48 protein-coding genes (2 of these 48 cut by a window edge) are annotated in these 57,671 nt (G+C 60.5%); 28 read left to right on the forward strand and 20 right to left on the reverse strand.

The genetic code is table 11. The features are described 5' to 3' along the window. From JAO77_RS06430 to trmB, 9 genes are all read left to right on the forward strand, one after another. On the forward strand, positions 1 to 1,548 hold the 3' portion of the coding sequence (locus JAO77_RS06430) for a tetratricopeptide repeat protein (protein ID WP_235998224.1). It extends 1,689 nt beyond the left edge of the window; the window shows 1,548 of its 3,237 coding nt (coding positions 1,690-3,237); the start codon falls outside the window, past its left edge; its stop codon occupies positions 1,546 to 1,548. Between the two features lie 35 nt (positions 1,549 to 1,583). Beyond that, on the forward strand, positions 1,584 to 3,404 hold the full coding sequence (locus JAO77_RS06435) for a TonB-dependent receptor (RefSeq protein WP_198989445.1): 1,821 nt from the start codon (positions 1,584 to 1,586) through the stop codon (positions 3,402 to 3,404). Positions 3,405 to 3,496: 92 nt separating this feature from the next. Further along, positions 3,497 to 4,774 (forward strand): HU domain-containing protein, encoded by a 1,278-nt coding sequence (locus tag JAO77_RS06440; RefSeq protein ID WP_198989446.1) that lies wholly within the window; start codon positions 3,497 to 3,499, stop codon positions 4,772 to 4,774. Between the two features lie 105 nt (positions 4,775 to 4,879). Continuing rightward, positions 4,880 to 5,587 carry a MotA/TolQ/ExbB proton channel family protein gene (locus tag JAO77_RS06445; RefSeq protein ID WP_144843098.1) on the forward strand — a complete coding sequence of 236 codons (708 nt, stop codon included), beginning with the start codon at positions 4,880 to 4,882 and terminating at the stop codon, positions 5,585 to 5,587. 85 nt (positions 5,588 to 5,672) lie between these two features. Further along, positions 5,673 to 6,095 (forward strand): ExbD/TolR family protein, encoded by a 423-nt coding sequence (locus tag JAO77_RS06450; protein WP_198989447.1) that lies wholly within the window; start codon positions 5,673 to 5,675, stop codon positions 6,093 to 6,095. Positions 6,096 to 6,246: 151 nt separating this feature from the next. Further along, positions 6,247 to 7,173 carry a hypothetical protein gene (locus JAO77_RS06455; protein WP_198989448.1) on the forward strand — a complete coding sequence of 309 codons (927 nt, stop codon included), beginning with the start codon at positions 6,247 to 6,249 and terminating at the stop codon, positions 7,171 to 7,173. A gap of 96 nt (positions 7,174 to 7,269) precedes the next feature. Continuing rightward, a complete protein-coding gene (locus tag JAO77_RS06460) occupies positions 7,270 to 8,583 on the forward strand; it encodes a bifunctional folylpolyglutamate synthase/dihydrofolate synthase (protein WP_198989449.1) in 1,314 nt (437 codons plus the stop codon). A 52-nt stretch (positions 8,584 to 8,635) separates the two neighbouring features. Next, positions 8,636 to 9,325 carry an ion channel gene (locus JAO77_RS06465; RefSeq protein WP_198989450.1) on the forward strand — a complete coding sequence of 230 codons (690 nt, stop codon included), beginning with the start codon at positions 8,636 to 8,638 and terminating at the stop codon, positions 9,323 to 9,325. 49 nt (positions 9,326 to 9,374) lie between these two features. Next, the gene (gene trmB, locus JAO77_RS06470) at positions 9,375 to 10,043 is read left to right on the forward strand and encodes a tRNA (guanosine(46)-N7)-methyltransferase TrmB (RefSeq protein ID WP_198989451.1); all 669 of its coding nucleotides are present in this window, start codon (positions 9,375 to 9,377) and stop codon (positions 10,041 to 10,043) included. Positions 10,044 to 10,072: 29 nt separating this feature from the next. On the opposite strand, the gene JAO77_RS06475 is transcribed toward trmB, so the two are convergent. The 3 genes from JAO77_RS06475 to JAO77_RS06480 form a co-directional block, all read right to left on the reverse strand. Next, positions 10,073 to 11,905: an erythromycin esterase family protein gene (locus JAO77_RS06475; RefSeq protein ID WP_502213805.1), complete on the reverse strand. Its 1,833-nt coding sequence runs from the start codon at positions 11,903 to 11,905 to the stop codon at positions 10,073 to 10,075. 29 nt (positions 11,906 to 11,934) lie between these two features. Next, positions 11,935 to 12,543 (reverse strand): TraB/GumN family protein, encoded by a 609-nt coding sequence (locus tag JAO77_RS24040; RefSeq protein WP_235998225.1) that lies wholly within the window; start codon positions 12,541 to 12,543, stop codon positions 11,935 to 11,937. Between the two features lie 183 nt (positions 12,544 to 12,726). Beyond that, a complete protein-coding gene (locus JAO77_RS06480; RefSeq protein ID WP_198989453.1) occupies positions 12,727 to 13,353 on the reverse strand; it encodes a beta/alpha barrel domain-containing protein in 627 nt (208 codons plus the stop codon). A gap of 184 nt (positions 13,354 to 13,537) precedes the next feature. Here JAO77_RS06480 and mnmA point away from each other — a divergent pair, with 184 nt between their 5' ends. After that, positions 13,538 to 14,695 carry a tRNA 2-thiouridine(34) synthase MnmA gene (mnmA, locus tag JAO77_RS06485; protein ID WP_198989454.1) on the forward strand — a complete coding sequence of 386 codons (1,158 nt, stop codon included), beginning with the start codon at positions 13,538 to 13,540 and terminating at the stop codon, positions 14,693 to 14,695. Between the two features lie 216 nt (positions 14,696 to 14,911). Then, positions 14,912 to 15,664: a hypothetical protein gene (locus tag JAO77_RS06490; RefSeq protein WP_198989455.1), complete on the forward strand. Its 753-nt coding sequence runs from the start codon at positions 14,912 to 14,914 to the stop codon at positions 15,662 to 15,664. Between the two features lie 80 nt (positions 15,665 to 15,744). On the opposite strand, the gene JAO77_RS06495 is transcribed toward JAO77_RS06490, so the two are convergent. From JAO77_RS06495 to JAO77_RS06545, 11 genes are all read right to left on the reverse strand, one after another. Beyond that, positions 15,745 to 17,250, reverse strand: a complete 1,506-nt coding sequence (locus JAO77_RS06495) for an alpha-L-arabinofuranosidase family protein (RefSeq protein WP_198989456.1) — start codon at positions 17,248 to 17,250, stop codon at positions 15,745 to 15,747. Between the two features lie 95 nt (positions 17,251 to 17,345). Further along, positions 17,346 to 18,419, reverse strand: a complete 1,074-nt coding sequence (locus JAO77_RS06500) for a dipeptidase (protein WP_198989457.1) — start codon at positions 18,417 to 18,419, stop codon at positions 17,346 to 17,348. Positions 18,420 to 18,422: 3 nt separating this feature from the next. Beyond that, positions 18,423 to 19,526, reverse strand: a complete 1,104-nt coding sequence (locus tag JAO77_RS06505; protein ID WP_198989458.1) for a D-TA family PLP-dependent enzyme — start codon at positions 19,524 to 19,526, stop codon at positions 18,423 to 18,425. A gap of 183 nt (positions 19,527 to 19,709) precedes the next feature. Next, on the reverse strand, positions 19,710 to 20,174 hold the full coding sequence (locus JAO77_RS06510) for a RidA family protein (RefSeq protein ID WP_198989459.1): 465 nt from the start codon (positions 20,172 to 20,174) through the stop codon (positions 19,710 to 19,712). Between the two features lie 8 nt (positions 20,175 to 20,182). Then, positions 20,183 to 21,502, reverse strand: a complete 1,320-nt coding sequence (locus tag JAO77_RS06515; RefSeq protein ID WP_198989460.1) for a gluconate:H+ symporter — start codon at positions 21,500 to 21,502, stop codon at positions 20,183 to 20,185. 5 nt (positions 21,503 to 21,507) lie between these two features. After that, the gene (locus JAO77_RS06520) at positions 21,508 to 23,832 is read right to left on the reverse strand and encodes a glycoside hydrolase family 20 protein (RefSeq protein WP_198989461.1); all 2,325 of its coding nucleotides are present in this window, start codon (positions 23,830 to 23,832) and stop codon (positions 21,508 to 21,510) included. A 114-nt stretch (positions 23,833 to 23,946) separates the two neighbouring features. Beyond that, on the reverse strand, positions 23,947 to 25,575 hold the full coding sequence (locus tag JAO77_RS06525; RefSeq protein WP_198989462.1) for an alpha-L-fucosidase: 1,629 nt from the start codon (positions 25,573 to 25,575) through the stop codon (positions 23,947 to 23,949). A 128-nt stretch (positions 25,576 to 25,703) separates the two neighbouring features. Next, complete coding sequence (locus tag JAO77_RS06530; RefSeq protein ID WP_198989463.1) at positions 25,704 to 27,233, reverse strand: SusD/RagB family nutrient-binding outer membrane lipoprotein; 1,530 nt, start codon at positions 27,231 to 27,233, stop codon at positions 25,704 to 25,706. A 17-nt stretch (positions 27,234 to 27,250) separates the two neighbouring features. After that, positions 27,251 to 30,697, reverse strand: coding sequence for a SusC/RagA family TonB-linked outer membrane protein (locus JAO77_RS06535; RefSeq protein WP_198989464.1), 3,447 nt, complete (start codon positions 30,695 to 30,697; stop codon positions 27,251 to 27,253). 24 nt (positions 30,698 to 30,721) lie between these two features. Continuing rightward, positions 30,722 to 31,753: a FecR domain-containing protein gene (locus tag JAO77_RS06540; RefSeq protein ID WP_198989465.1), complete on the reverse strand. Its 1,032-nt coding sequence runs from the start codon at positions 31,751 to 31,753 to the stop codon at positions 30,722 to 30,724. Between the two features lie 195 nt (positions 31,754 to 31,948). Further along, positions 31,949 to 32,530: an RNA polymerase sigma factor gene (locus tag JAO77_RS06545; protein ID WP_198989466.1), complete on the reverse strand. Its 582-nt coding sequence runs from the start codon at positions 32,528 to 32,530 to the stop codon at positions 31,949 to 31,951. Between the two features lie 574 nt (positions 32,531 to 33,104). Here JAO77_RS06545 and JAO77_RS06550 point away from each other — a divergent pair. From JAO77_RS06550 to JAO77_RS06575, 6 genes are all read left to right on the forward strand, one after another. Next, the gene (locus tag JAO77_RS06550) at positions 33,105 to 34,784 is read left to right on the forward strand and encodes a S8 family serine peptidase (protein ID WP_198989467.1); all 1,680 of its coding nucleotides are present in this window, start codon (positions 33,105 to 33,107) and stop codon (positions 34,782 to 34,784) included. Between the two features lie 164 nt (positions 34,785 to 34,948). After that, positions 34,949 to 35,263 carry a hypothetical protein gene (locus JAO77_RS06555; protein WP_198989468.1) on the forward strand — a complete coding sequence of 105 codons (315 nt, stop codon included), beginning with the start codon at positions 34,949 to 34,951 and terminating at the stop codon, positions 35,261 to 35,263. A 149-nt stretch (positions 35,264 to 35,412) separates the two neighbouring features. Then, positions 35,413 to 36,123, forward strand: coding sequence for a ribulose-phosphate 3-epimerase (rpe, locus tag JAO77_RS06560; protein WP_233635582.1), 711 nt, complete (start codon positions 35,413 to 35,415; stop codon positions 36,121 to 36,123). Between the two features lie 72 nt (positions 36,124 to 36,195). After that, the gene (locus tag JAO77_RS06565) at positions 36,196 to 38,712 is read left to right on the forward strand and encodes a TonB-dependent receptor (RefSeq protein ID WP_235998226.1); all 2,517 of its coding nucleotides are present in this window, start codon (positions 36,196 to 36,198) and stop codon (positions 38,710 to 38,712) included. Between the two features lie 97 nt (positions 38,713 to 38,809). Further along, positions 38,810 to 39,145 carry a hypothetical protein gene (locus tag JAO77_RS06570; protein ID WP_198989470.1) on the forward strand — a complete coding sequence of 112 codons (336 nt, stop codon included), beginning with the start codon at positions 38,810 to 38,812 and terminating at the stop codon, positions 39,143 to 39,145. 33 nt (positions 39,146 to 39,178) lie between these two features. Continuing rightward, a complete protein-coding gene (locus tag JAO77_RS06575) occupies positions 39,179 to 39,841 on the forward strand; it encodes an alpha/beta fold hydrolase (RefSeq protein ID WP_198989471.1) in 663 nt (220 codons plus the stop codon). 31 nt (positions 39,842 to 39,872) lie between these two features. On the opposite strand, the gene JAO77_RS06580 is transcribed toward JAO77_RS06575, so the two are convergent. Further along, entirely contained in the window at positions 39,873 to 40,331 is a 459-nt protein-coding gene (locus tag JAO77_RS06580) for an RES family NAD+ phosphorylase (RefSeq protein WP_198989472.1), read from the reverse strand. 2 nt (positions 40,332 to 40,333) lie between these two features. Continuing rightward, positions 40,334 to 40,798, reverse strand: coding sequence for an Xre family toxin-antitoxin system antitoxin (locus tag JAO77_RS06585; protein ID WP_198989473.1), 465 nt, complete (start codon positions 40,796 to 40,798; stop codon positions 40,334 to 40,336). 551 nt (positions 40,799 to 41,349) lie between these two features. Between JAO77_RS06585 and hisG the strand changes: the two genes are divergently transcribed. From hisG to hisIE, 11 genes are all read left to right on the forward strand, one after another. Further along, positions 41,350 to 42,201 (forward strand): ATP phosphoribosyltransferase, encoded by an 852-nt coding sequence (gene hisG / locus JAO77_RS06590; RefSeq protein ID WP_198989474.1) that lies wholly within the window; start codon positions 41,350 to 41,352, stop codon positions 42,199 to 42,201. Between the two features lie 121 nt (positions 42,202 to 42,322). Next, positions 42,323 to 43,627 carry a histidinol dehydrogenase gene (hisD, locus tag JAO77_RS06595; RefSeq protein WP_198989475.1) on the forward strand — a complete coding sequence of 435 codons (1,305 nt, stop codon included), beginning with the start codon at positions 42,323 to 42,325 and terminating at the stop codon, positions 43,625 to 43,627. Between the two features lie 116 nt (positions 43,628 to 43,743). Further along, positions 43,744 to 44,796 carry a histidinol-phosphate transaminase gene (gene hisC / locus JAO77_RS06600; protein ID WP_198989476.1) on the forward strand — a complete coding sequence of 351 codons (1,053 nt, stop codon included), beginning with the start codon at positions 43,744 to 43,746 and terminating at the stop codon, positions 44,794 to 44,796. Positions 44,797 to 44,815: 19 nt separating this feature from the next. Further along, positions 44,816 to 45,376 (forward strand): GNAT family N-acetyltransferase, encoded by a 561-nt coding sequence (locus JAO77_RS06605; RefSeq protein ID WP_198989477.1) that lies wholly within the window; start codon positions 44,816 to 44,818, stop codon positions 45,374 to 45,376. Between the two features lie 74 nt (positions 45,377 to 45,450). Continuing rightward, positions 45,451 to 46,551 (forward strand): bifunctional histidinol-phosphatase/imidazoleglycerol-phosphate dehydratase HisB, encoded by a 1,101-nt coding sequence (hisB, locus tag JAO77_RS06610; protein ID WP_198989478.1) that lies wholly within the window; start codon positions 45,451 to 45,453, stop codon positions 46,549 to 46,551. Positions 46,552 to 46,621: 70 nt separating this feature from the next. Further along, positions 46,622 to 47,338: an imidazole glycerol phosphate synthase subunit HisH gene (hisH, locus tag JAO77_RS06615; protein ID WP_198989479.1), complete on the forward strand. Its 717-nt coding sequence runs from the start codon at positions 46,622 to 46,624 to the stop codon at positions 47,336 to 47,338. Between the two features lie 59 nt (positions 47,339 to 47,397). Then, positions 47,398 to 48,120 carry a 1-(5-phosphoribosyl)-5-[(5-phosphoribosylamino)methylideneamino]imidazole-4-carboxamide isomerase gene (locus tag JAO77_RS06620; RefSeq protein WP_198989480.1) on the forward strand — a complete coding sequence of 241 codons (723 nt, stop codon included), beginning with the start codon at positions 47,398 to 47,400 and terminating at the stop codon, positions 48,118 to 48,120. A 140-nt stretch (positions 48,121 to 48,260) separates the two neighbouring features. Further along, complete coding sequence (locus JAO77_RS06625; protein ID WP_198989481.1) at positions 48,261 to 49,004, forward strand: HAD family hydrolase; 744 nt, start codon at positions 48,261 to 48,263, stop codon at positions 49,002 to 49,004. Between the two features lie 82 nt (positions 49,005 to 49,086). Next, positions 49,087 to 49,872 (forward strand): imidazole glycerol phosphate synthase subunit HisF, encoded by a 786-nt coding sequence (hisF, locus tag JAO77_RS06630; protein ID WP_198989482.1) that lies wholly within the window; start codon positions 49,087 to 49,089, stop codon positions 49,870 to 49,872. A gap of 87 nt (positions 49,873 to 49,959) precedes the next feature. After that, positions 49,960 to 50,352, forward strand: coding sequence for a VOC family protein (locus tag JAO77_RS06635; RefSeq protein WP_198989483.1), 393 nt, complete (start codon positions 49,960 to 49,962; stop codon positions 50,350 to 50,352). Between the two features lie 26 nt (positions 50,353 to 50,378). Further along, positions 50,379 to 51,080, forward strand: a complete 702-nt coding sequence (gene hisIE, locus JAO77_RS06640) for a bifunctional phosphoribosyl-AMP cyclohydrolase/phosphoribosyl-ATP diphosphatase HisIE (protein ID WP_198989484.1) — start codon at positions 50,379 to 50,381, stop codon at positions 51,078 to 51,080. Positions 51,081 to 51,304: 224 nt separating this feature from the next. Here hisIE and JAO77_RS06645 read toward each other — a convergent pair whose 3' ends face one another. From JAO77_RS06645 to JAO77_RS06660, 4 genes are all read right to left on the reverse strand, one after another. Beyond that, positions 51,305 to 52,333, reverse strand: coding sequence for a hypothetical protein (locus JAO77_RS06645; RefSeq protein ID WP_198989485.1), 1,029 nt, complete (start codon positions 52,331 to 52,333; stop codon positions 51,305 to 51,307). A gap of 1,071 nt (positions 52,334 to 53,404) precedes the next feature. Next, positions 53,405 to 54,604, reverse strand: coding sequence for a tetratricopeptide repeat protein (locus tag JAO77_RS06650; protein ID WP_198989486.1), 1,200 nt, complete (start codon positions 54,602 to 54,604; stop codon positions 53,405 to 53,407). A 192-nt stretch (positions 54,605 to 54,796) separates the two neighbouring features. Further along, positions 54,797 to 57,388: a DNA gyrase subunit A gene (gene gyrA, locus JAO77_RS06655; protein ID WP_198989487.1), complete on the reverse strand. Its 2,592-nt coding sequence runs from the start codon at positions 57,386 to 57,388 to the stop codon at positions 54,797 to 54,799. 268 nt (positions 57,389 to 57,656) lie between these two features. Further along, on the reverse strand, positions 57,657 to 57,671 hold the end of the coding sequence (locus JAO77_RS06660; protein ID WP_198989488.1) for a hypothetical protein. 249 nt of this gene lie beyond the right edge of the window; 15 of the gene's 264 nt are visible here — the last part of the coding sequence; the start codon falls outside the window, past its right edge — the gene reads right to left on this strand; its stop codon occupies positions 57,657 to 57,659.

A 57,671-nucleotide genomic window follows, 5' to 3' on the forward strand; every position in this document is an offset into this window, starting at 1 on the left:
ACCGACCCCAACTACTACGACACCACCCTGCGCCTGGGCGACACTTACTATGTGGCCAAGGACTACCAAACGGCGCTGGCGCAGTACGACAAAGTCATTCAGGCCAACGCGCCCGACAAGGACTACGCCTACTACCAGAAGGGCGTGACTCTAGGTTTGCTCGGCCGCAAAGACGAGGCCGCCACCACGCTCTCGACGCTGCTCAAGGCTAACCCCAACTCGCGCTACGCCGAGCAAGCGGTGTTTCAACAAGCGCAGCTCGACTTTCAGGCTGGCGACTACGCCCCGGCTGCTGAAGGCTTTTCGCGGCTGATTCAAAACCGACCCAATTCGCCCTTGCTGGCCGATGCTTACCAGCGCCGGGGCGTGTCCTACGCCAACCTAGAGCAGCACGAGAAAGCCGTGACTGATTTCCGCAAGGTGCTGGCCGACTACCCGCGCAGCTCGGCCGCGCAGCCCGCCCTCTACGGCTTGCAGGAAAGCCTGACGGCCCTAGGTCGCACCGAGGAGGTAGACCAGGCCCTGGCCAATTTCAAGACCCAGAACCCCGACAGCAAGGCCACCGAGAGCGTCGAGTTTGAAGCCGCCAAGTCGCTTTACCTAGCCGAGAAATACAAGCTGGCCCTGCCGCGCCTGCAAGCCTACCTCAAGCAGTACCCCGACAATGCCCTGGCCCCGGATGCCCGCTTCTTCCTTGCCGACTCGTACCTGAAAACGGGCGATAAGGCCGCCGCGCTGCCGCAGCTCAAGGCCGTGGTAACCGAGAACAAAAGCGAGTTTGTGAACCGCGCTGTGGGCCGCGTGGCCGACTTGGAGTTAGAAAATAAGAACTACCCAGAGGCCATCATTTACTACGGTCGCCTGCGCACCGCCTCGTCGAACCGCCGCGAGGTGGCTACCGCCACCCTAGGGCTACTACGTAGCTACTACGATAGCGGTGACTTTGCCGGCGCCCGCCGCACTGCCACCGAGCTCAGCACCCTGGCCGGTGCCACCGCTACGGCCACCAATACCGCGTTGCTCTACCTCGGCAAGGCCGATTACCAGCTCGGCAATCTCGACCAGGCGGCCACCGAACTGGCCGCTACCGTCACGGCCGCGCCCAGCGACGTGACCGGCGCCGAAGCCCAGTACACGCTGGCCGAAGTGCGTTTTAAACAGCAACAATACGACGAGGCCATCAAGGAAGCCTTTAAGGTGAATTCGGCCTACAGCGCCTACGAGTTGTGGCAGGGCAAAGCCTTCTTGCTGCTCGCCGATGTGTACGCTGCCCAGGGCGACACCTATCAGGCGCGGGCTACCCTAAACTCGATTATTGACAATAAATTCCCGGTTGCGGACATCGTAGCCGGCGCCCGCGAGCGCCTCAACGCCCTGCCTGCCAGCGACGACGCACCCGCCACAGCCCCCGCCGCCCCGGCTAAAACTACGCCCGCAAAACCCGCTGCCCCCGCCAAAACGGCTCCCGCAGCACCTAGGGCCACCACGCCGACCGCGCCCAAAGCACCGGCCCGCACCCCCGCCACCAAGCCCAGCACCCGCCCCTAACTTGATTAGCACCTCCGATGCGTAAAAATGGTATAATGAAACGTTTAGAAGTGAGTAAATCAAGTTTTAGTGTAAGTGTTCGGCGGTCGCTGCTGCTGGCTGCTGGTCTGAGCGGTGCCACCGCCCTAGGTGCCCAGGCGCAAGCCCAGCCGGGCCGCGGCCGGCCGCGGGGCACCATCCAGGACGCCGAGATTGAGATTGTGAAAGACCGGGTGAACACGCTGCCCGAGGCGACGCGCAACTTCGAGAAAATCCGGCTGGTGCCGCCGCCCAAGCCTACCCGCACGGTCACCTACACGTACCCCGATTTCAGGCTGCCCGCTACCCGCCTCAACACCGCGATACCGGTGCTGCCCATCGCGCCCGAGGCGCCGCCTCTGCTCACCGGCAACTACCTCAAGCTGGGCATCGGCAACTACGGCACCGTGTACGGCCGCGCCCACCTGCACTCGACCCGCAACGAGAAGTACAGCTACGGGCTCGACCTGCGCCACCAAAGCGCGGCCAACGGCCCCGTCGATGGCAGCAACTCGGCCACTACCCAGAGCAGCGCCGCCCTCACCGGTGAGGTGTACCAGGGCAACGCTGCCCTAGGTGCCAGCCTCGACTACGGCCGCGAGCGCTACCATTTCTACGGCTACGACGGCAGCAAGCTCACGAGTACGCCCGACAAGGGCAGCATCGAGCAAACCTTCAACCGCTTTGGAGCCCGGGCCTACGCCCGCAACCGCGCCCCCGATGCCGCCATTCAGTATGACCTCGGCCTGGGCTACAAGTACTGGAAGGACGCCTACACGTCATCGGAAGGCAACTTCTTCCTGGATGGCAAGCTCGGCTACGCGCTCAGCGAAACCAGCAAGCTGACCTTGCAGGGCGAGGCGTCGTTTATCACGGAGAAGGAGGACCTAGCCGCTATAACCCCTCCCGGGACCTTTAGTAACATCAGCCGCGCCCGCAATTTTGTGCAGGTGACGCCCGCCTACGAGCTTACTGGCAAGACCGGGGTTTCGCTGACCCTAGGGGCCACCTTCGGCTATTCGAGCGAGCCCAACACCGTGCCCGGCGGCAGCACCGACCAGCCCAACGGCGTGAGTAAGACCGCCGTGTACCCGGCAGTGCGCATCGGCTACGCTCTGGTACCCGAGAAACTCCAGATTTACGGTGGCCTAGGGGGTGCCTTGCAGCGCGTGACGCGCTACGACCTAACCCAGGAGAACCCTTGGCTGGCGCCCGGTGCTAGCCAAACCGTGGCTGACGCCCACCAGGGCGTGTCGGTGTATGGGGGCTTTACGGCGGCCCCGGCTAGCGGGCTCGAAGTGGCGGCCCGCGCTACCTTCAGCCGCTCGCGCAACCTATACTTCTACCGCAACTCGCTCACCGACACCACCAAATTTGACTTGGTGTACGACCAGGAGAGCATTGGCGTAACCAACGTGCACGCCGAGGTGCTCTACAGCGCCGCCGAAAAGGTGCGGGTAGGCCTCAAGGCCGACTTCAACCACTACGGCGTAAAGAACCTGAACCAGGCCTTTGGTCGGCCGTCGTTCATCGGCACGCTCTACGGCACCTACAACGCCACCGACAAGCTGCTGCTTGGCGCTAACCTCTACTATTACGCGCCTAACTACGGCGTCGGCTACCGCACCAACCTCGTAAATGGTATCCCCGTTCAGGAACTCATTAGCCGCCAAACCAACTCCGTCGTAGACCTTAGCTTGCGGGCCGATTACCGCATTACCCCAAAATTCAGCATCTTTGCAATGGGGAACAACCTCACCAACCGCCACTACCAGCGCTACCTGAACTACCAAAGCCAGGGTATCAACGTGATTGGCGGCGCCGCCTACAGCTTTTAGCCTTAATGGTTAATGGTTAATTATCAATGATTAACACCGTTGGTACACCGCCATTAATTAACCATTAACCACTAACCATTAACCATTAAAAAATGAACCTTTCCGACCACCTGCGCCCACTACTCCGCGAGCACGACTGCGTGATAATTCCGGATTTCGGGGGCCTTGTGGCCGAGTATGCACCGGCCCGCGTGCAGCTCGCCGGCCGTCATTTACTAAGCCCGCCTACCCGCCACGTGGCCTTTAACCAGGCCCTGACCCGCAATGATGGCTTGCTGCTCGATGCCCTGCGCCAGCACCTAGGGCTCTCGGCTGCCGAGGCCCGCGAGCAATTGCGCCAGGCTGTGGCCGCGCTGCGCCAAGAGCTGCAAGCCCAGCAGCGCATTGAGCTACCCGGCGTGGGGGTATTTCGGCAGCTGGCGGGCCGCGGCTTGCAGTTTGAATACACGGGTACCGAAAACCTCTTCGCCGCCGCCTACGGGCTGCCCGAGCTCACGGCGCACCCCATCGCCGTTATTGACGCCCGCCTGGCCCGCGAACAGCAGGCGCAGCTAGTGCCACGCTTGCGTTCGGCCGCTACTCGCAGCAACCGTGTGTCCCTAGTCGTGGCGGTCAAACGTGGGGGAGCTATTGGGCTGGCTGCTGGGGTAGTAGCGGGGATTATCTCCTTCCTGTCTATACATCCGCAGGTGGTGCCCGTGGCCTGGCAAGGCTACCTGCCCCGCTGGGAGCAGTTGAGCACCGCACCCGCGCCGCAGCAGGCTGCTTTTGCAACTGCGCCGCGCCCTACACTCAGCGCGCCAACTACACCCATTGCACAGGCCTTTGAAGAGAAGGTTGAAATGCCAACGGTAGTGCTCAAAACCGTGCCCGTACCCGCCGCTGAGCCGGCAGTGGTAGCACCAGCGCCAGCCGCTACAAAGCCCGAAGTGGCCGCCAAGCCTGTGGTGGCGACAGTAGCTAAGCCCGCGGTAGTCGCGGTGGCCAAGCCCGCCGTTAAGCCAGTGGTGAGCGTGAAGGACAGCAAAGCCGTAGTAGTAGCCCCGGTTGCGGCCAAAACCACCGCTGCCGTAGCTAGCCCCGCCAAAGTGGCTAGCCCAGCGGGCGCCACAATTAAAGCGCGGACTGGTCGTTTCTACATCGTGGTAGGTGCCTACACTTCGCTGGCTGGTGCGCAGCGCGGCCGCCAGGGGGTAGTACACGCCGGCCGGCCGGCACCCATGACCAAGATTATCGCGCCCTTCCCCGGCACGAATAAGTACCGCATTTCGGCCGCCGATTTCGCTACCTATGGCGAGGCCCTCGCCGCGGCTGCCCAGCTGCGCCAGAACCCGCATCTTGACAAAGGCCTGTCTGTATTTCCGTACTAAGCAGGGCCAGCGGCCGGCCTTCTAGCGGCTGGCTGCTCCATGACTATGCTTCTCAAGTTACTGGCCAGCTGCTGGTAGCTAACCGCCTACTTTCCCTCCCGCTGAATGTCCGTTTTTCTGCTGCAAGCCGGCCCTGCCCTCACAACCGTAGCCACCGACACGGCCGCCGCCCACGCCAATGCCATGGCCAACGCGGCCCCGGGCCTTTCACTTATCGACCTGATACTGAAAGGGGGCTGGATAATGCTACCCATCTTCGCGCTGCTCATCGTCTCGATTTACATCATCGCCGAGCGCTACCTCACCATCCGTAGCGCGGGCGGCAATCCGGAGTCGTTCATGACGGGCATTCGCTCCTTGATGGTGAAAGGCGACTTGCAGGGCGCCAAGCTCTACTGCGCTCAAAACCCCTCGCCGCTGGCGCGCATGGTAGAGAAGGGCCTACGCCGTATCGGCCTGCCCATCACCGAGATTGAGGCCAGCGTCGAGAACGTGGGCAAGATTGAGATTGCCCGCCTCGAAAAGAATATTAGCATCCTAGGTATCATCGCGGGCATTGCGCCCATGCTGGGCTTCGTGGGTACAATTATCGGCGTTATCAAAATCTTCTACGCCATCTCTAGCAGCGGCGAGTTCGGCATCACTCAGATTGCGGGCGGCCTCTACACCAAGATGGTAACCTCGGCCGCTGGCCTTATTGTGGGTATCATTGCCCACATCGGCTACCACTGGCTCAGTATCCTAGTCGAGCGCATGGTTTTCCGCATGGAAAACTCGGCCATTGAGTTCATGGACATTCTTCAAGACAATTAGTGCATGGTGCCTAGTGCGTAGTGCTTTGGGTAAAAATAGTCACTCAAAAGCCTAGGCACTAAGCACCAAGCACCAAGCACTAATTATGAATCTCTCCCGCCGCCGTCACGCTTCTTCGCACGTCGAGACCAGCTCGATGAACGACATCATGTTCTTTCTGATGTTGTTCTTCCTGATTGTGTCCACGATGGTGAACCCTAACGTTATCAAGCTGCTACTGCCCAATGCCAAGAGCAGCAAGCAGGTGATGAAACAGCCCATTACGGTGAGCATCAATGCGGCCGGTGAGTACTTTGTCAATAAAAAGCCCGCTACCGCCGCTACCCTCGAGCCCGAGCTACGCGCCCTCATCCCGGCAGACGCGCCCGCTGAGTCCCAGCCCACGGTAGTGTTACGCGTAGATGCCGGCCTGAACGTGCAGAAGCTGGTAGATGTGCTCGAAATAGGCAACCGCTTAAAGATGAAGATGGTGATGGCGACGCAGTCGCAGCAAGCCGCAGGAAAATAATTGTCAATTATCAGTTATCAGTGAGCAATTATCAAGCTGAGCTGACTGCGTGAAGGCGGTCGCGAGAAGTTGCTCCTGAGAGCTAACTAGCACTACGCTGGCGGGCTCCTAAATTATTGATAATTGTTCACTGATAATTGCTAATTAAATTATGGCCCTCGACTATCCCGAAGAGCACCGGCGTGAAGCCTTGGGTATCACAGCGGCTATTGTGTTGCTGCTGGCGCTCGTGTGCTTCTTCTTGAAGTTTAGCGGCCCCAACCCGCCGCTGACCACCCTAGGGGGCGATGGTGTAGAACTGAACTACGGCCTCGACGAAGCTGGCTCGGGTGATGTGCAAACGATGGCTGCGGCCAATGCCTCGCCTAACCGCGAAGACTCGCGCCCCGCCGCGGCCCAGCCCGACCCCACGCCGCAGCCGGTGCAGCCACGCGTGGAAACTACCCCCGCGCCCCAACCCGAAGCACAGGAAAAAGTAATTACCAGCGAGGCCGAGGACGCCGAAGTGGCTGCTCCGCCCGTGGAGAAACCCGCCGTGAAGCCTGTGCGGCCCGCTGAGCCCGTGCGCGAAACGCCCGCGCCACCCAAGCCCCGCGAGCAGCCCCGGGCCCTGTACACTCCCAAAGGCAGCGCTAACGGCACGGCAGGCGGCAATGGGGTGGCCGGCACCAGCAACGCGCCCACTGGCAACAGTAACGGCGACCGCCCCGGCACCGTGGGCGACCAAGGCGACCGCAATGGCTCGCTCGATGCTAAGGCCCTCTACGGAGCACCCGGCAGCGGCGGCAGCGGCTCGCGCCCCGGTAGTGGTGGCGGGGGCGGCCTCGAAATGAGCGGCTGGCGCTTCGACAGCACGCCCGTGGTAGAAGCCGTGGACGATAACCCTGGGGTTATCCGCTTCAAGATAAAAATCAACAGCGACGGCGAAGTAGAGGCCGTGACCAAGGTATCGGGCAACGTGTCGCCGGCCCAGGAGAAGCTGTGCCGGGACAAGCTGCTCGACGCCAATTTTATAAAAACTAACGCCGGCGCGGGCGGCGCTACGGGCTTTTATACCTTCCGTTTCTCGGTGCGGTAGCCTCCAGGAATGAACAATTATCAATGAGCAAGGAGCAGTCAAAAGGAGGTTCGCTTCCCTGACTGTTCCTTGCTCATTATTCATTGATAATTAAAGATGACTTATCAAGAAACACTAGCCTGGTTGTACGCACAACTGCCGATGTACCAGCGGGTAGGAGCGGTAGGCTTCAAGAAGGGCTTGGGCAACACCGAGGCGCTGGCGGCGGCCCTAGGGCACCCCGAAACCAAGTTTCAGAGCGTGCATGTAGCGGGCACCAATGGCAAGGGCTCGTCGTCTCACCTGCTGGCGGCGGTGTTGCAAAGCGCCGGCTACAAAGTGGGCCTGTACACCTCGCCGCACCTACGCGAGTTCACCGAGCGCATTCGGATAAATGGGCAGGAACTGACCCCGGACTACCTCGTGAGTTGGGTCGAAAACCACCGCCATTTGTTTGATGAGATTCAGCCCTCGTTTTTTGAGATGTGCGTGGCGCTGGCCTTCGACTACTTCGCCGCCGAGCAAGTGGACGTGGCTGTAGTAGAGGTTGGCCTAGGGGGCCGGCTCGACTCCACCAACATTATTACGCCGTTGGTGTCGCTCATCACCAATATCAGCTACGACCACCAAGCCATGCTGGGCGATACCCTGCCCGAGATAGCTGGCGAGAAAGCCGGTATCATCAAGCCCGGCCGCCCGGCAGTGGTGAGCCAAACTCAGCCGGAGGTGAAGTCAGTATTTGAGCAGAAAGCTCAGCAGGAGGGGAGTCCATTGCTGTTTGCTGATGCGCGCTATGCGGTGCTGGCAGCGGCTGGCGAGTCCCCAGCGGCCAGCCTAGGTGTGCAGCTCGTGGATGTGCTACGCGACGGACAGCCCTACCTGCAAAATGTAGAGTTGGGCCTGCTCGGCGACTACCAACGCCTGAACCTGCCCGGCGTGCTGGCCACGCTGGAGGAACTGCGCGTGCAGGGCTTCGACATCTCCGAAGCGGCCCTGCGCCAGGGGCTGCGTGAGGTGACGCGCCTTACTGGCCTGCGTGGCCGCTGGAGCATCCTAGGAGAGCACCCGCTGGTGGTGGCCGACACGGGCCACAACGAGGCTGGCTTGCGGCTCGTGTTGGCGCAGTTGGCTCGCCTAGTGTACCGGCAGCTACACATGGTTATTGGTACTGTCAATGACAAGGACGTGACCAAGGTGCTGGCTTTGCTGCCCCGTGAGGCCACATACTATTTCTGCCAGGCCGACATTCCGCGCGCCCTGCCGGCCGCTGAGCTGGCGGCGCTGGCCCAGGCGGCCGGGCTCACGGGGCAGGCCTATGGCCCGGTGCCTGCGGCCGTAGCGGCGGCCCGCGCTGCCGCCGGACCCGACGATGTAGTATTTATCGGGGGCAGCACCTTCGTGGTAGCCGAGGTAGCCGAATTGTACGAGTAGGGTAGCCCGGCTAGATTTGCGCCCTAGCGGCCCGCGCTAGAGTACCCTTTTTATGACCTTTCTGCATCGTCATTACGCCACGCTAGTGCAGCACCGGTATAAGCTCTTACTGGTGAGCTTATTGGTCTTGGTGCTGGGCTCGGCCTTTACGCCGGCCAGCATCGACCCGCGCCTATTTGCGGCGCTGCTGCTGCAAAACATGGCGGTAGGCGCACTGGTATTTTGGGAAGAGCGGCCGCTGGTTATCATCGGCTGCTTGCTGGCGGTGCTGGGGCTCGAAGTGGCAGCGCAAGTATGGGGCTGGCCAGCCGTGCGCGGCTTTACAGGAGTTGCCTATAGCCTCTTCTGCTTTGCCATCACGCTGCGCATCTTTCGCAAGGTGCTGCGCACCAGTCAGGTCACGACCGAACTGCTGGCGGCCACCATGTGCGGCTTTGTGCAACTAGGCATGGTGGGTACGTTCCTGTTTGTGTTCATCGACTTGTGGCAGCCCCAGTCCTTTGCCAATGTGGTATCGGGGCCCGGCAACGTACAGCCGCTCAATTATTTCAGCTTTATCACGCTGCTCACGGTGGGCTATGGCGACATCGTGCCCGTGAGCAATGTGGCCCGCAAGGCCACCATCTTGCTGGGGCTGGTGGGGCACTTCTACGACGTGTTCGTCATCAGTGTCATAGTGGGCAAGTACCTAGGGGGCGGTGCCGACTCGCCGCCCCCTAGGTACCCCAGCCCTGAAACTTAGGCGGCCGGCGTAATTTTGCGGTCTTTCTGCCGTTTTTATTGTTTGCCCCGTGCCCCGTATTAAACTCCAGCGCTTCGCTGAAAATGCCACTCGTCCTACTATTGTGGAGCCGGGTAAAGAGAATTTTGGCCATCTAGCTGGCAAGTGGGCCGCCGATTTCTTTCATAATAATCACCCCGTAGTGCTCGAAGTGGGTTGCGGCAAGGGTGAATACACCGTGGGCCTGGCCCAGCTGCACCCCGAGCAAAACTTCCTGGGCCTCGATATCAAGGGCGAGCGCATTTGGCGGGGCAGCACCCGCGCCGAGGCCCTAGGGCTGCAAAACGTAGGGTTTCTGCGTCTGATGGCTCACCAGCTCACCGACCACTTTGCCCCCGGCGAGCTCAGCGAAATCTGGATTACCTTCCCCGACCCGCGTCCTCGCGACCGTGACATCAAGCGCCGTCTCACCGCGCCGCGTTTCCTGGCGATGTACCAAACCCTGCTGGCCCCCGGTGGCGTGGCCCAGCTCAAGACCGATAGCGAAGGCCTGTTTGAATACACGATGGAGGTGCTGGCCGAGTGGCCCGGCGCGGTTATCGACGTAGCCACCCGCGACCTCTACACCGAAACCGACCCGGCTTTTGCCGCCGCCCAGGCCATCCAGACGCACTTCGAGGGCAAGTACCGCGCCGTGGGCGTGCCCATCAAGTACGTGCGGTTTCGGCTGGGAGCGTAATGCCGCGCTCCCAGCCGGCTAGCAGCGGGCTATTTATCCTGCACGCTGGCAGGCACCAGCACCTGGTACGAGTCCCAGAACTCGGGGCGGTAGGGCACGTTGGGGTCCACGCGAAGGCCGGTGGTTTGCAGCACTACGGGTTTGTCCTGGGTGAAGTTGGTGGCGAGTAGCTCCAGGCAGTCGCGCCGGGTTTGTTGGTGAGCGCCGGTAGCCTGGTCGGTGTACACCTGCTTGCTGTCTTGGCGGGCGTAGCGCAGGTAGTAGGTGCCATGTAGCTGCTCGTACTGGTACACATCGTGAATGGTAGCGCGCCGCGAAGTTGGCGCCGCCAGCCCCAGGTGGTGCAAAACTTTTAGCTTATCGATGGTATAGGGTGCGCGCCCGGTGAAAGCCTCGTACTTCACCACGGCGTAGGTATCGGTGGTGATGTAAATAGTGCCTTGGTACGACTCAGGGGCTGGGTAGCCGTAGGGCGTAGTGTAGGCGCTGGGCCGCTCGCACACAAAGCCCACCTCGTACACCGGATGGCCATCGTACTCGGTCTGGCCATTGAGGGTGAAGCGGTACTGGCGGCCGGGGCCGGGCTCCAGGGGGTTGCGTTCGGTTAGCACCGGGTCGTGGCTCCAGAGCAGCCAGTAGAGGGGCGGCTCGGGGGGGGCGGGACCGATTTGGCGCCGTTCGCGCATTTGTAAAAAACGCTGTTTTTCGGCGTGCTCCCAGCTGCCGCGCCGGTAGCCTTCCTGGTCGTAAAAATCCATCGCAGCCTCTTGGGTGGTGCGCAGCGAGTCGTTGTACCAGTTGCGACTGCGGGTGTAGAGCTGCATGCTGTTGGCCTGCTGCGGGTAGTTAGTGAGGATGCGCTCGCGGGCACGCTGCACTATTACCTCGGGCCGGGGCGGGGCCGTGACCAGCACCGTGGCCAGCAGGTGCGGCTGCGGCGCGAGGCGCACGGCCAGCGCAGCCGCGCCGCGCACCGGCACGCTCGCCGAGGCGTAGCCCAGGCATGACACTCGCACCGAATCGGCGCGCTGCCCGGCTGGCACGAACAAGGCAAACTGGCCGTCGGCGCTGCTTACGGTGCCCAGGCTGGTGCCGGGCAGGCCCACGCTGGCAAAGGCAATGCCCGCGCCGGTTTTAGTATCGCGCACCTGCCCCAGCAGCTTGCGGCCCCGCGCGCTGGGCGCGGCCACCGGCGCCATGTGGGAAGTAGGCCGCATAGTCTGGGTGTAGAAAAACCCATCGAATACCTCGGCCCAGGGCGCGCGCAGCGGCACGTAGCCCAGTGGCGAGGCGTAGAACGTGGCCCCGGCCGGCGCCCGGCGCAAGTCTACAAAACCCGCAGCGCAGCCCAACTGCCCAAACGCCTGCTCGATGCTACCGGCTGGGGGCTCGGGCACCGGCCGCAGGCTTTTAGGCTCCTCCAGATGCCCGTAGGTGCCGCTGCCCGCCACAAAGCCGAGGGCAAAGCAGGCCGGCCCGAGCTGGCGCTTCACCAGCTCGCCCATCGGCACGGCGCCGCCCAGCATCGAGCGGGCGTTTGTCTTTCGCACGTCATCCGAATCGGCCAAAACCTCGTGGCGAATATGGCGGGCCGTGATACTATCGTTGAGGTCGATGCGCGAAATATTATTCGCCAGGTGGTACGAGGCGGCCCAAACGATGATTTTCGGGTGCTCGGGCTGGCGGCTCAAATGCAGCAGGTTGTCGGCCATGAGGCGGTCGCGCGGGTTTTGCACCGGCTCGCGGTGGCCTTGCAGCGCCCGTATTTCGCCCCGCCAGTAGGCCCCGCTGCTGCGCAGCCACTGCTGCCAAAATCGCGCCCGGCCGGCCTGCGCCGGCTGACGGGCGGCCACGTAGGCCACCGAGGCTCGGCACTGCGCCAGCCAGCGGGTTAGCCGCAGGGTGTCGGCTGGGTGGCGCAGCGGCGCGTCGCCACCCTTCGAGAGCTCGGCCAGTAGCTCCTGGCCGGGGTAGAAATCGGCGGCCGTCCAGCGGCGGCGGGTGTCCTGAGCCACGAAGCGCCGCAGCTCGGGCAGCAGCTGCTCCTGGGTGTACTCGCCGTGCAGCTGGCAGTCCCTGCCAGCTGGAGGCTCCGGTGCTTGTCGAGGTAGGCGGCCAGGGTGTCGAAATCAGCCGTGCCGCTCCAGATGCCCTCGTACACTGAGCGCAGCAGCACCGGCCGCACGGGCCGTCCGGCGGCCATCTCGCGGCGTGCTTTGTCAAGGGCGTACATATCGCCCTCGAAGGCTAGTGTGTTGTAGCCTAGTGAGTCGTGCAGGTAGCGGATCAGGCGAATCTTGGCCTCGAAGGTGGCCCCATCCTGGTGGGTTTGCTCACCGAGCATTACCACCCGCACGCCCGCCAGCGCCTGCCGCAGTGGCGCATAGGCACCCGGCGCGGGCACTGGCAGGCAGCGCAGCGGCAGCCCAGCGGGCGCTTGGGCCCGGCCGAGCCAGGTAGTCAGGAGCAACCAGCACAACAAGAGAGAACTGCGCAGCATAGGGGAGAGGTAGTAGTTTTTACCTGGTAAGCAGCCAGCCGCTACTACCGCTGCGCAATGGTAGGCAACTAATTGCTAATTAACGCAAAAGGCAACGCCTGTTCAGACGTTGCCTTTTGCGGTAGTTAGCAGGATGCGAGGCCGCGCTACTGCGGCGGGGAGCGGGTGCTTGCCGTATTCTGCCTACGCCTCTTCCAGTGCTTCAAACACAGCTTCTAGCTCCGTGAAGTCGCGCAGGCCGGGCTTGATTTCGTCGCCGCCCTCCAGGATGAGGCCCGCCGGGTGCACGTGCTGGGCCGTTTCGGCAGCCTGCGTGGGGTCGGTGGGGCCGGCCAGCCACAGGGGGGCCTGCCGGGCCAGGGTGTGCCAGTAGGCGTAGTCGGCGGGGTAGGGCGCGGGCGCAGTCGTGAAAAACGCATAGCCGGCGGGTAGCGCCTCGGTGAGGTCGGCAATGGCCGCGGCGTAGTGCTCCTGGTTGATGAGCAAGCTGGACGGCACCTCCACTAGTGCGGGCACAGCCAGCCCCTGCGGCCAAGCTTGGCGCGCGCGGTCGAGGCGCAGCAGCACGCCCGTGAGGCCACATTCTTCGACCAAGCGGTTGATTTCAGGGCCCGCCACGTGGCCAAACTCGCCAATGATATCGACGCCGGCCACCCAGCCAGTCAGCTCGCGGGCCGTGGCCGCATCAACGGCGCCGGGCAGGTTGGTATCGAGGGTGAAAATGAGGCCTTGGGCGCCCATGCCCGCGCAGTAGCGGGCGTCGGACAGGTTATTGATGCCGCGCACAAGCACGGGAAGAGCTAAGGACATAGTGTCAATTAACAATGAGCAATGAACAATGAGCAGTTGACTGCACAAACTGCCGCATGGTAGTGCAAAGGTGGCTCCGCTTAGAGTTTCAAGTCTACAAACTGCTCATTGTTCATTGCGCATTGTTAATTTTGCACTGGCCCCAGCCGGAACGTTCACCTCCCTGGGTGGGTTAGCCAATTTCATGGAAAATACTCCGACCAAAGGCCGCGTTCTTGTGGCCATGAGTGGCGGCATCGACTCGTCGGTAGCCGCGGTGCTACTGCACGAAGCCGGCTACGAAGTAGTGGGCATGACGATGAAAACCTGGGACTACGCCAGCGCCGGCGGCTCGAAAAAAGAAACCGGCTGCTGCTCGCTCGATAGCATCAACGATGCCCGCGATATTGCCGTGCGCCTAGGGTTCCCGCACTACATCATTGATATCCGCGACGAGTTCGGTGATTTTGTCATCGATAATTTCACCGAGGAATACCTCGCCGGCCGCACCCCCAACCCCTGCGTGCTCTGCAACACCCACATCAAGTGGGATGCCCTGCTGCGCCGCGCCGACATGCTGGGCTGCCAGTACATCGCCACTGGCCACTACGCCCAAATTCGGCAGGATGCCGAGACCGGTCGCTACGTGGTGAGCAAAGGCCTCGACGAAAACAAAGACCAGAGCTACGCGCTGTGGGGTGTGACGCAAAAGAGCCTGAGCCGCACGCTGTTCCCGCTGGGTGCCATGCGCAAAACGGAGATTTATGAAGAGGCACGCCGCCGCGGCTTCACTGCCCTGGTCAACAAGCCCGAGAGCTACGAAATCTGTTTTATCCCCGACAACGACTACCGCGGCTTCCTGCGCCGCCGCGTGGCCGGGCTGGAAGAGCGCGTGGCGGGTGGTCGCTTTGTACTGGCCGACGGCACCGACTTGGGTCGCCACGAAGGCTATCCGTTCTACACCATCGGGCAGCGCAAGGGGCTGGGCATCGCGCTCGGCTTCCCAGCCTACGTAGTGGCTATTCGGCCCGAAACAAATGAGGTGGTGCTGGGTAACTACGACGAACTGGCCAGCTCCTTTACTACCGTGCATAAGCTCAACATGGGTAAGCTCGGCAGCCTTGAAGGCCGCGGCCTGGTGCCCGCCGTGGTGAAAGTGCGCTACCACCACGCCGGCTCGCCGTCGTTTTTGGAACAGGTAGAAGATAAAATCAACATCTACTTCACTGAGCCAGTGCACGCCATCACGCCCGGCCAAGCGGCTGTGTTCTACGATGGCGACGACGTGCTGGGCGGCGGCTGGATAACGCGCCACGTCATTGGCGAGGTGCCGCAGCCGCAAGCCGTGGCTGCTTTGGCTTAGCCTAAGCCGCTAGTGGCTAAAAAGCGAGGAGTTATTACGCAGGTGTGCCGCGTGATGGCTCCTCGCCTTTTGAGTGTTAGGTTGCTCAGGGCTAGCCGTAAAAACTATCCTAGGTGGCTGGGTAACTTCGGGGTGAGTGCGCGCTGCTTGCTAGCTTTGCTGCGAGCCTAGCCCAGTCTCGGCCTAGAAATTCAGTTAATGCTATTCTATCGAACTATGATGCTACGTTTTCACTATTCATTACTATCTAAAGCGCTGGGCGCCGCCGCATTGCTCGGTGCTGGCGCGCTGCTGGAAGGCTGCCGCCGCGAGTCGGTAGTGCCTACGCCAGTCGTCGATTACTATCCGCTAGAGGTGGGTAACTACCGCACCTACGCTGTGAGCGATACCCTGTGGAGCATGGGCGTGGCCACCCCCACCAACTACCAGCTGCGCGAGGCCGTGACGGAGAAATTTACCGATGCGGCTGGCCAAACGGCCTACCGGGTGCTGCGCTCCCGCCGCACTACCAACGCTCAGGCCTGGGCTCCCGACAGCGTATTAATAGTGCAGCAGCAGGCCCAAGCCATTTTGCTGACGCGTGACAACGTGCGCACCATCGAGCTTATTTACCCGCTGCGGGCCGGCAAGACTTGGAAAAAATACGCCTTCACCACCGAGCGTGCTGACAGCGTGCGGGCTTTCGATGGGGCCGTGGAGCGGTCCTTTACGACGCCAGGCGCCACGCCCGTAACCTACACCACCGCCGCCGTGGCCCGCGACCAAATGCCTATTGAGGCCAACGACGGCTTGCTGCGCCGGGGTGGCTACCTGCAAGTATTCGCTCAGGGCGTGGGCCCGGTGCTGCGCCGTCGCTACGCTTATGAAACCTTCTACACCACTTCCAACGGCGCCTCGGTCATCACGCCTACCATCATTCAGGTGGGGCGCTCGCGCCTAGAGGTACTCATTGACAGCGGTAAGCTCTAGGTGGCCACGTTGCCTTATTAGTAATACTGAAACGACCTGCTGCACACCGCGGTAGGTCGTTTGTTATTTAAGTCTACCTGTTAGAGCCTTGCTTGTAAAATAGTAATGCTGTGTGCCTCGGCGGTATACGTGGTAGCGCCGACCGCCAGGGTACGTTGCTTGTAGCTGACTACGTTTTTGTCCGGGGCTTTGAGCGTGTTCATGGCCTCTATTGAGGGCGCGTTCAGCTCATGCGCGGTCCAGGGGCCAGCTACTTTGACGTTAAGTTTCAACGGCACCGCTGCTTTGCTGTCGCGGTTGACAATGGCTAGGGTGAGGGTTTTGCCATCGGTGGAGGCGGACACGTCGAGGGCCTCCGCGCCGGTGGTAGTCACGGCCACGCTCTGGGGGCCGCATAGGCGTCGGTACAGCTCTAGGGGGTAATAAATGGTTTGGCAGATGGACGTGGTGTCATTCGTCATGATGGGCGCTAACACGTTCACGGTCTGGGCCCAGGTGGCCAGGCCAATCACCGCCGCATTGCGCTGAAAGATGTTGAGGAACGTGGCCACCCCTAGGGCGTGGTTCCAGGTGTAATCTACCTCTAGGTCGTAGGTGCCGTGGCCGCCGTTTTCCCAGATGCCCCACTCATCCACCGCGATTTTGACGGGCTGCTGCCGGGCCGGGAAGCGGTACCACTTGCTGAAGCTGGCTACTTTAGGCGGGGTGAGGGCGGCAATCTGGGCCGCGGTGGTTTTGATAGCCGCTTCCATCTCGGCGATGGACGTGAAAAGCGAGGCCGGGTCGCCGGGCTTAGAGCTGGCGTAGAGGTGCAACGCAATGTAGTCGCAGATGGGGTGCAGCTCTTGTAGCACCTGCTGGTTCCAGTCGGGCTTGTCGCCCACCATAATAAACTGGATGGACGGGTCTTGCAGCTTCATGAGCTTGGCGTAGTACCAGGCTTGCTTGATGTAGTCGCGCGGGTCTTGCAGCCGGCCGGCATCCTCCTTGGCGGCTTCTTCATTGCCTAGGCCCCAATACTTGACCTGGTAGGGCGCGGGGTGGCCGTTGGCTTTGCGCTGGGCGGCGTAGTCGCCCTCCGTGGCGTTGCAATACTCGACCCAGTCGGCGGCTTCTTCGGCCGTGCCGGTTGACATATTCACGGTTAGGAAGGGCGCGGCGCCGAGCAGCCGGGCGTACTCCATGTATTCATCGGTGCCGACGTGGTTGTTGTCGTAGCCGCCCCAGATGAGGTTTTTGCGCACCGGCCGGTTTTTGCCCACCCCGTCTTTCCAGTGATAAATCTTGGTGACCGTGCCGCCGGGGTAGCGCAGCAGGGTAGGGCGCAGTCGCTGCACTTTTTCGAGCACATCGGGGCGAAAGCGTCGGCGCTGGTCGTCGTAGATGCCGCCGTAAATGGCGCGCCCTAGGTGCTCGATAAACTGCCCGTAGATGGTAGGCGCTATCGCGCCGAGGGGCTGGTCGAGGTGCACCGTGATTTCGGCGGGTTTGGGCGCAAAAAGTCGTTTGACCGGGCCAGGCACCACCGCCCCGGCGAGGGCGGCCGTGCTTAGGCCAATGAATTGTCGGCGAGGCTGTTTTTCCATTAAACTCTTTGGCAAGTGCCACTGGCCGGCTGCGCCTTAGGTGGCTTAGGCCGGTGGGTACCGGTGTAGGGCGGACCAAGGTACCATTGCGGAGGTTAGGCCGGCCAGGTATTTCTGAGAAAGCGTAGCCAGTTGCCGTGCATCATGCCTTCGATGTCCTGGGTCGAGTAGCCGCGCTTGGCCAGCAGGTCGGGTATTTTTTGCAGGTCGGCGATGGTTTCTAGGTCGTAGGGGCACTGCTCGCGGCCAAAGGCGCCGTCGAGGTCGGTGCCTAGGCCCACGTGCTGGGCGCTTCCCATTACCTGGCACAGGTGGTCGATGTGGTCGATGGCCACCTCCAGGTTGCAATGCATGCCTAGGGGGGTGGACTCGCCGCGCACCCAGTTGGGCACCATCATCCAGGCGTCGAGGGCGGCGCCTATTACGGCGCCGCGGGCGGCTAGCGCCCGCAGCTGCTCGTCGCTGTACTGGCGGTTGTGGTTGACGAGGGCGCGGCAGTTGTTGTGGCTGGCCCACACGGGGCCGCCAAAGAGGTCGAGCGCTTCCCAAAAGCTGTCGTCGCACAAGTGGGTCGCGTCCAAGATGATGTTGAGGCGCTCCATTTCGCGCAGCAGCGCGGGGCCCTGGGGCCCTAGGCCACCGGTGGCATCGGTGCCCTGGGCGTAGCGGCCGGGCCCATAGTGGGCGGGGCCCACGGCGCGCAGCCCATACTGGTAGGCTTGCTCTAGGTGGCCCACGGTGATGAGCGAGTCGGCCCCTTCCAGGCTCAGGATGTATCCGATGGGCTTGCGGTCTTGGGGAGTGTCGTCGGCCCAGCGGCTGAGGTGCTGCTCTAGGGTGGCGCGGTCGCGCACTTGCGTCATTTCGCCGGCGGCCTCCATGGCTTGGTACCAAGCCAGCTGGCCTTGGGTTTGGGCCCAGGCCTGGGCGGGCGAGTGCCAGCCGGGGAGGGGGTTATCGGGCGCCACGTAACGGGCAATTTGGGTGGCTACCACCAGCCCGATATTGCCCTGGCGCAGGGCGGGTAGGCTAACAGTGGCCAGGCCGCGGTCGGGCTTGTCGGTGAGGCCAGCTTCGCGGGCGTTGAGGGCCGCCACGGGTTGGGTGAGGTCGCGGTTCCACTCCAGGGCGTTCATGCTCAGGTCGAGGTGAGCGTCTACAATCAGCATAAGCTACACAGTAAGAATACGGTCGCGGGCCACGGTGGGCCACGTGCCGGCCAGGTGGTGGTGGTCGATGGCAGTGGCCTGGGCGTAGAGGGCCACCGTGGGGCAAATGTGGTGCGGCAGGCCGTAGAGCACGTCGCCTACTCGGTAGCCGTGGTCGGGCCCAGCTTCCACCACTAGGTGCTCTTCGCTGTGGCCGATGGGTTGCAGCTCGGGCGCATTCAGAAAGGTAATGCGCTTATCGAGCGGGCTTTCCGAGGCGATGGCTTTGTGCCCTAGGTCTATGCATAGCGTGGTGGCGGTGGGCCGCGATACGACGCGGCACAGCACCAGCGCCGCCGGCAGAAACGGCTGCTCCGCAAACGCCCGGCCGTAGCCGCCATCCCAGTAAATAAACGTGCCGGGGCTGCACTCCACACCCGGCCGGGCGGCGTGCACCGGAAACGTGGGCGTGCCCCCCGCCACGACGACGGGCGCAAACCCTAGGTCTTGCAACTGCTCCACTAATGCGGCCACTGGCGCAAAGGCCTCGTGGCAGCGCGCGGTACGCACGGCCAAGTCTTCGTCGTGAATGTGGCCGTCGTAGACGTGCAGGCCCACTACGTCGAGGTTGGGCAAATCCTGGCATTGCTGGTAGAAGGCCAACGCCGCCGCCGGGGCCAGGCCCGAGCGGTTCATGCCTACATTGAGGTCAATGAACACCGGCACTAGTAGGTGGGCGGCCTCCGCAAGCGCGCTCAACTGACGGGCGGCTTCGTAGTCGTCGAGTAGGCACGAGAAGCGGGTGTGCGGGTACTGCTCCATGAGGGCGAGCAGGCGGCGAGCCCTGGGCCCCACGGGCTGGTAGGCCAGCAGCACATCGGGCGCCTGGCAGCTGCCCAGCAGCTCGGCTTCGGCAATGGTGGCGCACTTAAACTTGGTGATGCCGGCGGCGAGGGTCAGCAGCACGGCTTCGCGGCTTTTGTGGGTTTTGATATGTGGGCGCAGCCGACCTAGGTCGTTGATTTGGGTGGTGAGTAACGCTAGGTTGTGCCGCACTCGGTCAGGGTATACCACCAGCGCGGGCGTGTCCACCATGTCTGCGTCTGTTATTTCAAACCACTCTGCCATGGGTAGGGCTGCTATTTAAGGTCTCTTTAATCTTTTTGGAAATCCGTTGGTCATGCAGAGCGCAGCGAAGCATCTCGCGTGGTGCAGTAAACTCTGACGTTAGCAACGAGGCGAGCGAGATGCTTCGCTACGCTCGGCATGACCAACGACTGATTAGTCACTATAGCGATACTGAAAATCGGATTACTCCAATTCAAACAGCGCCTCTATCTCGACCGGAATATTATCAGGCAGCGAGCCAAAGCCCACGGCGCTGCGCACGCCGATGCCATTTTCGGTACCCCAGACCTGGGCAAAAAGCTCGCTGCACCCGTTGATGATGTAGGGATGCTTCTCAAAATCGGGCGTGCAGTTCACCATACCCAGCACCTTGATGACGCGCTTGACCTTGTTGAGGCTGCCTAGGTTGGCCACGATGGTCGATAGGATGGTAAGGCCCACTTGGCGGGCGGCCAGCTTGCCGCCTTCTTGGTCGATGGCGTCGCCGATGCGGCCGATAATCAGGCTTTTGTCGTCTTGTACCGGCCCGTGGCCCGATACGTAGAGGTACTTGCCATCGACCAGGCAGGGCTTGTAGACACCGAGGGGCGTAGGGGCGGGGGGCAGGCGCAGGCCGGTTTGGGCGAAGTTTTCGTCGGGAGTAGCCATGAAAAAAATCAGAAGTGAAGAAATTGATTGAGCAAGATTACGCCGGCCAGCCCGGTCACGGACACGAGGGCTTCCATGACCGACCACGACCGGAGCGTGTCTTTCACGCTGAGGTTAAAGTATTCTTTAAACATCCAAAACCCCGCATCGTTGACGTGCGAGAACATGAGACTGCCCGCGCCCACGGCCAGCACCATCAGGTTGGGGTTGGTGTGGGTTTGAAGGAGCAGCGGCGCGATGAGGCCCGCCGTGGTGAGCCCCGCCACCGTGGCCGACCCCACGCAGGCCCGGATGATGGCCGCCATGAGCCAGCCCAGCACCAGCGGCGGCAAGGCTACGTGCTGCAACAAGCCCGCGATTTCGGTGCTGGCGCCGCTGTCAGTGAGCACCTGCTTGAGGGCGCCCGAGGCCCCTATTATCAGCAAAATCAAGCTGATGTCCTTGACGGCGTCGGCGTAGATGGCCATGATTTGAGGCATGCTGCGGCCCGTGCGCCAACCTAGCGAGTAGGTAGCGTAGGCCACGGCCAGCAGCATTACTACCGAGGGCTGGCCCAGTAGCGCTACCACTGCTTGCCCCGGGGCGCCCGCCGGCGCCAGCACGGGGTACAGGGCGGCCAGCATCAGGAGCAGCACTGGAAACAGGGCCGTGAAAAAGCTATTGGCCGTGCCCGGCACCCGGGTCTCGGCCGCCGGGGCCGGCGCAAACACCTCCAGCGGCTCTGACGCCAGCCCTTTTAACGTCTGGGAGAATAGCGGCCCGGCAATGATGATGGCTGGCACGGCCACCGCCAGGCCGTAGAGCAGTGTGAGCCCCATGTTGGCTCCAAACTGCACTACCAGCGCCGTGGGCGAGGGGTGCGGGGGCAAAAAGCCGTGCGTGACCGAGAGCGCCGACAGCATGGGCAGCCCTAGGTAGATGGCCGGCAGCTTGTAGCGGTACACGATGGAAAAAATGAGCGGCACCATCAGTACGAAACCGATGCCATAGTAAAGCGGAATACCGATGATAAAGCCCGTTACCACCATCGCCCACTGAATGTAGCGGGGCCCGAAGGCGCGCATGAGCGCGGTAGCTAGGTTTTGGGCGGCGCCGGTTTCGGCCAGCAGCTTGCCCAGCATGGCTCCTAAGCTCAGGATGAGCACGAGCGACCCTAGGGTGTCGCCGATGCCCTTTTCGATGGACTTGGCGATGTTAGCGAGCGGCATGCCCAGCAGCACCCCGGCCAGCAGCGAAATAGACAGGAAGGCCAGGTAGGCATTGACCTTGCAGACGGATATCAGCAAGACCAAGCCCACGATGCACAGCAAGACAATAACTAAGGTCATAGGGGCTAGTAGTTTACCAGAATTTCATCGACCAGCAGCCAGGCCTTGCCGCCCGCGCCGTACTCGCCAGCCGGAATGACGCCTTGGTTGCTGGCCTGCACCTTGATATAGCGGGCCGATACCGGCGCAATGCGGGCGCGCACCGGGTTGATGCCGTTAATCGGAAACTCGGTTTGTTGGTACACGGGCTGGTAGTTTACCCCATCGCTCGACACGGAGAAGACGAGCTTGGTGGGCGGCCACATCTTCTGCCAGTGGTAGTTGAGCACGTTGGTGCCCACGCTGCTGAGCTGCTGCGGGGCCCCTAGGTCAAGGGTAGCCTCTAGGTCGGTGCCGCTGAAGCCGTACCACTGGCCGTCGTTGTAGCGGCTGGTGCCGGCCACGCCGTTGGTGAGGCCCCAGGTGGTGCCGGGGTTGTAATTGCCGGCCGGCGGGTTGGCTAGCGCTACGGCCTTGCCAGTGGCCGGGCCTACCGTAAACTCTTTGGTGTAAACCGGCTGCGTGCGCCTAGAACCCACAAAGACGCTGGCTTTCACCACGCAGCTTTTGCTGATGAGCAGGGGCGCGGTGTACTTCGGGCTCTGGGCGTCGGGCTCCTGGCCGTTGGTGGTGAAGCGGATAGCACCCTGCGGCGCGCTGGATTGCAGCCGCAGTAGCGGCAGGCCACTGGGGCCAGCCCGCAGGCTGTCGGTCACTTCGTCGTAGTTACGGGCGGGCACCACCCCTAGGGCGCCCAGCAGCGGGTCGTGCGTGCGGACGCGGGCCAAGAAGCCGGGATAGTCGCGTGGGCCGCGCGGCGACCAGGCGATTTCGGCTACCGCCAGCAACCTAGGAAACACCATATACTCCAGCTTGCGCGGGGTGGGCATGTACTCGGTCCAGACATTGGCCTGCACGCCTCGCACGTAGCGGGCCTGCGCGGCGGTGAGCACGGCCGGTACCGGCTCGTAGCGGTAAAGCTTGCGCAGCGGCGTGTAGCCACCCGCCGCCAGCGAGTCGCGCGGGTTCAGCGACTGGTAATAATCGAGGTACACCTCTTTCTCGGGCGTCATTACTACCGAGTGCCCCAGCTTAGCTGCCTCGATGCCGCCCTGCTCGCCGGTCCAGCTCATGACAGTGGCGCCCGGCGATAAGCCGCCCTCCAGGATTTCGTCCCAACCTAGGAGCTGCCGGTTTTTGGTGGCCAAGTACCGGCCCATGCGCTGTATGAAGTAGCTCTGCAACTCATGCTCATCTTTCAGGTGCTCGGCCTTGATGCGGGCCTGGCACTTGGGGCAGACTTTCCAGCGCGTTTTGGGGCATTCGTCGCCGCCGATGTGCACGTAGCGGCCTGGGAAGATGGCCATCACCTCATCAAGCACGCCCGTCAGAAACGTGAAGGTGTCCTCGTTGCCGGCGCAGTACACGTCATCAAACACGCCCCAAAACGTAGCCGCCTGGTACGGCCCGCCCGTGCACCCTAGGGCCGGGTAGGCAGACAGCGCCGCCAGCGCGTGCCCCGGCATTTCGATTTCGGGAATGACCGTGATTTGGCGCTCGGCGGCGTAGCGCACCAGCTCGCGAGCCTCGGCCTGGGTATAGTAGCCGCCGTAGCGCTGGCCATCGAAGCGGTGCGGCAGCTCCTTCTTGTGGCCTATTAAGGTTTCAGCCCGGTAGGCCGCCACGGTTTGCAGGCGTGGGTATTTCTTGATTTCGAGGCGCCAGCCCTGGTCGTCGGTCAGGTGCCAGTGCAGGGTGTTGATTTTGTAAAAGGCCAGCACGTCGAGCCACTTTTTCAGCACCGGCACCGGGGACATATGTCGGCTCACGTCGAGGTGCATGCCCCGATACCCGAACCTAGGGTAGTCTTCTACCATGCAGCCTGGCACGCGCAAGGCGCCCCCGGTGCCGGCGGGCAACAGCTGGCTCAGGCTTTGCAAGCCATAAAACACACCTGCCTCGTCGTGCCCCGTCACCGTGATGCGGCCGGGCGCCACCACCAGGCGGTAGCCCTCCGGGTGCGTCACGGCCTGCGAGTCGAGCCGCAGGTAAATGCCCCCCGCTGCCCCGCCCGCCGCCTTAGGTTGGCTGAGCGTGAGGTGGCCCACAGTGCGCACGTACTGCCGAAACCGCGCCGCCGCGCCCGGCGCCAAGCCCGGTCCGGTGTGCACCGCCGTGCGGCTCGTGAGCACGAATGGCGCGCCGCCCGCCCGCGCCCGCACCGGCTGCGGAATAATAGGCAGCGGCGTTCCTAGGTTCGGCTGCGCCTCGGCCTCTTGCCCGAGCCCGAAGCACAGGAGCAGGCACAGGGCAGTTCTTATATAAAGGAGTGGGCTTGTGTTTAAAGGCAATGTCTTAGCAAATAATACCTAGGGTATACACGGATGCTTTTCCGGCAAAAAGCCCGAATAAGGGCGGTTATGCAGCGGGCAATGATGCATAACTGCCCTTATTTGGGCTCTCTTTTAATTTACCAGCTTGGTGTCGCCTTCTACCGCTACGCCGCTTTGCTCGGCCACGGCCTTGTATTCAAAGGCGCCCTTAGGCGTTTTTAGCGGCGCGGCAAAGCGGCCATCGGCCCCCACCGGCACCCAGGCCGAGTACTGCCACGGGTCGGCGTAGAGGGTCTCGACGCGGCCGCGGTAGGCCCGGTAGGCAAAGCGGGCGCGCGTCACGCTTTTGCCTTTGTAGTTGTAGAGGCGCCCGCTGAGCTGGGTGCTGGCGGCGGCCGGCTTGGCGGCGGTGGTTTCGACGGTCACGGCCTCGGCCATAGCGGGCGTCACGTTGGTTAGCTTGATAACTAGGGCGTTGGGCCAGCGGTGGTCGTCGTAGATGCGCTGCGACTTCACGGCCGTTACGACCAACCCGCCGGGCGTTTGCTGGAAGGTGGGGCGCACGTCGAGGCCGGGCTTGTACTCCATTATTTTGCCGTTCTGGCCCAGCACGCTCACCGTGGTGTTGGGCTGCGCTTTCACCGAGTGCAGCGTGAAGGTGCGGCGCTCGCCTTCTTTCCAGTCGGGCACCTCCGTCACGATGGCGTACAGGTTCTTGCCTTTGGCCGTAAACAGGACGTTGTTCTCCTTGCTCACCACCCAGCTGCGCGTGCTGTCGATGCACTCGTGGTTGAGGAAGTACCACGCCGCCATTTCGCGCAGGCGGCCTTCCTGCTCGTCGGGCAGCGCGCCGTTGGCCTTGGGGCCCACGTTGAGCAGCAGCGAGCCGCCCTTGGAACGGGCCTCCACCAGCAGGTCGATGAGCTGGGTGCCCGACTTGTAGCGCTCGTTGGTGGGCTGGTACTGCCAGGCCGTGCCGATGGTGATGGGCGAGAGCCAGGGCTGCGTAATGGGCGTGCCGGGCAAGGTTTGCTCGGGCGTTTTGATGGCCCCGCGGGTGATGAGCAGGTTGGGCTGGATGCGCCAGCAAGTTTCCTTCACGACTTCCTTGGGCTCGCCGTCGATGAAAAACACGTCGATTTTGCCGTAGTTGGTCATCAATTCCTCGCACTGCCGGCGGTTGTAGTCGTTGTACTTCTGGGTCATGGCCGCGTCGAACTTCACGTTGTCGCGGGTGATGGGCAGGTGGTTGGCGTGTAGGAAGTAGAAGTCCTCCGGCGAAAAGTAAAAGCCCACGTCCAGGCCCGCGGCGCGGGTGGCGTCCACAAACTCCTTCAGCAAGTCCTTTTTATAGGGCGTCTTGGTGATGTTGAAGTCCGTGGTTTTGGTGTCCCACATGCAAAACCCCGCGTGGTGCTTGGTCGTGAACACGATGTACTTCATGCCCGCCAGCTTGGCCAGCTCGGCTATTTCGCGGGGGTTAAACTTGTCGGGGTTAAACGTCTTGGGGAGCTCCGTGAAAAACCGGTCCACGTAGTCATCCGAAGCGCCCACCAGCGAGTGGCTGATGACCACGCCCAGCTGCGCGTCCACGCTAAAGTGGATGAACAGGCCGGCGCCGGTGTTTTTTAGCCACTGCTCGCGCTCGGGCTTGTTCAGGTTATAGCTGCTTTTCTCATCGTCGTTCACCACGTCGTTTTGGGCACGGGCGGCTTGGAAGCACAGCAGCAGGGGCAGGATGGCCAGTAGTTTGGTGGGCATCAAAGAAGCTTGAAAGAAGCGGTGGGCCCTAGGTTGCCCTAGGGCCCACTTGCTATAGTATGTAATCAAAATCGGTTTCTAGGTCAACGAATGGGCGCACTAACCTAGGCAACAGGGACCTAGGTGCCCTATTGCTTATCCCAGTACACGCGGGTCAGCAGGTTGTCGGGGCCCTGCCGGGCCACGGCCGCCGCGTACGAAGCTGGGTTGAGGTTCTGCTCCGAAATGGGATAGATGAAGCGGCGCGGAAACTGCCCACCCGTGGCGTTGCCCGTGTAATTGTTGGGCGTGAGGGCAGGGTAGCCGGTGCGCCGGTAGCTGGAAAATGCTTCCTGCGCATCGGGGAAGATGCTGACCCAGAACTGCGTGTAGACCTGCTGCATCTGCTGCGCAAAGGTGCCCGCCACCAGTTGGTTGCGGCTCACATAGGCGTTGATTTTAGCGGCCGGAATGGTGCCGTCGCTCGCGCTGAAGAGGCTCCACTGGCGCAGCGCTGCGGCCACGCCATTCGAGTACAGCGTAGCGGCCGGCGTGCCGGTCGACCAGCCGCGCAGCGCCACCTCCGTTTGCAGGAAATACGACTCGGCCGCCGTGAATACCAGAAAGGGCGAGTTGCGCAGCAGCACCGTCTTGGGGTTGGGCTCGCTGAGTTGGGCAAAGTTGGCGGGCTTGGCCCCTAGGTTGGCCGGCATGCCTTGCTGCTTGGCAAAGGTGGTGTCGGTCACGTTGGGCGAGCCGCCCGTGTACACCACTGATACCACTGGTAGGCGCGGGTCACGGGTTTGCTTGAGGTAGTTGATGAAAACGTCCTGGTACTTGCCGCCTTCCTGGTTGGTGCTGCCGTTGGCCGCGATGTAGTCGCTGATGTACAGGTTGTAAGCCAGCGGGTTTTGGTTGATGAGCTGACCGCTGGCCAGGTACGATACCTTGGCAATGTCGCCATCGGCCGTAATGACGCCGCCCGCCAGCGCCTTGGTGGCCCAGGTTTGGGCCGCGGCCGCGTCTACTTTGGTCAGGCGCATGCCTAGGCGCAGCATCAGGGAGTAGGCCAGCTTTTTCCACTGCGTGGGGTTGCCGTTGTAGATGAGGTCCGACTGGCCGTAGCTGGCTTGGCTGGGGTCTAGGCTCTGGGCGGCTTCGTCCAGCTCCTTCAGCATATCGGCGTAAATGTCCTTCTGCGCGTCGTAAGCGGGCGTAAACTGGTTGTCGGTGTAGCCCTTGGTAGCCTGCGAGTACGGAATATCGCCGTACACGTCGGTGAGGCGGCTGTAGCAGTACACGCGCCAGATGCGGGCCTCGGCCAGCAAATTCACCCGGGCCGGGTCGTCTTTCACGGAGTTGATTATCAACGTCAGCTCGTTGAGTGCGCCGGGGTAGGCGTTGCTAAACGACGACGACGACGAATTGACCTGGCTAGCAATGTACTTCGAGCCAAAGCCCGCCACGTCGTTGTAGCTGGTGGTGTACTGCATGGTGCCTAGCAGCAGGAGCAACTGGTTGGATACCCCGTCGTACTGGGCCTTGGTAAATAAAAATTCCGGCGTGAGGGTATTCACCGCGTTGGGGTTGGTGTTTATCTCCTCAAAGTTTTTGGTACAAGCCGTACCTAGCAGCAAGCTCGTCGCCACCAGCAGGCATTTAGAAAATAAGCGCTTCATCGGGAGTGCCGGGTGGATTAGAATTTAACAGAAAGATTGACGCCATACGACCGGGTGCGGGGCAGGCCGATGGACTCTAGGCCCTGGTAGTTGCTGTTGCTGAAGCTCTGCTCAGGGTCGAAGTCGGTGTGCCGCAGCAGCGTGGCCAGGTTGCGCGCCACGAAGGCGATGGTGGCCGACTGCACGTTGAGCTTGCTGATGTGGAAAGCCGGCAGATTGTACCCGAGGATAACCTGGCGCAGCTTGATGAAGCTGCCATCGTGCAGGAAGAGCTCCGAGTAGTTCTTGTAGTTGTCGTAGTAGTTGCGCAAGCCGCTCACCGGCACCGTGCGGTCGTAGGCGCTGCCGTCCTGGGTCACGCCCTGCAGGCGTAGGCCCGACTCGCGGCCTGGCAGTGTGGACTTGAGCAGCCCTAGGCGGGTTTCGTACACCTCGCTGATGGAGAATACCTTATTGCCAAACTTGCCGTCCAGCAGCACGTTGAGCGAGAAGCGCTTGTAGCGGAAATCGTTGTTGAAGCCCATCGTGAGCGGGGCCACGCTCTTGCCCAGCGGCTGCAAGCCCGTGGCCACCGGAAAGCCGCTCGTGGCGTTGTACACGGTGTTGCCATTGGCGTCTTTCAGGATGCGGGTGCCCACAATCTCGAAGGCCGACTCGCCCACGATGTTGTTGATATTGCCCCAGTTACCCACCGTGGAAGCCAGGTTGATGGACGAGATGCCCTCGGCCAGACTCAGCACCCGGTTGTCGTTGTAAGCCACGTTGTAGCTGGCGTTCCAGGAGAAAACGGAGCTTTTAATGGGTGTTCCGCTTATCAAGAACTCGATGCCCCGGTTGCGCACGCGGCCCGCATTCAGGTACACGCTGTTGTAGCCCGAAGTGGGGCTGATGGTCGAGTTAACGATATCCCTATCCGTCAGGCGGTTGTAGTAGGTAATATCGAAGCTCAGGCGATTATCCAAAAATTGTCCCTCGATGCCACCCTCGGCCGTGGTCGAGAGCACCGGCCCTAGGTTGGCATTGGTGATGCCCGCGATGCCCGAGCCCGGCGTGTTGCTGCTCACGTTTTGTAGGGGCTGGCCCGAGCTAGGCACGTTGCTGTAGGTCAGGTTGACGGCGTAGGGGTCGGGGGCTCCCTGGCCCACCTGCGCGTAGGCGCCCTTGAGCTTGATTAGGTTTACCGCCTTAGGCAACTGGAAGAGGTCCGATACGATAAGACTACCGTTGACGCTGGGATAAAACTGGCGGTTGTTGCTGGGGCTCAGGTTTGAGTACCAGTCGTTACGCCCCGTCACGGTCACGTACACCAGGCCTTTATAGTTGAAGTCGGCTGAGCCAAACGCCGAGTTTACTTGCTGCCGCGACGAGAGCGCCAGCGTGGTCGACGAGGCCAGGTTGTTGTAGCTGTAGAAGAACGGAATCGTGAATCCGGTGCCCGCTTGGTCCAGCTCGTTCAGCTCGGAGTGCCGCCGGTTGGCCCCCGCCAGCAAGGACACTCCGAAGTCCTTAATCTGCCGGTTATAAGTCAGGGTGGCGAGCCCGTTGGTCTCGCTCACGTCCGACTTGATGCCCACGTACTGCCCGGTCAGGGCATACAGAGTGCCTGTAGGCGTGACGCTGGCAAAGTTGTAGTCGTAGTGGTCCTGGCTTACCACGCCCTTGAGCACCAGCCCTTTCAGAATCTCGTAGCTTATCGAGCCCTGGCCGATAAAGCGGTTCTTGCGGTCGTCTTCCTGAAACTTATTAATTACGAAGTAGCCGTTGGTGGCGATGCCGGCGTCGTTCCACACGGTTTCGTAGCCGCGCGCGTCGTAGCCGGGGTTCAGCCAGCGCACGTCGGCGGTGTTGGCAATCATGTAGGGCGACCAGTTGGGGTTGGCCGAGGCATCGCCCGCGCTGGGGCGGTTGTGGGCTACTTCGAGGTTGTACTGCGCCAGGGCCTCGTAGCTGAGGCGCGGGCTCAGCTTGCCGCTTAGGTTGAGGTTCGCCGTTTTGCGGTTATAGGTGGTACCCGGCAAGATGCTCTTGCTATTCAAGTCGGCCAGCGAAAACCGGTACGCAATCGACTCATTGCCACCCGAAAAGGCTACCGTATTAGTGAGCGTGCTGCCGGTGCGGTAGAAGTGCCGGAGGTTATCTTTCTGGGCCACGTAGGGGTGCGTTTGGCCATCCACGCCCACGTAGTCGGTCGAGCCATCTAGCTTGGCGCCCCACGAGCGACGGCCTGTGGCCTGGGCGGCGGCCAGGGTAGTGGGCTTCACGCCCCCGTCGCCCTGCCCGTACTCATACTGAAAGTCGGGGAAAACGGAAATGGATTCCGCCGTAAACGCCCCATTGTATTCTAGGCCAATACCCTTTTGCGCCCGGCCTTTTTTGGTGGTAATCAGGATAACTCCGTTGCCACCGCGCGAGCCGTAGAGGGCCGCCGCCGTGCCGCCTTTCAGCACCGTAATCGACTCGATATCATCAGGGTTGATGCCCGAAATACCGTCGCCCCGGTCCACGTTGCTGCCGCCGCCGTTGGCCGTGGGGGCCTGCCCCGGCACCGAGTTGTCGATGGGCATGCCATTGACCACGTACAGCGGCTGGTTGTTGGCCGTGCCCGACAGCGAGCCGTTGCCCCGGATAATGACCCGGCTCGAGCCGCCCGGGCCCGTCGAAAGCCCCGCCACGTTCACGCCCGCCACCTTGCCGGTCAGGGCGTTGGCCACATTGTTTTCGCGGGCTTGGGTGAGGTCTTCGCCCTTCACCTCCGTCACGGCATACCCTAGGGAGCGCTTTTGCTTGTTGATGCCCAGCGCCGTTACCACGACTTCGTCCAGGTTTTGGTCGCTCTTGGCCAGCTTGATGGTGAGCGGCGCCGACCGGTTGGTCACGGTCAGCTCCACCTTGCTGTAGCCCACAAACGAGGCCACCAGCGTCACGGGCTTGCCGTCGTAGCTGGCGGGCAGCTTCAGGCTGAAGCTGCCGTCGGCGTCGGTAGCGGTGCCTATCGAGGGATTATCTTTCAAAATAACCGAAGCGCCCGGCACGCCGCCACCGTCCTCGGCAAACTGCACCTTGCCTTTGATGGGCTCGTCGGCCATGCGCTGCCCGCTGGCCGGAATAATAACGTACTGCCGGGCGGTTATCTGCTTGAAATCTAAGCCGGAGCCCGTTAGTAACTGGCCCAGCCTAGCATCAATGGCTAGCGCCGAACTGTCGGCCACCGTCCCAAACTTGTTATCAAGCAGGCCCTCCTGGTAGGCAATCTGCACCCGGTACGTTTGCTTGAGTTGGCGCACTACCTCCTTCAGCGGTCGCCGGGTGGCGGCGCTAGGCTGAAGGCTTTGTGGCCGGTAGTGCGCGCCGCCGGTGGGGGGCGGGCTCACCATGGCTAGCTGGGCCGCGCTAGGCAAGCTGCGGCAAGTAAGCAGCAGCAGCGGAGCGCACCATTTCAAATTCCTGGAGTCGAAATTTCTCATACGGGTGTGGTGGGAGGTAAGTAATTAGTTTACAATTATTTGCTTGCCATTTTGGTAGATGCTCACGTGTAAGATGGTCGAAATGGTTTGCAGCAGCTCCTGCACGCTGGCCACGTTGATGTCGCCCTCGATTTTGAGCTGGCGGGCGGCGGCATGGGTGTAGCGCACCCGGTAGCCGTGCGTGTCTTCGAGCGACTTCAGGATGTCGCCCAGCGTGCCGTTGCGGAACACAAACTGGCGCTTAGACCAGCTTGCCAGCTTCTCAGGGTGGGTTAGCTTGTCGGTGAGGACCAAGCTTTTGGCGGCGTATTCGGCGACCTCGCCGGGGGCGAGCACCAGCGAGGTCGCGGGCCCGGTCGGCGTTGTGGCCGTCAGCCTGACTTTGCCTGTTACCAGCCCCACCCGCACGTCGGCGTGGCGGTTCATCACGTTGAAGGTGGTGCCTAGGACCTCGATATTCAGGTTGTTGCAGTGCACCACAAAGCGCTCGCCCGGCCGAATGTGGGTCGAGTCTTGGTTGAGATGCACCACCTTAAAGAAGCCTTCGCCCTGGAGCCAAGCCTCGCGCACGTTTTGGCCCCAGCCCCGGTGGTAGGTCAGCGCCGAATTGCCGTTCAGCACCACCTGCGTGCCGTCGGGCAGGTCCACCGTTTTTAGTTCGCCAAAGGCGGTTTCTACTCGCTGCTCCTGGTTGTACCACACCGCTAGTGAGCCCGCCAGCCCCAGTGGCACTAGCGCCGCCGCAAGGCGTAGCGCCCGCGGCCAGCGCCGCGTGGCCCGCGGTAGCACCAGCGGTCCAGTAGCCGCGGGCCCCACTTCGGCCTCAATGCGTTGCCAAATTTCTGCCTGCTGCGGGCTCTCGAAGGTGGCCTGGGTGCGGTAGGCGCGCAGCAGCCAAGTAGCCTGCGCTATGGTGGCTTGCTGAGCTGGGTAGTACTCGCCCACGCGCTGCCAAAACAGCACCGATTCGGCCGTTGGCTCCAGCACCGACTTTACAAAGGCATCATCTTCTAGCAGTTCAGCAATTGTTAACGAAGCGTATTTCGTCAAATCCATAGGGTAGGCGCATTGTCTACCTCGGATATACCCGGGCCTATCTTAATTATCCCTTTACCCTGGGAAAATTTTCAATTAATTTTTTCGCACTACCTAGTTGGGGTTGGCCGGGCCAGTCGCACTTGCTGGCAGGATAGCGATTTTTGACTGACTAGGTATTTGCAAATGAGGTATATATGCCGAAGGCGCAGGTGGCTACTTCCCAAACAAGGAGCTGCCAAACGCGGAAGAACCTTTAAATAATTCTTCCAGCTTGTTGAGAGCTTTATAAAGCAGCTTGTAGGTGGAAGCCACCGTAATATCCATGATGTCGGCGATTTCGGGGTAGCTGAACCCCTCGTAAAAGCGGAGGAAGACGATTTCCTGCTGCCGCGCCGGCAGCGTGCCAATCACAGCCCTCATCTTGTGCTGTAACGCCCGCTCTTCTTCGTCTTCGATGACGGCTTGGTCAAACGAGACTTCGAACGGAAAGTCTTCGGCACCTTCATCTACGCTGGTGAAGCGCGACCGCACATGCAGCTTGCGAAAGATGATGCTGCGCAGGGCCTTGAATAAATAGTTCTTTACCGATAATGGATTGCCTAGGGTCTGCCTAGTAGTCCATAATTTAATAAATAAGTCCTGTACGGCATCCGCAATCAACGCCACGTCTCGGGTAAATTTATGGCCGTAGTTGTTCAGCAGCTTGAAGTAGTAGTTGTAGAGCGCGGTGTAGGCCTGCCAATCATCTTGCTTAAATAAATTCCATAGCCGTAGCTCTTCGTCGGGAGGTAGCATAGTGGCTAGGACAGTTACTAATCAGAAGTTTATATTGTAAGAAAGCGGGGCCAGTGGACGACGATAAGCTTCGGGCAGCCGCCACTTGATGCGGCGTGCAAGTAGCCTAGTCGAGAGAGATAGCAACGAAGCCGCCACCTGGCCAAACGGATAGCCACTGGTAATACTAGGGAACGCGGCTCAAGAATGCTGCGTCAGGTTTGCTAAATCAAAAGAATTGCCCAGCTGGCTAGGGCAGTAAAAAGCCAACTGGCGGGCCGCTGACTGGCCAAGAAGGCTGCGCCAGTGGGAGGGAGGCGGCGCAAGTAAATAGGCTTGCCTCAGGTAGTGGCTCTCAAAGCTGCTGCGAGGCTGCCCGCACCACCTCGCTGTCCGGACTGCCGCAAACATAGAAGGCTCTAGGGTGATATCCAAACCGCTTAAATAAAGAAGGCGAGCGGCTAGCACCTGTGCAGCATGCGGCTAGCAAGCGCGGTAGCTAGGCTGCCGCGAACTACCTAGGACGCACTCCTGTCTGGCTTACGCGGCGGCGCCTGCCCCGCGCTAACTTGCCGTTTCTTCTCTACTTGCTATTATGAAGTATTTTTTAGGGCTGGCCACTGCGCTTTTGCTGGGCTTATCGGGTTCGGCTGCTCAGGCGCAGGGCACAGTGCGCCGCCACCTTATTTATTTTCAGGATAAAACTGGCACGCCATACTCGGTAAGCCAGCCGCAGGCCTTCTTATCGGCGCGGGCGCTGGCCCGGCGCAGTCGCCAGGGCATTGCGGTGCGCCCGCGCGACCTGCCCGTGAACCCCGCTTATGTGGCCCAGGTACGGGCCGTGAGTGGTAGCCCGCAGGTGCGCTACACCTCGCGCTGGCTCAATGCGGCAGTGGTAGCCTGCGATTCGGCCACCCTAGGGCGCATTTACGAGCTACCCAGCGTGAAAGGCGGCCAAACCCTGAGCCGATTGCCCGAGCCCCCGCGAGCGGCCCCTGCACCGGCTCCAGCCCCCGCCGCCCGCACCTCGGCCGAGGACCGCGCCACTTACGGCAAGGCCTATGCCCAAAACGAGCTCATTGGGGCGGTGGCTATGCACAAGGCAGGCTACCAGGGCGAGGGCATGCAAATAGCTGTGTTCGACGCTGGCTTTCCGGGGGCCGACCAGCTGGGGGCCTTGCAGCTATTGCAGCAGCAGGGCCGGGTGGCTGGCACCCGCAACTTCGTGGACGGCGGCACTAGCGTGTACCAGCGCAACAGCCACGGCACCAACTGCCTGGGGCTGATTGGCGGCGAACTGCCGGGCACCTACGTGGGCACGGCCCCGCACGCCACCTTTCACCTGTGCATTACCGAAGACGTGGCCAGCGAGTACCCGGTAGAAGAAGCCAACTGGCTGGCCGCCGCCGAGTACGCCGACTCGGTCGGCGTTGATGTCATCAGCTCGTCCCTAGGTTATAATACCTTCGATAGGCCGGCCGTGTCGTACACCTACGCCGACCTCAACGGGCGCACGGCCATTAGCAGCCTAGCAGCCCTAGGGGCCGCACGGGCGGGCATGGTGGTCGTGAATTCGGCTGGCAACGACGGTAATAACTCGTGGCGCTACATCGCGGTGCCAGCCGATGCCGACAGCATCATCACCGTAGGGGCGGTAGATTCGCTACGCCAGCACGCGAGCTTCAGTTCCTATGGCCCCACCGCCGACGGGCGCATCAAGCCCACACTCTCGGCCATGGGCGTGGCCTCGGCGGTGCTCTCAGCCACGGGTACTATTTCGCGGGGCAATGGCACTTCCTACGCCTGCCCCGAGCTGGCCGGCATGGTAGCGGGCTTCTGGCAGGCCAACCCCACGCTCACCGCCCAGCAGGTAATCTCGGCGCTCTGCCGGTCGGCCTCGCAGGCCCAGGCGCCCGACAATACCCTCGGCTACGGCATCCCCAACTTCGTGGCCGCCTACAACTTGCTGCACCCCGGCGCCCCGCTAGCGGCCACGCCGGCCGCGGCCGGAGGCACCCGCCTAGGTATCTACCCCAACCCAACCCGAACCGGCGAGCTCACCCTGGTGCTACCAGCCAGCTTGCAGCGCCAGGCCCTGCGGGTGCGCGTGCTCGATGCCAAAGGGGCCACGGTGCTCGAGCGCAGTCTGCCGGCCCAGGTCACGGCCGAGGTACTGCTGCACCCCGCCCGCCAGCTGGCGCCCGGCACCTATCAGTGCGTGGTACAGCCGCTAGCTGGTGGCAGCGCCCAAACGGTGCGCTTTACCCAGCAGTAGTAGCAGTGCTTGCGCAGCGTCCTTCTAAGTTGGGCACGCAGCACCAACTCCGTTAGTAAAATAAATGCTAATAAAAATTGCTTTTTGTAGCTAATATTATTGGCTATTTATAATGAATTTCGTACCTTTATAGGGTAATAAAACACGCTTCTCTCATGGTTCAGATGATGACCACCAAGCGCATTGGGCGCCGCCAGTTTCACTTCACGGTGGAGGGCAAAAACTTTCACGAAGTAGTAGCTGAGTACGAGCGCCTAAGCTTTCCCGACGTAGGGGCCTGCGGCCTTTGCGGCTCCGATAACCTCGACCTAAGCAGCCGCGTGGCGCAAGGCAAGTTCAAGTACACCTCCATTAAGTGCCGCGACTGCAAGGGCGACCTCACCTTCGGCAAAATGCAGGAAGATGAAAATACCTACTTCTTGCGCCGCAAAGAAACCGGCGAGCTCGACTGGCGCGCCTTCGAAAAGAAAGCAGAATAGTCACTTAGAAGTGGCTACTCCTTAAAATTTGCCTTCTTCGCATCCAGAAGCCGGCTGCTGGCAAGGTGCCCGGCGGCCGGCTTCGTACTTTTGCTCGCTGTGGACTTGTGCGAGCGATTACCTTCTGACACTCTTCTTTCTCTACCTCCGTGAATATCAAACCTGGCAGCCGCCGCCACGAACCCTTGCTAGCCCCCTCGCTGCTCGCCAGTGACCTAGCCAACCTGCAAGCCACCGCCGAAACCCTAGCTGGGGCCGAGGCCGACTGGCTGCACTTCGACGTGATGGACGGCCGCTTCGTGCCTAATATCTCCTTTGGCCTGCCCGTGCTCGAAGCTCTGCGCCCCCACGCCCGCCAGCCCATCGACGTGCACCTGATGATAGAGCAGCCGGAAAATTACCTTGCCGCTTTCCGCGACGCGGGTGCTACTAACATAACGGTGCACTATGAGACTTGCCCACACTTGCACCGGGTGGTAGAGCAAATTAAGAGCCTAGGCTGCACGGCCGGCGTGGCTCTTAACCCAGCTACCCCCGTGAGTTTGCTTGAAGATATTGCCGCCGACCTCGACGTAGTGCTCATTATGTCGGTAAACCCCGGCTTTGGCGGGCAAACGTTTATCCCGAACACCCTGCGCAAGGTGGCGGCCCTCAAGGAGCTGCTGCTCGACCAGGGTTCGGGCGCGCTCATCGAGGTCGATGGCGGTGTGAACGAAACCAATGCTGGCCCGCTCGTGGAGGCCGGGGCCGACGTGCTGGTGGCCGGTAGCTTCGTATTTAAGTCGCCTGGTGGGGCGGTGCCCACCCTGGCCCGCCTGCGCAAGAAGCTGCGTCAGGTGGTAGAGTCGAGCGCCAAGTAAAAGAGACTGGCGGCCCCAGCCGTAGCAGGGCCGCCAGTCAAGTTGCTTTCTATAATTAGTGAGTTGTTGAGGTTGAAGCAGCGCGTACTACTTATTTGGGTATTAGGAAGCCTGGCCGGGGTACCTAGGGCCAGCCACGGCCAGCAGGCCCCGGGGGCACCTGCCGGGCCCCGCGCTGCGCTGCTCACCTTCACCGGCACCGTGCGCGATACCCAAGGCCAGCCCCTGGAGCTGGTTGCGGTGAGTATAGAAGGCCAGCCCGGCGGCGCTATCACGACGGCCACGGGCAGCTTTACGCTACGACTGACCAAACCCGTGGGGGAGGAGCCCCTGGTGCTGGTGGCCCGCCGCCTAGGATACCAACCCACGCGCCTGCCGCTGCAGCTGCCCGCCGATGCCAGCCGGCCCTTGCGCCTAGTGCTGCAGCCCGATGCCAAAACCCTGACCGACGTGACGGTGCGTGCCCGCGCCGCCGACGCCGATAGCCGCGAGCAGGTCAGCCTCGTGCAACTCGACCCCACCACGGCCAAGGTGTTGCCTTCGCCCTTCGGCGACTTCAACGCCATTCTCAAAACGCTGCCCGGCGTAGTCAGCAACAACGAGCTGACCAGCACTTACAACGTGCGCGGCGGCAACTACGACGAGAACCTACTTTATGTCAACGGCTTTGAGGTATACCGGCCGTTTCTCGTCACGCAGGCGCAGCAGGAGGGCCTCAGCTTCATCAACCCCGACCTGGTGCAAAAGGTCGATTTCAGCACTGGCGGCTGGCAGCCCAAGTACGGCGACAAGCTTTCGTCGGTGCTCGATATTCAGTATAAGGAGCCGGCCAAATTCGCGGCTTCGGCCACGGCCAGCCTGGTGGGTGGCGCGGCCCACGCCGAGGCGCGCTCGGCCAACGGCCGCGTGAGCTACTTAGGGGGCGTGCGCTACAAGAATGCGCAGTACGTGCTCAACTCGCTGCGCCAAAACCAGGGCCAGTACAATCCCACGTTCTACGACGCGCAGGGCTACGTGAACATCGGCCTGGGCCGCAAGGATGGCGACTTGCAAAAAACCAGCCTAGGCGTGATGGGCGTGCTGGCGCACAACGACTACCGCTTTGTGCCTAATACCGGGCAGGTCACGTTTTCGACGGGCGCCGCGCAGTTTACCCGCGTCAACATCTACTACGATGGCCGCGAGCGCATGCAGTACGACACCTACCAGGGTGGGCTGAATTTGCGGCATAATTTCCACCCCGGCTTGCAACTTGAACTGCTGGGTTCGGCGCTGCTCACGCGCGAGTTTGAGTTTCGCGACGTGGAAGCGTCCTACCGCTTTTCGGAAGTCAATAACGACCCCACCAGCCCCGACTACAACCAGCCGGTGCGCACCCGCGATATCGGTTCGTCGTTTAATCACTCACGCAACGACCTCACGGCCCGTATCTTCACGGCTGAGCTGCGCGGCCGCTGGAACCCCGGCGGCGACCCCCTAGGTGCCCACACCATTCGCTGGGGCGTGAAAACGGGTCGCGAAATCATTCACGACCAGCTCGACGAGTACAGCTTCGCCGACTCGGCGGACTACGTGCCCGATGCCCGCCGCACCCGCCTAGTCGCCGACCTCACCTTGGAGAGCCAGCGTACCCAAGGCTACGTGCAGCACACCTGGCAAATCGACTCGCTAAAAACGCTTACTTACGGTCTGCGTGGGCACTATTGGTCGGTCAATCAGCAGTTTGTACTTAGCCCTAGGGTGCAGTTTGCGGCCCGTAGCCGCCGCCACCCCGAGCGTAGCTGGAAGCTGGCGGCCGGCCTCTACGCCCAGCCGCCCTTCTATCGCGAGCTGCGCAACTACCAGGGCGTACTCAACCCTGAGCTGCGGGCCCAGCGCTCGCTGCACCTAGTAGTAGGCCGCCAGACCGAGCTGCACCTGATGAACCGGCCGTTTCGCCTCAGCACTGAGGCGTACTACAAGCACCTCACCGACGTCATTCCTTACGAGGTTGATAATGTGCGGCTGCGCTACTACGCCAACAACAACTTAACCGCCTACGCGGCCGGCTTCGAAACCCGCCTCAGCGGCGAGTTTGTGAAGGGCGTCGAATCGTGGTTGAGCCTAGGGCTGCTCACTACCCGCGAAAAAGGCGACACCGTGGCCACCGTGGTAGATGGTAAGCGCACCGGCTACCAGACCCTAGGGTACATCCGCCGTCCCCAAGACCAGCGCCTGACGGCCAGCATCTTCTTCCAAGACCACCTGCCCGACAATCCCTCGGTGCGCGGCTACGTCAATCTGGTGTTTGGTACCGGTCTGCCCTTCAGCCCGCCCGGCCTGCCGCAGTACCGCGGCGACCAGGCTATCACCCGGGCCTACCAGCGCGTCGATATCGGCTTTTCCAAGGTCGTAAGTCTGCGCAACACGCCCAAGCCGCACGTATACTCGCTCGAAAGCCTGTGGTTGGGCCTGGAGATTCTCAATATCTTAGGGGCCAACAACGTGGCCGGCTACAGCTACTTGCAAGACGTGAACGGCACGACCTACGCCGTGCCCAGCTACCTCTCGCAGCGCGTGCTCAATATTCGGGCGATAGCGCGGTTTTAGGGTGGAGTATTAAGTGACTTTTGTGTTCTCAAGATGTAAGAGTGCGATGATGGAGAGCAATTGCTTAAAGAGTTGCTTGTTATTATTCGTATTAGTTGTGAGCGAATGTCAATCAGGAGATGGCTGTGCTGCTTATAAACATTATATTGAGGGCCTAGCTTGCTCTTTAGTAATACTCAAGCAAAATGATTTTGGAAGAGAGTATTGCGTTGAGGGATATAACCCAACTAATAAAAGAAAAGTAGTATTTGAAGATACGGGAGGGCTTTATATGACTATAAGAGAATCCGTAACCATTGGTGATACATTAGTAAAACTTAAATCCAAACCTTATTTTTTGCTGAAGAAGAAACAGTTCAATATCAAGTTTGAGATAAAATGCGATGGTGACATCTCACTCCTTTCTCCAGCAGATACAATACCTAAAAGCTAAATCATACTAGTAGCAGCCTGTCTTGTTATACTTGTGAAACGCCTACTATTACTGCCCGGCTATCTCGAGGACGGTACCATCTTCGATACCCTACGGCTCTTGCTGCCGTCCGCCCAGATAGAAGTTATCGAACTGGAGCCCGCGCTGGCACAGTGGCAACCTAGGGGTCCGGTGAGCGCCGTAACGCTGGCGCGCTACTTGACCGAGCGCTATGCCATTGGCCCCGCCGACGTGGTAGTAGGTCACTCGATGGGTGGCTGGATTGCAGCCCATATTAAAGCTGAAAGCGGTGCTACGGCTGTGCTGCTCAGCTCCTTTACCGACCAGCATAAGGTAGTGGCTGCCTCGCGCAATCCAGTACTGCTGCGGCTCTACGCCTACCTAGGGCTCGGGCGCAGCCGCTGGCTGCGCGAGCGCGCCAAGCGTGAGTATCTGTTCGACGAGTCGCGGGCGCTCTACGGGCAGTTGGCCGATGGCTTGGTCTGGATTCCGCGCCGCTATGTGCACCGGCAGCTACAGGTGCTGTTTGCCCCGGTGCCGCCATTGGCCATCCGGCCCGAACTGCGAGTGCACGCTCTGGCCGACAATGTGGTGCGCCCGCCCGACGAGCCGTTCTTAGAGATTCCGGGCGACCACTTTGCTCATTATTATTACCCGCAGCTGGTAGTAGAGGCTATCCGGCCGCTGCTGGGTTGAGTATGTAGCCTGGCTCGACACCCGTTGCTCATTATAGAGGCTCTTGCTTGATGCGTGGGTCGAAGATGAAATCCGCGGTGCTGAGCAGCGTAATCTGCTCGAAGTCAGGGTGGCTGGTATTGATTAGGTAGTTAGCCTCGGATGTGATGATGGCCGAGGGTACCTTTAGCACCGCGCTCCGGCGCAACTGATACCACGCGCTCCCTATTTCCTGGCACTGCGGGTAGCTAGTTACGAGCTGCCAGTCGGTGGGCAGCAGGGCGGCAGATACTTCCTCCACAAGCACCTGGTCGGGAATATCAAGCCGCATTAGCTTAAAGGGGGCTTGCAAACCCTCGGCGCCCCGGTGCACCACGTTTTCGAGGCAAGCCAGCGAGGCCGTGGCCGCGGTATAAATAATGTATTGCCCCGCCGTGTTCCAGCGGTTGGCCACCCCCGAGGCCGTGAGGCGTTGGGCATACCTAGGGGCCGAAATGCGAAATACTTCCACCGCTACGCCAGGTCGCCGTAGGCAATGCGGGTGAGCTCATCGGCCACCAGGTCGATGCCGCCGCCGGTGTAAAACAAGTCGATGGGCAGCTTGCCGGCCAGGCCATAGGCGGGTTTTTGAAGCCAGCGCGTAAAGGATTCGCTATCGCCGAATACCTCCTGGCCCAATTCAGCTACCTGCGCCAGCTTGAGCAGCTGCTCGCTCTTGGGGGCGTCGAGCAGCTTGTCCTCTTGTTGGTAGTGGCGAAAAGTCTTGGTCGTAATACCCAGTATGTCGGCCATTTGGGTGGCATCTAGGCCTAGGCTGCTGCTAATGGTCTGCGCCTTCACGGCAGGCAGCCCCTGCTGCGCCAGCAGCACGAGGCGCAAGGCATCGTGCGAGGCTTCCGGCGACCCAAACACTTCCAGGATAAGTGCCGAAACGGCTTCCTGTTTTCTGGTTTCAAAGGCGAAGGGAACAACTTGCATGGCGGTGGGACTATTAAGCAGCAGTAAAAGTAATGGAAATTTTTCCTTTAAACCTAGAAAATATTCTTTAGGTTTTCCAGCCTTTACACGAGTGCCTTGGCTATTATGGTACCCTAGGTAGGCGAGTAGCTCGTCACTATTCATAATGCTATAAATAATAGGCTGAAAAATAGAGTAATGCAGTAGGTAATAATAAAAATATGCGTAGCCACTCTATGGCTAGGGTTGCCAACTAGCGGCGGCCGCTTACCTTTGCCCCGTTATGATGTTGAACGCCCGTCGCGCTACGCCCGTGCTTACTGCTGCCCAACCAGCCCCGCTTGCGGGCTGGGGCGTGGCCGTGCATCACCACCACCATCTGTAGGGGACCGGGCAACCGGGCTGGCCGCCGCTTCGTAGCCCCGCCAGCCGCTCGCGTCTCCGCCACCGTCCCCAGGCATCTGGGCTGTCTGTTTCTCGTTCGGGTTTTCTAATGCGTCGTTCGGCTGGCTAGGTGCCACTGAAGGCGGGTTTGTTATTGCTGCTCGCCGCGCGGGTGGTTTCTTATTCTAATGCTACGCTTAGCCATTCAAAAGTCCGGCCGCCTGTCGGACGATTCGCTGCAACTCATTCGGGAGTGCGGCATCAGCTTCGTTTCGTCTTCTTATAAACTGAAGGTAGAGGCCAGCAATTTTCCGCTCGAAATTCTCTACTTGCGCGACGATGATATTCCGGGCTACGTGCAAGATGGCGTGGCTGACCTAGGTATCGTGGGCCAGAACGTGCTGGTCGAAGCCGGCGGTGCCGCCCTCGAAGTAGAAGCTCTCGGCTTCAGCAAGTGCCGCCTAAGCTTAGCCGTGCCGCGGGGTGCCGACTACAATTCGGTAGCTGACTTGCAGGGCAAGAACATCGCCACCTCGTACCCTAGGCTGCTCGGCGACTACCTCGCGGGCCAGGGCGTGCAGGCGCACTTGCACACCATCAGTGGTTCGGTCGAAATTGCGCCTAGCATCGGGCTGGCCGAGGCTATCTGCGATATCGTGAGCAGCGGCTCAACTTTGCTCGGCAACGGCCTGCGCGAGGTTGAAACTATTTTCCGCTCGGAGGCTGTGCTCATTGCCGCGCCCAACCTGAGCGCCGAGAAGCAAGAACTGCTCGACCAGTTGCGCTTCCGGATGCAGGCCGTGCGCCGCGCCCAGCGCTCGAAGTACATTGTGCTCAATGCCCCGCTGGCCGCCCTCGATGCCGTGAAGGCGCTGCTGCCAGGTATCAAGGCCCCCACCGTGACGCCGCTGGCTGAAGAAGGCTGGGTGTCGGTGCAGTCGGTAGTAGAGGAAGACAAATTCTGGCACATTGCCGGCGAGCTACGCGCCATTGGTGCTGAGGGCATCCTGGTACTGCCGATTGAGAAGTGGGTGGGGTAAATGGTCGAATTGCTGAACTGGTGAATTGTCGGATGGCTAAATGGCCAAAACATAAGAAGCCAGCCATTTGGCAATCACCCATTCAACCATCCAGCAATCCACCAGTTCAGCAATTCCAACGATGCAGATTTTCCGTAACCCCGCGCCGGCCGAGTGGGCCGCGCTTCAGCAGCGCCCCTTGGTCGACAGCAACGCGACCGTGCTGGCCCGCGCCGCCGAGATTTTTGACGACGTAGCCCAGCGCGGCGATGAGGCCCTGCGCCACTACGCCGCACAATTTGACGGCGCCCCCGACCTAGGGGGCCTGCGCGTGAGCGCGGAGGAACTGGCCGAAGGCGCGGCCCAGGTACCCGCCGAGCTGCAAGCTGCCATTCGGCAGGCCCGCCAGAACATCGAAAAATTTCACGCCGCCCAGCGCCCCGCCGCTGTGGAGGCTGAGGTCGAAACTATGCCCGGCGTGCGCTGCTGGCGCCGTAGCGTGGCCGTGCCGCGGGTGGGGCTTTATATTCCGGGGGGCTCGGCGCCGCTATTCTCTACCTTGTTAATGCTGGGCGTGCCGGCCAAGCTGGCGGGCTGCCGCGAGATTGTGCTCTGCACGCCGCCCGGCCGGGGCGATGGGCGCATCGCGCCCGCCATCCTGTTTGCCGCACAAGAGCTAGGGCTCACGACCATTATCAAAGCTGGGGGCGCGCAGGCTGTGGCGGCGCTCACCGTGGGCACCGCCTCGGTGCCGGCCGTAGACAAGATTTTTGGTCCTGGCAACCGTTACGTGACCGCCGCCAAGCAGCTGGCTGCCCAGCGCGGGGTAGCCATCGACATGCCTGCTGGCCCGAGCGAGGTATTGGTAATTGCCGACGGCAGCGCCAACCCAGCCTTCGTAGCGGCCGACTTGTTGTCGCAAGCCGAGCACGGTCCCGATTCGCAGGTGGTATTACTGACTGATTCGGAACCCATATTACAAGGAGTAGTAGCCGAATTGGAGCGCCAACTGCCGCTGTTGCCCCGCGCCGACATTGCTCGCCAGGCCCTGGCTGAGAGCCGGGCCATCTTGCTGCCGGATACGAAAACGATGCTGGAATTCAGCAACCAGTACGCGCCCGAGCACCTTATCCTGGCCGTGGCCGCGCCCGAGGACCTAGCCGCCGATATTTACAACGCGGGCTCGGTATTCATGGGCCACCTCACGCCCGAAGCCGTGGGCGACTACGCTTCGGGTACTAACCATACGCTGCCTACCGGTGGCTATGCGCGGGCCTACAGCGGCGTGTCGCTCGATTCGTTTTACAAGAAAATCACCTTCCAGCAACTCGCCCCCAACGGCCTGCTCGCCCTAGCCCCCGTGGTAGAGCCGATGGCCGAGGCCGAAGGCCTTCGCGCCCACGCCCAGGCCGTGGCACTGCGTCGCGAGTATCTGGCTACTGTTTAATATAGACTGTCCTGCTGAGCCAGCGGAGTATCCCGCTCGCTGCGTCGCTAACGCCGGCAATTACTGCGCCACGCGAGATGCCTCCCTGCGTTCAGCATGACTAACGATTCTAGTATATGCCCTTCGATTTAGATTCGCTTATTCGTCCTAACGTGCGGACGATGAAGCCTTACTCCTCAGCCCGCGACGAGTTTCAGGGCGAGGCCCGCGTGATGCTCGACGCCAACGAGAACAGCCTGGGCAGCGCCGGCCCCGCCGAGTTCAATCGCTACCCCGACCCGCAGCAGCGCACCCTCAAAGCGGCCCTAGGTCCGCTAAAGGGCGTCGCGCCCGAGCAGGTGTTTCTCAGCAATGGCTCCGACGAGGTGATTGACCTGCTCGTGCGCCTGGTGGCCCGCCCCGGCCAGGACAGCATCTTGAGCACGCCGCCCACCTTCGGCATGTATGAAGTAGCCGCCGCCCTCAACGACGTAACCCTGGAACGCGTGCCCCTCGACGCCGATTATCAGCTCAGCCCGGAGGCCGTTGTGCAGATTATAGCTTCTAAAGCTAAAATCGTATTCCTGTGCTCGCCCAATAACCCGACTGGTAATCTGCTGCGCACAGCCGATATCGAGCAGATTTTGCGCGGCTTCCCCGGCCTGGTAGTGGTAGATGAGGCCTATGCGGACTTTGCCGACCAGCCCAGTTGGATTACGCGCCTAGCGGAGTTTGCGAACCTAGTGGTGCTGCAAACCTTCTCTAAGGCCTGGGGCCTGGCGGGCATCCGCCTAGGTATGGCCTTTGGCTCGCCGGAGGTTATTGCCTACCTCAACCGCATCAAGATGCCCTACAACGTGTCGGAGAATACCCAGCGCCTGGCCCTGGCCGCGCTCGCCGACACCAGCCGCTTCGAGGCCATGCGCCAGGAATTGCTGCAAGGACGTGCCATGCTGCAAGCCGCGCTGGCCGAGCTGCCCATCGTCGATTACATTTTCCCGTCCGACGCCAACTTCCTGCTCACCCGCTTCCGCCCCGATGTGGGCGCGGTGTATGAGCACCTGCTGCGCCAAGGCATCGTGGTGCGTCGGCCTACCCAGTCCGCCTGCGCCGGCTCCCTGCGCCTAACCGTGGGTACGGCCGCTGAGAATGACGCGCTGTTTGCTGCGCTGCGGGATTTTAAAGCATAATTGACAGCCGAATACGCTGATGAGACGTGAGATTACGGCCGGCCCTTTAGTACTGCGCAAGCTGGAAGCGGCAGTTGCCCCGCTGCTGCTCGAGGCCGCTAACACTTCTTACTCCCCGTCGTTTACGCAGTTTGCGCCGTGGTGCCATTCGGCCTATTCACGGGTTGACAGCGAGCAGTTTATTGCGCAATGTGAGGCCGATTGGCAGCAGGCGACGGCTTTTCAGTTTGCCATACTTGATGCCTCGACCGGCGAGTTCTGCGGGGGTATTGGGCTCAACCAGCCCAACCGGGCGCATGGCCTGTACAACCTAGGTTACTGGGTGCGGGCGTCGCGGCAACGCCAGGGCATCGCCACGCTAGCTACCCGTGAGCTGGCAAAAAGTGCTTTTGTTGACTTGCCGGAAATCCACCGCCTTGAGTTACTGACTATGCCGAACAACGTAGCTAGCCAGCGCACGGCGCTGGCGGCAGGTGCCACGTACGAGGGTCTGCTCCGACAGCGCCTGCGGGTTGGAGCCGTTTCACACGATGCCCTGCTGTTCTCATTGGTGCGGGCAGACGTAGCGGAAGCTACCTAGTCCCGCATTTCGGTCCAGTCAGCCCGCTTTAGCGGGCGTATCCGTTAAATCTTAAAAATCCGTTTGAATCCGCGATGAAAGTATTATTCATTGACCGCGACGGCACTATCCTCATTGAGCCGCCGACCGATTACCAGATTGATGCCTGGCATAAATTCGACTTCGTGCCGGGAGCCATTACGGCCCTGGCCCAACTGGCCCGCGATGGCGAGTATGAGCTGGTGATGGTGACCAACCAGGATGGCCTCGGCACCGATAGCTACCCCGAAGCCACCTTCTGGCCCTATCAGCAAAAAATGCTGGACATCCTGAAAGGGGAGGGGGTCGAGTTCAGTGAGATTCTCATCGACCGCAGCTTTGCCCACGACCCAGCCCCGACGCGCAAGCCCGGCACGGGTTTGCTTACGCGTTACCTCGACCCGGCCAACGGCTACGACTTGGCGCACTCCTATGTTATTGGCGACCGCCTCACCGATGTGCAGCTGGCTGAGAACCTAGGGTGCCGCGCCATCTTACTGCACACCGAAGCCGACGAGCGCGCCGCGCTCAGCACGACCAGCTGGGCTGATATCTACGAGCACCTGCGCCGCCCGCCGCGCCGGGCCCATGTGATGCGCAACACCAATGAGACGCGCATCGAGATTATCCTCAACCTAGACGGCACCGGCCACACCGACTGCCAAACCGGCCTAGGGTTCTTCGACCACATGCTCGACCAATTAGGCAAGCACAGCGGCTGCGACCTCTACGTGCGCACCCACGGCGACTTGCACATCGACGAGCACCACACGGTAGAAGACACGGCCATCGCCATCGGGGCAGCTTACAACGAGGCCCTTGGTGACAAGCGCGGCGTAAACCGCTACGGCTTCCTGTTGCCGATGGATGACGCGCTCGCCCAGGCGGCTATCGATTTCTCGGGGCGGCCTTGGCTGGTGTGGGCTGCCGACTTCCGCCGCGAGCGGGTGGGCGATGTACCGACCGAGCTGTTTTACCATTTCTTTAAAAGCTTCTCCGACGCGGCCCGCTGCAACCTCAACATCAAATGTGAAGGCGATAACGAGCACCACAAAATCGAAGCAATTTTCAAAGCCGTGGCAAAGTCTATTAAGCAGGCCGTGCAGCGTGACCCCACCGGCCAGCACGTGATTCCCAGCACGAAAGGCATATTATAAATAGGACTCTCAGTGTTTATTCATTTGTTAACAGCAGGTGAGTAACGCAGCCTACATAAGTATTTAACAAATGAACATTGCTGTCATAGATTACCAGGGGGGCAACGTACAATCGGTACTCTTTGCACTAGAGCGGCTGGGCGTTACGAATGCAGTGCTCACGTCGGACCCTGCTGTAATCCGGCAAGCCGACCGAGTGCTGTTTCCGGGCGAAGGCGAGGCCAGTTCGGCCATGCGAGCGCTGCGGGCGGCTGGTTTGGATAAGGTGCTACCTACGCTCACGCAACCTTTCCTAGGTATCTGCCTAGGGATGCAGTTGCTGGGCCGCCATAGTGAGGAAGGCCCGGCGGGCGGCACCGAGTTGCTCGGGATGTTGCCTTTCGACGTGGTCCGTTTTACGCCGCCCGACGCCGCGCACAAAGTGCCGCACATGGGTTGGAACAACCTGCACGACCTACAAACGCCGCTGTTTGCGGGGTTGGGTGGGCAGCTTGTGCCTGGCGATAAGCTCGGCTTCCAATCGGGTTTTAACCAAGCGGTAGAGGCCCGCCAGTCAGGTAATAGCTTGCCCCACCAGCCCATCGCCGCCGACTACGTGTACTTTGTGCACAGCTACTACGCGCCGGTGGGCGACTACACCATTGCCCAAGCTAGTTACCCAGCCGGGGTGCCGTTTAGCGCGGGGGTCCGCTACCGCAATTTTTACGGCGTGCAGTTTCACGTGGAGAAAAGTGGCCCGGTGGGGGAGCACATTCTGCGCAATTTCCTAACCGGCGACCTAGGCTAAGCTTGTTTACTCAAATGTTGTAAACACGGTTTGCTTAATAAACACCGTGTAATATTCAAATGGATATAATACCTGCCATCGACCTTATCAACGGTTCGTGCGTGCGCCTGACCGGCGGTGACTTTGCCCGCCAGACCACCTACTCGGCCGACCCTTTGGCGCAGGCTCAGTACTTTGAGCAACTCGGGGCTACCCGCCTGCACTTAGTAGACCTCGACGGAGCCCGCGCCCGCGAGCCGCGCCAGTTGGACGTGCTCGAGCGCATTGCCCGGTATACCAAGCTGCACATCGACTTCGGTGGCGGCATTCAGACCACGCAGGCGGCCGAGCAGGCCTTTGCGGCCGGGGCGGCGCAGCTCACGGCGGGCAGCATCGCGGCTCGCGAGCCGGCGTTGGTGGTCGAGTGGCTGGCCCGCTTCGGAGCCGAGCGCATTATTATCGGGGCCGATTTTAAGGGCGAGCACATCGCTGTGAGCGCTTGGACTGAGCAATCGGACCAGACCCTGACGGGCTTCATCGGGGCCTACCTAGGGGCCGGAGCCACCACTTTTATCTGCACCGATGTGAGCCGCGACGGCCAGTTGCAAGGCCCCGCTACCGATACCTACACAGCGCTGCGGCAGCAGTTTCCTGCGGCGCAGTTTGTGGCTAGCGGGGGCGTAACGACGGTAGCCGACGTGGCAGCCATGCGAGCGCTGGGCATGAGCGGAGCCATCATTGGCAAGGCCATTTACGAGGGCACCATTACGGAAGCTGAGTTGCAGGCGGAGTTGGTGCGGTAGGATAGGAGCAAGACTTTTAAAAACAACTCATCCTGTTGCGTTTGTCGAAGCATCTTCTAAGGCTTCCTCCAATGGGGCGGTGGAAATGTTTCAATAAGCGCAATAGGACGAGTTAAACAGGCAGTCCTCAGTTCTACATTATGTCCGCCGCCTCTATCACGACCATCCTCTTCGACCTCGATGATACCCTGTTCGACCATATAGGTACGGCCCGGGCTACCCTGGCGGCTACGGCTGCCGGCCGCCCTGCCCTGCAGGGTGTGCCCGTGGAAGACCTGTACGGCCGCTACAGCGAATTACTGGAAGAACTGCACTCGCAGGTGATGACCGGGCGAATTTCTTACTTGGAGGCGCGGCAGCAGCGGTTTGCGCGGCTGCTGGCGCCCTACGAACCCACTGTATCGGCCGAGGCGGTCCGCGAATTTGCGCAGCACTATTATGGCCGTTACCAGCAGCTGCGGCGGCCGGTAGCGGGGGCGCTGGCCTTGCTGCAAGCCCTGAAGCCAGCGTATAAGATTGGCATCGTTACTAACAACCGCCTGGCCGAGCAGCAGGAGAAGCTGCGCTACCTAGGTATGAGCGAGCTGGTAGATGCCCTGATTACTTCCGAAGAAATAGGGGTGCCCAAGCCCGACGTGCGTATCTACCAGGTAGCTCTGGCGCGCCTGAAAGCCAGCCCTGCCCAAACCGTGATGGTGGGCGACAACTGGCAGGCCGACGTGGTGGGCGCGCTGGCCGTGGGCATCCGGCCCCTGTGGCTGAACCGTACTGGTGCGGTGCGCCCGCTACCCCACGTGGCCGAGGTTACCAGCCTGGAGCCGCTGGCCGATGTGTTGCGTCAGCTCGGTAGTTTACCGGCGGCCGCTGGTATCAGAGCGAACTAGCTGCCGTTGTCCTCCCTCTGTCTAGTCAGCCCAGCGCAGCTGGGCGTATCCGTTAAATCCTAAAAATTCGTTTGAATCTGCGATGCTAACCAAACGCCTTATTGCCTGCCTCGACGTGCAGAATGGCCGCACCGTGAAAGGTACCAACTTTGTAAACCTGCGCGACGCCGGCGACCCCGTGGCCCTGGCCGCCCGCTACGCCCAGGAGGGTATCGACGAGTTGGTGCTCCTCGACATCACGGCCACCGTGGAAAAGCGCCGCACTCTCATCGAGTTGGTTCGCAACGTGGCCCGCGAGGTCAATATTCCCTTCACCGTAGGCGGGGGTATCGGGGCGGTGGCCGACGTGGAGGCCCTGCTGTTGAGCGGGGCCGACAAGGTCAGCCTCAACTCCTCGGTGCTGCGCCAACCCGGTCTGATTGACGAGTTGGCCCGGCGCTTCGGCTCACAGGCCATCGTGGTAGCCGTAGATGCCCGCCAAACCAACGAAACGGCCGCCAGTCCTGCCGACGAAGCTTGGGAAGTGTTTACCCACGGCGGTCGCCACCCCGCGGGCCGCGAGGCCGTAGCTTGGTGCCGCGAAGCCGCCGAGCGTGGCGCGGGCGAAATTCTGCTCACCAGCATGAGCCACGACGGCACCCGCGACGGCTACGCCCTGGGGTTCACGCGAGCTGTGGCCGCGGCCGTGGGGGTGCCCGTCATTGCCTCGGGTGGGGCGGGGGCAGCCCCGCACTTCCGCGACGTGCTGCTGCCCGGCGGGGCCGATGCTGCGCTGGCGGCCAGCGTATTCCACTTTGGCGACCTATCGGTGGCCGGCCTCAAAAACTATCTGTTGGCCGAAGGCGTGGCCATGCGTCCGGTAGGGTAGGGCGGCTGTGCTAGGTCCTGGCCTTATGGGAAGAAGTCCTAGGTCGGGTTTAGAGCGCTTTTGCCCGTTGCACGTTAGACTTGTGATATGACTCAACAACTTGCCCACGTGGCCCTGCTGGTACACGACTACGATGAGGCCATTGCCTTTTATACCGAGAAGCTCGGCTTTCAGCTCTTAGCCGACACGCCCCTGGGGCCCGGCAAGCGCTGGGTGCTGGTGGCCCCGGTGGGTAGCCCCAGTTCTGCGCTGCTGCTGGCCAAGGCTGAGGGCCCCGAGCAGCAAAGCCGAGTGGGCAACCAGACCGGCGGCCGGGTGTTCTTGTTTCTCAACACCGACGATTTTTGGCGCGACTACCAGCAGTTCGTCGCCCGCGGGGTAGCTTTTCAGGAAGTGCCCCGTGAAGAAGTGTACGCCACGGTTGCCGTGTTTGCCGACCTCTACGGCAACCTCTGGGACCTGTTGCAACCCAAACCCTAGCCGGCCTAGCCCGCTATTCGTTACCTATGGACTTAGATTTTCAAAAGATGCCCGACCAACTCATCCCCGCCATCGTGCAGGATGCCGCCACCGGGCAAGTACTCATGCTCGGCTACTTCAACGCCGAGGCTTGGCATAAAACGCAGGCTGAGGGCCGCGTCACGTTCTTTTCGCGCTCCAAACAGCGCCTCTGGACCAAAGGCGAAACCAGCGGCCACTACCTGCAAGTAGTTAGCCTGCACGTCGACTGCGACCAGGATACCGTGTTGGTGCGTGCCCAACCGGCTGGCCCCACCTGCCACCGAGGCACCACCAGCTGCTTTGATACAGAAGTGCCCCTGGAAGCCGCCGTGCCCGCGCCAGTAGGCTCGGCCGTGGTAGTAGGAGCGGGGTCGCCCGCTCCCGCCGTGGGGTTCTTGGCTGAGTTGGACCAGCTCATTGAGCGGCGGCGGCAGTTTCCGGCCGAAGAACCTGGCTCGTACACGGTGCGCTTGTTCGAGAAAGGCCTGGCTCGTATTGCCCAAAAGGTGGGGGAGGAAGCTGTTGAAACCGTTATCGATGCGATGGCCGGTAATAAAGTCGGTTTGGCTGGCGAGGCTGCTGACCTAGTATATCACCTGCTGGTGCTACTGCGAGTCAGTGGGTCGTCGCTCGACGAAATGCTGGCTGTGCTACGTCAGCGCCACCAGACTATCGGGGCGGGGCATCGCCGCCCGCTCCCTGACTAGGTAGGTATAAAGGCCTTCGTTAAAGCGCTAGCCCTGTTCCTACCTGCTAAACTTTTGGCAGGTAGGAACGGGGCTTTTAGCTGCCGGTTTTTTATTCCGTCATGAAGTGGCATTCAGCATTTAGGGGGCAGCTTGGTTTGCTAGTTAATGATTGACTCTACTTAACATAATATATATATATAAGGCAAAAAGTCTCTGATTAGTAAATCGTTCGCTATTTTGACTTAGCGCTTAAGTCGGCGTTCTATTTTGTCAAGCAGGGCCCGTACCAAAGCCAAGTCTTCTACATCAACTACGTCTAACTGCGTGTTGAGCCCTGGGCCTACTAGCTGTATGCTGAATAATAAATTATCCGTACCTGACGTACCTGAGTAGGCGAGGGGCGAGGCGGCCGGGGCTGCTTTCGCTACATCGGGTGTGGGCAATGAGCGTGGGTCGGGTGTCGCTGCCGGTACTGGTTGTGCAGCCGAGGCTGGTGAGGGTGTAGTGGGGGTGGTAGACGGTGAATTAAAGCCGAATAAGTGAGCAATTGCATCCGTAGTTGCTGCGGGGGCTGGGCGCGGTGCAGGTAAGGGCGTCCGGGACGACATTACCTGCTTCGGGAGCTGTTGGGCCGGGGTACTGGGGGCTTCTGACTCGTCAGAGGCGTCCGCAAGCTCTAGGGTGTCCTTATCCTCTTCGTTGGGGGCAGGTATTGTGGGGGCCGGTGACTGTCGGAAGATATTACCGGCGGGGGGCGGGCTGGCCAGTTCGCGTCGGGGTGGCTGCTGGGCGGCGAGTTGGTCAATATCTGCCACGATATTATTTTCATCGAGGACCCCAACCATGCGGGCGCCATCAATAAAAGCCTTGGCTACGCCCTGGGCATTTATCTCTTCTACATCAAACTCCCGGATAAGGAGTACATCAAGCATCGCTACAGGTAGCTCGCGTGAGCGAAACTTGCGGCAAAGCTGTGTAAACAAGGGTGGCGTTAGAAACGCTTCGCGATGAAAGACTAGCTCCTCCTGCTTGTCGTAGGCATGTTTAATGCGTCGGAACAAGGTTGTAGTCGTCAGCATCTCCCGCTTGCTGGTCAGCAGCCCAAACTTCACAGCGGAGCCTATAATGGCTTTAAAAGAGCCACTTACCTTACGATTAAGCTTGCGAGCACAAGTTTCTAGGGCGCACTTGCCCCCAGTATCATCAACTACTTCAGCTACTTCCCAGGCTCCGGTGTAGCTGGTGCGGGGATAGTCTATGAGCTTCGGCATAAAAAAGGGGTGTATTGGTCGGAGTAAGATAAACGCAGTAAATAAACAATAGTTATGTCATACTAGTACTATAAAGTATAAAAAAGTATAAATTAATAAGATTATTATTTACTTTTTTATACTTTATAGTAATAGAGTTTATATATCACATCTTAGCTTATACTAATACTACTCAATTATAAATAATAGGGTAGGAGTTAATTACTTAAAATTTTTATACCGTATTAAATAAGAACCTTAGATATCATACATCATGAGGTAACATTAGACACAAGAGCTACCAATCCCTTAAGGCATATAATACACCCAGTCCAGTACCAATACAACTTGAAAGTCTCTCACTGATACGTGCCTTAAACTAAATTTAGCCCTGGGTATTCTTGAGGATAAGCGATAGCCACAAGTGAATCTCAGGTGCTCCCAAGGCAAACAGTACTTAGACAACCAGCTAATCAATTCTAAACAACCAAAAGTCAAGCCTAGCTGCTGCCACAGTTTCAAAGTAATGTTTCCATAGTGACTTAGGTGCCCAGAGCGCCGTAGCTATTCGCGGTGCTCATCTGCAGTAGGCACTTTGGACACCTAGGTTTCTTTTGTCCGCCTGGGTTAACAACGATTGAATTTCAGACCAGCGGATGCGGTCTGTTTTACCAAGGGGCGGTTAAGCATAAAACAGACAAGGAAACTTACCTGGACATGCGATGTACGACAAAGCTTCTCGCAAGACGCCGCAAAATCTAGTGCTTAGCTTCCTAAATAAAATACCCGTTGGAAACGCTAATGCTACCAATACAAACGCAGCGCGGGTTGTGCTGACTCAGTAACCCAGATTCCTACGATGCTCGGGCTACCTTCCAAATTCAGACACTCTCACTACTGCCTACTACTAGCGCGCTACTATTATTTGTCTTATAATTTATATTATGTTAAGTTGGCTTTGGCAATAGCCCCCTTAACTGCCTCTCCAATACCTATTCGTCTTAACCCCTACCTATACATACTGCAGACCCAATCAGAATAAAAAAGACCCGGCTATCAACCGGGTCTTTTTTTGTCAACCTGAACACAAGCTTACTTCATTGCCTGAATCTTTGCGTTCATGCGTTCTGCATCGGCTGGCCGACCAATGCGGGCGTACACTTTCTGCAAAGCGCTCGCCGAGTTGCGGTCATTAGGCTGCAACTCCAGCGCCTTCTCAAAATAAGGAACCGAGGCTTCAAAATACTTTTTAGCTTCGGCCTCTATCTTTTTGCCTTGTACCTGATACGTTTTCAGGTCCATCTTGCTGGCCTTGGTAAACAAGCCGGCGGCCTTGTTATAGTTGTAGATACCCATGTTGAACTGGGAATCGAAATTGTTCGGGTCCAGCGAGATAGCTTTTTTGTAGTCTTCCTGAGCCAGGTCCGACTTTTTTTGCGCATCATAGATGCCAGCCCGCACCGCATATAGATTTGCGTTGGAGGGGTCAGCAGCAATGGCTTTGTTGATTTTTTCCAGCGCGCCAGCTCCACCATTGGCTCCCATCGACATGTTGAGGTCCTCAATCAGGAACGTCTTGTTGGTGGGATACGCCGTCAAACCCTGCTGCACGATTTTCTTGGCGTCGGCTTCGTTCTTCTCTTCGCGGGCAATTGAGAGCAGACGCGTGTACACCGTCACCGGGGCTGGCTTGCTCTTGTAGGCGTCCAGACCCAGCAGGTGGTTGTAGCTGGCTTTGGCTCCGGCATAGTCTTGCTTGGCGTCTTGGGTATAGGCGCTATACAACACAGCCGTCGTATCCTGCGGATTAATCTTGGAGGCTAACTGAAAGTTAGACAAGGCTTTATCGTAATCCTTAGCCTGGTAGCCCGCAACGCCCGCATTGAAAGCAAGTCCGTACAGGTTATTCAACTGGCCGGGCACTTGCTTGCCATACTCACCGGTGGGGCCATCCAGCTCCAGGGCTTTATTGTACGATTCTACCGCTTTTTGCAGCGGCTCGCCGGGCTGCATATCCTTCGTATACTTGGTATACAGCGCCTGCGTAGCCGGGTTTAGCAGCTGCGCGTAAATCTCGCCGCGCGTAAACCAGGCTTTGGCCTTGTCCTTATCCTTGGTTTTGTCGCTGGCTACAGCTTGGTTGATGCTTTCCAGCGCCTTATCTAGCTGACCAGACTTTTGGCTGAGCATGGCGTTGGTGATGGCCGAACTCTGGGCCTGGGCAGGAGTAACTACCCCAACCGCTACCATAAGCGCAGCCGTGGCGGCCAGCGTCAGAAATGATTTTTTCATGGGAAGGAAGAAAGAAAAAAATGATGACGGGGCAAAACTACACCCATCTGACAAACGAATACGGCCCATTTACGAAGAGTTACCTGGGCAGTTATCAGAAAAATCTACTTAAAATCCTGTTTAACAAGCTGGACCAAAGAGAGGGGCAACCCGTGTTAACTGGCTGCCCCTCCCCTAGTACCTAGGCAAACTTTATGCCTGTTCTTCGGCTAGCTCGTCGGCGTCGCCGGCTTCTGCTGCAGCGTCGGCCACATCAGCCACCACCGTGCCATCGTCAGTTGGCAGCTCGCCACTGCCAGCGGCATCAGCCAGAGCGTCTAATTCTTCAACCTCAGCCGCAGCTACTTTGGCCACCGATGAAATCTCGTCATTAGCCGCTACCTTGAACAGACGCACGCCCTGCGTGGCCCGCCCAATGGTGCGCAGCTCACTCATGCTCAAGCGAATGGTGAGACCCGAGCGATTGATTATCATCAGGTCATCAGCGTCGGTTACGGCCTGAATGCTCACCAGCTTCCCGGTTTTATCGGTTATCTGCATGGCTTTCACCCCCTTACCACCGCGGTTGGTGATGCGGTATTCTTCCAGCGCCGAGCGCTTGCCATAGCCGTGGTCGCTTACCACCAGCAACTCTTCGCCGCTGCCTTCGGCCACACACACCATGCCCACTACCTTGTCATTATCGACAGCTTCTTCACTGAGCGTGATGCCGCGTACCCCGGCCGCCGTGCGGCCCATGGGGCGCACTTTCTCTTCGGGGAAGCGCACGGCCCGGCCCGAGCGGGAAGCCAGAATCACCTGCGAGTTGCCGGTCAGCAGCTGCACATCGAGCAGGCGGTCGCCTTCGTTGATGGTGATGGCGTTGATACCCGCCGCCCGCGGACGCGAATAGGCTTCTAACGGAGTCTTTTTCACCGTGCCCTGCTCAGTGCAGAACATGAGGAAGGTGTTCTCTAGGTAGTCGGCCGAGCGCAGGTTACGCACGTTGAGCACCGAGCGCACCGCATCTTCCTTGGGCTTGTCGATAAGGTTCTGCAACGGTGTGCCCTTGCTGGTCTTGGCCGTTTCAGGCACTTCATAGGCCCGCAGCCAGAACATGCGGCCCTGCTCCGTGAAGATGAGCAAATACTCGTGGGTAGTGGCCACGAACAGGTGCTCGGTAAAGTCATCCTGTTTGGAGCCGGCCCCACGGGCACCTACCCCACCCCGCCCTTGCGTGCGGTACTCATCAAGGCTGGTGCGCTTGATGTAGCCCTCGCGGCTGACAGTAATCACCATTGCCTCATCGGCAATCATGTCCTCCATCGAGAAGTCACCGCCGGTGTGGTTGATGCTCGTGCGACGCGCGTCGCCGTAGCGCTCACGCATTTCCAGCAGTTCGCTCTTGATAAGCGCGCGCTGCTCGTCTTCCGATGCCAGAATGGTGTTCAGGCGGTCGATGAGGCGCATCAGGTCCTCGTACTCGGCCACCAGCTTATCGCGCTCGAGGCCGGTGAGGCGCTGCAAGCGCATGTCTAGGATGGCGCGGGCCTGCACCTCACTCAAGGCAAAACGCTCGATGAGGCCGGTGCGGGCCACCTCGGGGTCGCGCGACTCGCGGATAAGCTTAATTACCTCGTCTAGGTGGTCGAGGGCAATGAGCAGACCTTCCAAGATATGGGCCCGCTTCTGCGCCTCGGCCAGCTCGAACTTCGTGCGACGCACGATGACTTCCTCGCGGTGCTCAACAAAGTACTTGATAAGGTCGCGCAGCCCTAGGGTCATGGGGCGGCCTTTCACCAGGGCCACGTTGTTGACGCCAAACGACGACTGCAGCTGGGTGTACTTGAACAGATTGTTGAGTACCACCGTGTTCAGGGCGTCGCGCTTGAGTTCGTAGACGATGCGCATGCCGTCGCGGTCGCTTTCGTCACGCAGGGCGGCAATGCCCTCTATCTTCTTATCGTTGATGAGCGCGGCCGTCTTCTCAATCATCGAGGCTTTGTTTACCTGGTAAGGTATCTCGGTCACGATAATCTGCTCCTTGCCGCTGGGCAGGGTTTCGAAATGGTGCTTGGCCCGCATCACGATGCGGCCCCGGCCGGTTTCGAAGGCCTGCTTCACGCCCTCGTAGCCGTAGATGATGCCACCCGTGGGGAAGTCGGGCGCCGTGATGTACTCCATCAGCTCCGTCACCGTGATGTCCTCGTTGTCGAGGTAGGCCACAATGCCGTTCACTACTTCGGTCAGGTTGTGGGGGGCCATGTTGGTGGCCATACCCACGGCAATGCCGCTCGTCCCGTTTACCAGCAGGTTTGGAAACTTAGCGGGCAGCACGCTGGGCTCTTCGAGCGAGTCGTCGAAGTTGGGCTGGAAGTCTACCGTGTCCTTGTCCAGGTCACCCAGCAGTTCGTCGGCAATGCGCTTGAGGCGGGCCTCGGTATAACGCATAGCGGCCGGCGAGTCGCCGTCGACCGAGCCAAAGTTACCCTGGCCATCTACTAAGGGGTAGCGCAGGCTCCAGTCCTGGGCCATACGCACCATGGTGTCATACACCGAGCTGTCGCCATGCGGGTGGTATTTACCCAGCACCTCGCCCACGATACGGGCCGATTTCTTGTGGCTCTTGGTGTAGCTCACGCCCAGCTCGCTCATGCCGTAGAGCACGCGCCGGTGCACGGGCTTGAGGCCGTCGCGCACGTCGGGCAGCGCCCGCGAGATGATAACCGACATCGAGTAGTCGATGTAGGCCCCGCGCATCTCGTCTTCGATGTTAATCGGGATGATTTTTTCGCCTTCGGCCATGCTTGATTTAAGCTGTTAGCTGACAGCAGCTAGCTGCCAGCGCGGTTCGGAAAAAAGCAGTCGGTAGCGGTCCGGTTTCCCAGACGGAAAGTAACGCACCCACTCACCAGCTGCTTATATATGCGCGCAAGTTACGGCAAAAAACGTAGTTTTCCTAGCCTCTGTGACACTTTAGCACCTCACTCGTCCTCCCCACGACCTAGGACCTCGCGTTTCCTCTACCCCCTTGAAAATACGTAATTCGATTTTTGGGGCCTTATACCCGCGCTTATCTCAACGACCT

It is taken from the genome of Hymenobacter sp. BT559 (assembly GCF_016427535.1).
In the GTDB taxonomy this organism is placed as follows: Bacteria; Bacteroidota; Bacteroidia; order Cytophagales; family Hymenobacteraceae; genus Hymenobacter.

What these genes read in the sequence shown, in the direction of transcription:
- JAO77_RS06435 (WP_198989445.1), top strand. Translation starts at nt 1,584, where the DNA reads ATGAAACGTTTAGAAGTGAGTAAATCAAGTTTTAGTGTAAGTGTTCGG.
- JAO77_RS06440 (WP_198989446.1), top strand. Translation starts at nt 3,497, where the DNA reads ATGAACCTTTCCGACCACCTGCGCCCACTACTCCGCGAGCACGACTGC.
- JAO77_RS06445 (WP_144843098.1), top strand. Translation starts at nt 4,880, where the DNA reads ATGTCCGTTTTTCTGCTGCAAGCCGGCCCTGCCCTCACAACCGTAGCC.
- JAO77_RS06450 (WP_198989447.1), top strand. Translation starts at nt 5,673, where the DNA reads ATGAATCTCTCCCGCCGCCGTCACGCTTCTTCGCACGTCGAGACCAGC.
- JAO77_RS06455 (WP_198989448.1), top strand. Translation starts at nt 6,247, where the DNA reads ATGGCCCTCGACTATCCCGAAGAGCACCGGCGTGAAGCCTTGGGTATC.
- JAO77_RS06460 (WP_198989449.1), top strand. Translation starts at nt 7,270, where the DNA reads ATGACTTATCAAGAAACACTAGCCTGGTTGTACGCACAACTGCCGATG.
- JAO77_RS06465 (WP_198989450.1), top strand. Translation starts at nt 8,636, where the DNA reads ATGACCTTTCTGCATCGTCATTACGCCACGCTAGTGCAGCACCGGTAT.
- JAO77_RS24040 (WP_235998225.1), bottom strand. Translation starts at nt 12,543, where the DNA reads ATGCTGCGCAGTTCTCTCTTGTTGTGCTGGTTGCTCCTGACTACCTGG.
- JAO77_RS06480 (WP_198989453.1), bottom strand. Translation starts at nt 13,353, where the DNA reads ATGTCCTTAGCTCTTCCCGTGCTTGTGCGCGGCATCAATAACCTGTCC.
- mnmA (WP_198989454.1), top strand. Translation starts at nt 13,538, where the DNA reads ATGGAAAATACTCCGACCAAAGGCCGCGTTCTTGTGGCCATGAGTGGC.
- JAO77_RS06490 (WP_198989455.1), top strand. Translation starts at nt 14,912, where the DNA reads ATGATGCTACGTTTTCACTATTCATTACTATCTAAAGCGCTGGGCGCC.
- JAO77_RS06495 (WP_198989456.1), bottom strand. Translation starts at nt 17,250, where the DNA reads ATGGAAAAACAGCCTCGCCGACAATTCATTGGCCTAAGCACGGCCGCC.
- JAO77_RS06500 (WP_198989457.1), bottom strand. Translation starts at nt 18,419, where the DNA reads ATGCTGATTGTAGACGCTCACCTCGACCTGAGCATGAACGCCCTGGAG.
- JAO77_RS06505 (WP_198989458.1), bottom strand. Translation starts at nt 19,526, where the DNA reads ATGGCAGAGTGGTTTGAAATAACAGACGCAGACATGGTGGACACGCCC.
- JAO77_RS06510 (WP_198989459.1), bottom strand. Translation starts at nt 20,174, where the DNA reads ATGGCTACTCCCGACGAAAACTTCGCCCAAACCGGCCTGCGCCTGCCC.
- JAO77_RS06515 (WP_198989460.1), bottom strand. Translation starts at nt 21,502, where the DNA reads ATGACCTTAGTTATTGTCTTGCTGTGCATCGTGGGCTTGGTCTTGCTG.
- JAO77_RS06525 (WP_198989462.1), bottom strand. Translation starts at nt 25,575, where the DNA reads ATGCCCACCAAACTACTGGCCATCCTGCCCCTGCTGCTGTGCTTCCAA.
- JAO77_RS06530 (WP_198989463.1), bottom strand. Translation starts at nt 27,233, where the DNA reads ATGAAGCGCTTATTTTCTAAATGCCTGCTGGTGGCGACGAGCTTGCTG.
- JAO77_RS06535 (WP_198989464.1), bottom strand. Translation starts at nt 30,697, where the DNA reads ATGAGAAATTTCGACTCCAGGAATTTGAAATGGTGCGCTCCGCTGCTG.
- JAO77_RS06540 (WP_198989465.1), bottom strand. Translation starts at nt 31,753, where the DNA reads ATGGATTTGACGAAATACGCTTCGTTAACAATTGCTGAACTGCTAGAA.
- JAO77_RS06545 (WP_198989466.1), bottom strand. Translation starts at nt 32,530, where the DNA reads ATGCTACCTCCCGACGAAGAGCTACGGCTATGGAATTTATTTAAGCAA.
- JAO77_RS06550 (WP_198989467.1), top strand. Translation starts at nt 33,105, where the DNA reads ATGAAGTATTTTTTAGGGCTGGCCACTGCGCTTTTGCTGGGCTTATCG.
- JAO77_RS06555 (WP_198989468.1), top strand. Translation starts at nt 34,949, where the DNA reads ATGATGACCACCAAGCGCATTGGGCGCCGCCAGTTTCACTTCACGGTG.
- JAO77_RS06585 (WP_198989473.1), bottom strand. Translation starts at nt 40,798, where the DNA reads ATGCAAGTTGTTCCCTTCGCCTTTGAAACCAGAAAACAGGAAGCCGTT.
- hisG (WP_198989474.1), top strand. Translation starts at nt 41,350, where the DNA reads ATGCTACGCTTAGCCATTCAAAAGTCCGGCCGCCTGTCGGACGATTCG.
- hisD (WP_198989475.1), top strand. Translation starts at nt 42,323, where the DNA reads ATGCAGATTTTCCGTAACCCCGCGCCGGCCGAGTGGGCCGCGCTTCAG.
- hisC (WP_198989476.1), top strand. Translation starts at nt 43,744, where the DNA reads ATGCCCTTCGATTTAGATTCGCTTATTCGTCCTAACGTGCGGACGATG.
- JAO77_RS06605 (WP_198989477.1), top strand. Translation starts at nt 44,816, where the DNA reads ATGAGACGTGAGATTACGGCCGGCCCTTTAGTACTGCGCAAGCTGGAA.
- hisB (WP_198989478.1), top strand. Translation starts at nt 45,451, where the DNA reads ATGAAAGTATTATTCATTGACCGCGACGGCACTATCCTCATTGAGCCG.
- hisH (WP_198989479.1), top strand. Translation starts at nt 46,622, where the DNA reads ATGAACATTGCTGTCATAGATTACCAGGGGGGCAACGTACAATCGGTA.
- JAO77_RS06620 (WP_198989480.1), top strand. Translation starts at nt 47,398, where the DNA reads ATGGATATAATACCTGCCATCGACCTTATCAACGGTTCGTGCGTGCGC.
- JAO77_RS06625 (WP_198989481.1), top strand. Translation starts at nt 48,261, where the DNA reads ATGTCCGCCGCCTCTATCACGACCATCCTCTTCGACCTCGATGATACC.
- hisF (WP_198989482.1), top strand. Translation starts at nt 49,087, where the DNA reads ATGCTAACCAAACGCCTTATTGCCTGCCTCGACGTGCAGAATGGCCGC.
- JAO77_RS06635 (WP_198989483.1), top strand. Translation starts at nt 49,960, where the DNA reads ATGACTCAACAACTTGCCCACGTGGCCCTGCTGGTACACGACTACGAT.
- hisIE (WP_198989484.1), top strand. Translation starts at nt 50,379, where the DNA reads ATGGACTTAGATTTTCAAAAGATGCCCGACCAACTCATCCCCGCCATC.
- JAO77_RS06645 (WP_198989485.1), bottom strand. Translation starts at nt 52,333, where the DNA reads ATGCCGAAGCTCATAGACTATCCCCGCACCAGCTACACCGGAGCCTGG.
- JAO77_RS06650 (WP_198989486.1), bottom strand. Translation starts at nt 54,604, where the DNA reads ATGAAAAAATCATTTCTGACGCTGGCCGCCACGGCTGCGCTTATGGTA.
- gyrA (WP_198989487.1), bottom strand. Translation starts at nt 57,388, where the DNA reads ATGGCCGAAGGCGAAAAAATCATCCCGATTAACATCGAAGACGAGATG.